At 37.4% G+C, this 57,671-nt stretch carries 43 protein-coding genes, 4 tRNA genes, 1 pseudogene and 1 riboswitch; of the genes and pseudogenes, 9 read left to right on the top strand and 39 right to left on the bottom strand.

The window, feature by feature from the left end:
- Positions 1-106: 106 nt before the first annotated feature.
- The 29 genes and pseudogenes from MT390_RS10305 to MT390_RS10165 form a co-directional block, all read right to left on the bottom strand.
- Positions 107-1,015, bottom strand: coding sequence for a LysR family transcriptional regulator (locus MT390_RS10305; protein ID WP_499440986.1), 909 nt, complete (start codon positions 1,013-1,015; stop codon positions 107-109).
- A 128-nt stretch (positions 1,016-1,143) separates the two neighbouring features.
- Positions 1,144-2,973, bottom strand: a complete 1,830-nt coding sequence (atzF, locus tag MT390_RS10300; protein WP_499440985.1) for an allophanate hydrolase — start codon at positions 2,971-2,973, stop codon at positions 1,144-1,146.
- Complete coding sequence (gene uca / locus MT390_RS10295) at positions 2,973-6,575, bottom strand: urea carboxylase (RefSeq protein WP_499440984.1); 3,603 nt, start codon at positions 6,573-6,575, stop codon at positions 2,973-2,975. The genes atzF and uca overlap by 1 nt, the downstream gene beginning before the upstream one ends.
- A gap of 101 nt (positions 6,576-6,676) precedes the next feature.
- The gene (locus MT390_RS10290) at positions 6,677-7,315 is read right to left on the bottom strand and encodes an urea amidolyase associated protein UAAP2 (RefSeq protein ID WP_299665375.1); all 639 of its coding nucleotides are present in this window, start codon (positions 7,313-7,315) and stop codon (positions 6,677-6,679) included.
- Entirely contained in the window at positions 7,312-8,082 is a 771-nt protein-coding gene (locus MT390_RS10285; RefSeq protein WP_299665378.1) for an urea amidolyase associated protein UAAP1, read from the bottom strand. The genes MT390_RS10290 and MT390_RS10285 overlap by 4 nt, the downstream gene beginning before the upstream one ends.
- 8 nt (positions 8,083-8,090) lie before the next feature.
- Complete coding sequence (locus MT390_RS10280; protein ID WP_499440981.1) at positions 8,091-8,879, bottom strand: ATP-binding cassette domain-containing protein; 789 nt, start codon at positions 8,877-8,879, stop codon at positions 8,091-8,093.
- Positions 8,879-9,700: an ABC transporter permease gene (locus MT390_RS10275; protein ID WP_299665384.1), complete on the bottom strand. Its 822-nt coding sequence runs from the start codon at positions 9,698-9,700 to the stop codon at positions 8,879-8,881. The genes MT390_RS10280 and MT390_RS10275 overlap by 1 nt, the downstream gene beginning before the upstream one ends.
- Before the next feature lie 168 nt (positions 9,701-9,868).
- Positions 9,869-10,972 carry a putative urea ABC transporter substrate-binding protein gene (locus MT390_RS10270; RefSeq protein WP_499440980.1) on the bottom strand — a complete coding sequence of 368 codons (1,104 nt, stop codon included), beginning with the start codon at positions 10,970-10,972 and terminating at the stop codon, positions 9,869-9,871.
- A gap of 49 nt (positions 10,973-11,021) precedes the next feature.
- Positions 11,022-11,119, bottom strand: a riboswitch (guanidine-I (ykkC/yxkD leader).
- A gap of 346 nt (positions 11,120-11,465) precedes the next feature.
- Positions 11,466-11,966, bottom strand: coding sequence for a YehS family protein (locus tag MT390_RS10265; RefSeq protein WP_166371559.1), 501 nt, complete (start codon positions 11,964-11,966; stop codon positions 11,466-11,468).
- 59 nt (positions 11,967-12,025) lie between these two features.
- Positions 12,026-13,084, bottom strand: a complete 1,059-nt coding sequence (nadA, locus tag MT390_RS10260) for a quinolinate synthase NadA (protein ID WP_166371557.1) — start codon at positions 13,082-13,084, stop codon at positions 12,026-12,028.
- A gap of 102 nt (positions 13,085-13,186) precedes the next feature.
- Positions 13,187-13,262, bottom strand: a tRNA-Lys gene (locus MT390_RS10255).
- A 193-nt stretch (positions 13,263-13,455) separates the two neighbouring features.
- Positions 13,456-13,531 (bottom strand) — tRNA-Lys (locus MT390_RS10250).
- Between the two features lie 336 nt (positions 13,532-13,867).
- Positions 13,868-13,943, bottom strand: a tRNA-Lys gene (locus tag MT390_RS10245).
- Between the two features lie 158 nt (positions 13,944-14,101).
- Positions 14,102-14,177 (bottom strand) — tRNA-Lys (locus MT390_RS10240).
- 301 nt (positions 14,178-14,478) lie between these two features.
- Positions 14,479-15,186 (bottom strand): tol-pal system protein YbgF, encoded by a 708-nt coding sequence (ybgF, locus tag MT390_RS10235; RefSeq protein WP_240923607.1) that lies wholly within the window; start codon positions 15,184-15,186, stop codon positions 14,479-14,481.
- 40 nt (positions 15,187-15,226) lie between these two features.
- Complete coding sequence (gene pal / locus MT390_RS10230; protein WP_166371553.1) at positions 15,227-15,766, bottom strand: peptidoglycan-associated lipoprotein Pal; 540 nt, start codon at positions 15,764-15,766, stop codon at positions 15,227-15,229.
- Positions 15,767-15,794: 28 nt separating this feature from the next.
- Entirely contained in the window at positions 15,795-17,108 is a 1,314-nt protein-coding gene (tolB, locus tag MT390_RS10225) for a Tol-Pal system beta propeller repeat protein TolB (protein WP_299668586.1), read from the bottom strand.
- A gap of 9 nt (positions 17,109-17,117) precedes the next feature.
- Positions 17,118-18,275 carry a cell envelope integrity protein TolA gene (gene tolA, locus MT390_RS10220; RefSeq protein WP_499440977.1) on the bottom strand — a complete coding sequence of 386 codons (1,158 nt, stop codon included), beginning with the start codon at positions 18,273-18,275 and terminating at the stop codon, positions 17,118-17,120.
- Positions 18,276-18,707: a protein TolR gene (gene tolR / locus MT390_RS10215; RefSeq protein ID WP_166371547.1), complete on the bottom strand. Its 432-nt coding sequence runs from the start codon at positions 18,705-18,707 to the stop codon at positions 18,276-18,278.
- Positions 18,708-18,712: 5 nt separating this feature from the next.
- On the bottom strand, positions 18,713-19,396 hold the full coding sequence (gene tolQ, locus MT390_RS10210) for a protein TolQ (RefSeq protein ID WP_166371545.1): 684 nt from the start codon (positions 19,394-19,396) through the stop codon (positions 18,713-18,715).
- A complete protein-coding gene (ybgC, locus tag MT390_RS10205; protein ID WP_166371543.1) occupies positions 19,386-19,790 on the bottom strand; it encodes a tol-pal system-associated acyl-CoA thioesterase in 405 nt (134 codons plus the stop codon). The genes tolQ and ybgC overlap by 11 nt, the downstream gene beginning before the upstream one ends.
- Positions 19,791-20,117: 327 nt before the next feature.
- Positions 20,118-20,222 (bottom strand): annotated as a pseudogene (gene cydX, locus MT390_RS10200) (cytochrome bd-I oxidase subunit CydX); the annotation flags it as partial.
- A 14-nt stretch (positions 20,223-20,236) separates the two neighbouring features.
- The gene (gene cydB, locus MT390_RS10195; RefSeq protein WP_499440976.1) at positions 20,237-21,376 is read right to left on the bottom strand and encodes a cytochrome d ubiquinol oxidase subunit II; all 1,140 of its coding nucleotides are present in this window, start codon (positions 21,374-21,376) and stop codon (positions 20,237-20,239) included.
- A gap of 9 nt (positions 21,377-21,385) precedes the next feature.
- Positions 21,386-22,945, bottom strand: a complete 1,560-nt coding sequence (locus MT390_RS10190; RefSeq protein ID WP_499440975.1) for a cytochrome ubiquinol oxidase subunit I — start codon at positions 22,943-22,945, stop codon at positions 21,386-21,388.
- A gap of 749 nt (positions 22,946-23,694) precedes the next feature.
- Complete coding sequence (gene ruvB, locus MT390_RS10185; RefSeq protein ID WP_166371535.1) at positions 23,695-24,702, bottom strand: Holliday junction branch migration DNA helicase RuvB; 1,008 nt, start codon at positions 24,700-24,702, stop codon at positions 23,695-23,697.
- A 100-nt stretch (positions 24,703-24,802) separates the two neighbouring features.
- On the bottom strand, positions 24,803-25,426 hold the full coding sequence (gene ruvA, locus MT390_RS10180) for a Holliday junction branch migration protein RuvA (protein ID WP_166371533.1): 624 nt from the start codon (positions 25,424-25,426) through the stop codon (positions 24,803-24,805).
- A gap of 87 nt (positions 25,427-25,513) precedes the next feature.
- Positions 25,514-26,401, bottom strand: coding sequence for an EamA family transporter RarD (rarD, locus tag MT390_RS10175; protein ID WP_166371531.1), 888 nt, complete (start codon positions 26,399-26,401; stop codon positions 25,514-25,516).
- A gap of 81 nt (positions 26,402-26,482) precedes the next feature.
- The gene (ruvC, locus tag MT390_RS10170) at positions 26,483-27,004 is read right to left on the bottom strand and encodes a crossover junction endodeoxyribonuclease RuvC (protein WP_166371529.1); all 522 of its coding nucleotides are present in this window, start codon (positions 27,002-27,004) and stop codon (positions 26,483-26,485) included.
- Positions 27,005-27,331: 327 nt separating this feature from the next.
- Positions 27,332-28,273: a LysR family transcriptional regulator gene (locus MT390_RS10165; protein WP_166371527.1), complete on the bottom strand. Its 942-nt coding sequence runs from the start codon at positions 28,271-28,273 to the stop codon at positions 27,332-27,334.
- A gap of 105 nt (positions 28,274-28,378) precedes the next feature.
- On the opposite strand from MT390_RS10165, the gene MT390_RS10160 reads away from it, so the two are divergent.
- Complete coding sequence (locus MT390_RS10160) at positions 28,379-29,014, top strand: carbonic anhydrase (RefSeq protein WP_499440974.1); 636 nt, start codon at positions 28,379-28,381, stop codon at positions 29,012-29,014.
- Between the two features lie 85 nt (positions 29,015-29,099).
- On the opposite strand, the gene MT390_RS10155 is transcribed toward MT390_RS10160, so the two are convergent.
- Positions 29,100-29,387: a hypothetical protein gene (locus tag MT390_RS10155; RefSeq protein ID WP_499440972.1), complete on the bottom strand. Its 288-nt coding sequence runs from the start codon at positions 29,385-29,387 to the stop codon at positions 29,100-29,102.
- Positions 29,388-29,845: 458 nt separating this feature from the next.
- Positions 29,846-30,055, bottom strand: coding sequence for a hypothetical protein (locus MT390_RS10150; RefSeq protein ID WP_499440971.1), 210 nt, complete (start codon positions 30,053-30,055; stop codon positions 29,846-29,848).
- A gap of 1,481 nt (positions 30,056-31,536) precedes the next feature.
- Between MT390_RS10150 and MT390_RS10145 the strand changes: the two genes are divergently transcribed.
- The 4 genes from MT390_RS10145 to MT390_RS10130 are packed head-to-tail and all read left to right on the top strand — an operon-like array spanning position 31,537 to position 38,220.
- Positions 31,537-33,903, top strand: coding sequence for a hypothetical protein (locus MT390_RS10145; protein ID WP_499440969.1), 2,367 nt, complete (start codon positions 31,537-31,539; stop codon positions 33,901-33,903).
- Positions 33,888-36,293, top strand: a complete 2,406-nt coding sequence (locus MT390_RS10140; protein ID WP_499440967.1) for an integrase — start codon at positions 33,888-33,890, stop codon at positions 36,291-36,293. Before MT390_RS10145 ends, MT390_RS10140 begins: the two co-directional genes overlap by 16 nt.
- 9 nt (positions 36,294-36,302) lie before the next feature.
- Entirely contained in the window at positions 36,303-36,824 is a 522-nt protein-coding gene (locus MT390_RS10135; RefSeq protein ID WP_499440965.1) for a hypothetical protein, read from the top strand.
- A gap of 1 nt (position 36,825) precedes the next feature.
- Positions 36,826-38,220, top strand: coding sequence for a tyrosine-type recombinase/integrase (locus tag MT390_RS10130; RefSeq protein ID WP_499440964.1), 1,395 nt, complete (start codon positions 36,826-36,828; stop codon positions 38,218-38,220).
- A gap of 522 nt (positions 38,221-38,742) precedes the next feature.
- Here MT390_RS10130 and MT390_RS10125 read toward each other — a convergent pair.
- The 8 genes from MT390_RS10125 to MT390_RS10090 all read right to left on the bottom strand — a co-directional run bounded on the left by MT390_RS10125 (position 38,743) and on the right by MT390_RS10090 (position 53,364).
- Positions 38,743-39,882, bottom strand: a complete 1,140-nt coding sequence (locus tag MT390_RS10125) for an McrC family protein (protein WP_499440962.1) — start codon at positions 39,880-39,882, stop codon at positions 38,743-38,745.
- A gap of 146 nt (positions 39,883-40,028) precedes the next feature.
- Positions 40,029-42,269: a DUF8426 domain-containing protein gene (locus MT390_RS10120; RefSeq protein WP_499440961.1), complete on the bottom strand. Its 2,241-nt coding sequence runs from the start codon at positions 42,267-42,269 to the stop codon at positions 40,029-40,031.
- Positions 42,270-42,323: 54 nt separating this feature from the next.
- Positions 42,324-43,859: a tetratricopeptide repeat protein gene (locus MT390_RS10115; RefSeq protein WP_499440960.1), complete on the bottom strand. Its 1,536-nt coding sequence runs from the start codon at positions 43,857-43,859 to the stop codon at positions 42,324-42,326.
- Between the two features lie 28 nt (positions 43,860-43,887).
- Complete coding sequence (locus MT390_RS10110) at positions 43,888-46,857, bottom strand: type I restriction endonuclease subunit R (protein ID WP_499440959.1); 2,970 nt, start codon at positions 46,855-46,857, stop codon at positions 43,888-43,890.
- Positions 46,858-46,876: 19 nt separating this feature from the next.
- On the bottom strand, positions 46,877-48,070 hold the full coding sequence (locus tag MT390_RS10105; RefSeq protein WP_499440958.1) for a restriction endonuclease subunit S: 1,194 nt from the start codon (positions 48,068-48,070) through the stop codon (positions 46,877-46,879).
- Positions 48,067-49,650, bottom strand: coding sequence for a type I restriction-modification system subunit M (locus MT390_RS10100; RefSeq protein ID WP_499440957.1), 1,584 nt, complete (start codon positions 49,648-49,650; stop codon positions 48,067-48,069). The genes MT390_RS10105 and MT390_RS10100 overlap by 4 nt, the downstream gene beginning before the upstream one ends.
- Positions 49,643-52,150, bottom strand: a complete 2,508-nt coding sequence (locus MT390_RS10095; protein WP_499440956.1) for a type I restriction-modification system subunit M — start codon at positions 52,148-52,150, stop codon at positions 49,643-49,645. The genes MT390_RS10100 and MT390_RS10095 overlap by 8 nt, the downstream gene beginning before the upstream one ends.
- A 173-nt stretch (positions 52,151-52,323) precedes the next feature.
- Positions 52,324-53,364 carry a hypothetical protein gene (locus MT390_RS10090; protein WP_499440955.1) on the bottom strand — a complete coding sequence of 347 codons (1,041 nt, stop codon included), beginning with the start codon at positions 53,362-53,364 and terminating at the stop codon, positions 52,324-52,326.
- A 187-nt stretch (positions 53,365-53,551) separates the two neighbouring features.
- Between MT390_RS10090 and MT390_RS10085 the strand changes: the two genes are divergently transcribed.
- The 4 genes from MT390_RS10085 to MT390_RS10070 all read left to right on the top strand — a co-directional run bounded on the left by MT390_RS10085 (position 53,552) and on the right by MT390_RS10070 (position 57,442).
- Entirely contained in the window at positions 53,552-53,983 is a 432-nt protein-coding gene (locus tag MT390_RS10085; RefSeq protein ID WP_499440954.1) for a hypothetical protein, read from the top strand.
- A 63-nt stretch (positions 53,984-54,046) separates the two neighbouring features.
- Complete coding sequence (locus MT390_RS10080) at positions 54,047-54,358, top strand: hypothetical protein (RefSeq protein WP_499440952.1); 312 nt, start codon at positions 54,047-54,049, stop codon at positions 54,356-54,358.
- A 460-nt stretch (positions 54,359-54,818) separates the two neighbouring features.
- Positions 54,819-55,472 (top strand): Qnr family pentapeptide repeat protein, encoded by a 654-nt coding sequence (locus MT390_RS10075; protein ID WP_499440950.1) that lies wholly within the window; start codon positions 54,819-54,821, stop codon positions 55,470-55,472.
- Between the two features lie 476 nt (positions 55,473-55,948).
- Positions 55,949-57,442 (top strand): transposase, encoded by a 1,494-nt coding sequence (locus tag MT390_RS10070; protein ID WP_499440948.1) that lies wholly within the window; start codon positions 55,949-55,951, stop codon positions 57,440-57,442.
- The last annotated feature ends 229 nt before the right edge of the window (positions 57,443-57,671 follow it).

Genomic DNA, 57,671 nt, shown 5'->3' with positions numbered 1-57,671 from the left:
TTAGTCCTTTAAGTGTAAGTTAGAGTTATAACTTACCTATCATTGAAGAAAGAAAACATGACGTAATGATCCTGCAAACATGCACTAATGATCATGTAGCTTTTATCTATATTCTTAATAGTTCAAGGGCTCGCTTTAGTACACTACTATTTTTGTCTTCATCTCTTCGGTGAACTAATTCCAATGTTGAAACTCGCTTAATAGTCGACGCTAATATAGGAGTTAATTTGCCTTCATCTACAAAACGCTGAGCAAAATGGTGCGGGATAAAGCCAATATAAGATCCACTTAAAATCAGAAAAGTAATTGCCTCTAAATTAGAAGTAAAAGTCGTTTTACCTAACAATTGAAAACCAAGACATTTAATGTCAGCTTCATTTAAAAAACTACGTGCACAAAAATTTTGTGTTCTGATACAGTCGATTAACTGCTTTTGCTTTCCCCCCTGTTCAAGTAACCTTGCAACCGGGTTATGTGACGCACAATATAAATAATCTGTTTCAGAATATAAGGCGGAATAATTCAGGGAACGATGATGATTATCAAATATACCGAGTGCAATATCTATCTCTTTATTTAATAATAATTTTTCTAACCTATGTGGGCTTTTAGTATGTATAGCTAGCTCAAAGTCAGATGAAAACTGATCATGAATACGATTAAGAGCAGATTGAAGAGGACAATTATCATCAGTAATAATGTTATCAATAATGCCAATTGAAAGACGACTCGCACTTTGACCACAGGCAATCATCACATTGTTTTCAAAAGATCGAAAAGCACCAAACAAAACTTGTGTTTGTTCTATTATCAGACTTCCTTCAGGTGTAATTTTAAACCCTTGCCGCCCACGTTCACACAGTATCAATCCCAGACGTGTTTCAAGCGTATTAAGCGAACGACTAATCGCTGAAGCATCTTTATTCAGTACTGACTGAGCATTAGATACTCCATTCGCATTAACGACTGCTAGGAATATTTGCAGATCCTTAATATAACTACTATCCATGTGCATTATTTATCCCTCTTGTTAATTAGATATATATTGTTTGGAGCCCTCCTTACTATTAAGCACTTATTATTTGAAGCTATTTTTCAAAACATACCCGCAGGATAAACATGAGGGTATGTTTTTAATCAGCTTTACTTCGCTTTTATATAAGCTTTCCAGCCACCAAAATGAGTAATATCTTCGGCAGTGTTAATCGCATAACCTTCACAGATAAAACTACTTACCCAAGAATTATCATCTAACTGTACTTTTCCTAATCCAAGAGGTTGTTCGATGCCTTGTAAAAAAGTGCCAATATTTGAGACAGGTAAACGCCAAACTTCTACTTCAATAGCAGAGCCTGATTCATCATCAACACGTATAAGACCAGGGCGGAATGGAGGGCCACCAGCCAGTGCATAAAAACGATAGTCTGTAGAAGTATTACAAGTTTTAACTAACACACCACCACGCTCTGTTAATTGATTATTTAATGGGAAACCAGATAAATGTGCACCACAAACCGCGATATCAATTTGGCTATCTGCTGCACTTGAACTTAATACCAGCGTTGTATTAGTCACTTTTTGTTGAGTTGCACCTAGCGTTAAGTCAGTTAATTTTTGCCATTGAGCACCAACACTAAGTAATAAACGGTCACTAAAAGCAGGACCAAATAATGTAATACCAAATGGTAATCCAGAAGCTAATATTCCAGCAGGCAATGCTATAGCGGCATAATCTAATAAATTCATAAAGTTAGTGTAATAACCTAAATTTGAATTTAATTGAATGGGATCTGCTTCAACATCTTTAATTCGATATGCACAGCCTGCTGTTGGTGTGAGCACACAATCTACTTGCGCTAAAATAGCATCACATTGTATTTTATAAGCTTGTAAACGATACATTGCTTTAAAGGTGTCCACAGCTGTATATGCCGTTGCCCCACCAATAATAGTTTCAATCACAGGTAAACATTGTTTTGGATCAGCTTTAAAAAAGTCTTCTATTGCTGCATATCGTTCTGCGACCCAAGGACCTTCATACAATAATTTTGCTGCATCCAAGAAAGGTTGAAAGTTAATATTAACAATCTCAATACCTTCTTTTTTAAGGCGTTCAACGTTTTCTGAGAATAATATTTGCGCACTCTGGTCGCCAAAAAAGCTTAACTGTTCAGGGGCAGGTAACCCCACTTTTAGCCCTGATAATTTTTTGTTAGGTTGGAAATAATCAATGCTATTAGTAACTTTATTTTCACGAGAGAAACAATCTGTTTCATCCCATTGACCTGTAATATTAAGCAATAAATTAACTTCATTAGCGCTATTGGCAAAAATAGTGACACAATCTAAGCTTTTACAAGCAGGTACGACTCCAGTGCAACTTAGTAACCCTTTTGTCGCTTTCATACCAACAATATTATTTAAGGCAGCAGGTACTCTTCCAGAGCCAGCTGTATCAGTCCCTAATGAAAAGCTCACCTGACCTGTTGCTACTGCCACCGCACTGCCTGAGCTTGAGCCGCCGGAAACATATTCAGAATCAAAACTATTGTTAACTGCTCCCCAAGGACTGCGAACTCCAACAAGCCCAGTAGCAAACTGATCTAAATTAGTTTTACCGAATGGAATTGCACCCGCATCAATTAATAACTGTACAACCGTCGATGATTTATCTGGCTGAAAAGTATATGCTTCACAACCTGCTGTGGTTGGTAACATAGCAAAATCAATATTGTCTTTAACTGCAAATGGCACACCATACAAAGGTAATTCATCAATTGATTTACCATCAAGCACATCCAACATTTTTACTAGTTGAGATTCAGAAATAGTACTGATCCAAACGTTACTTGTATCACTTTTAGCCTGTGCTAATTTTGCTAATAAAAAGTCTTTTACATTTAACTCACCACTACGATAAGCATTTTGCAGCACATTGATGTTCATGTTTTGTTGTATCATTAAATTTTCCATTATAGTTTCTCCAAAATCATTAAGCGTTGTCCTGCATGTACTTGTGACCCTTCTTTTTGTACAACACTCACTACTTTCCCAGCAGCAGGCGAAACGACTTCAATTTCCATTTTCATTGCTTCAAGAATCAATAATGTTTGTCCCGCTTTAACCACATCTCCAGGTTTAACTAAAACTTGCCAGATATTACCGGCAACATGACTATCAACACCACGCTGTTGTGTTGTTAACGTCGCAATATCAGTTTCAATTTGCGTCATTTCTTTGGCCACAAAGTTAGCCTGCCCAGTTTCCTGCCAGCGCTGGCGTTCTGCTTCAAATGATTTTTGCTGCGTTTCTTTGAAGCTCACTATCGATTCTTCATTTTCAACGAGCTGCGCTTGATAATCAGCAAGACTAAAAGTGGTTTCTTTGATTTTTAACGGGTAATCACCACGCGGAAAATCGCTACGTATTTGTGTTAACTCTTCACTGCTTACAGGGTAAAAACGAATTTGGTCAAAGAAACGTAATAACCACGGTTTTTTAAACTCTTCTGTTTGACGGTAACGATTCCACATTTGTAATGTACGCCCAACGAACTGGTAACCACCCGGCCCTTCCATGCCATAGACACAAAGATAAGCACCACCGATACCCACTGCATTTTCAGGTGTCCATGTTCTAGCTGGGTTATATTTCGTTGTGACTAAACGATGACGAGGATCAAGTGGCGTTGCTACTGGTGCACCTAAGTAAACATCACCTAAACCCATTACTAAATAACTTGCGTTAAATACGATCTCTTTCACTTGCTCAACAGATTCCAGTCCGTTGATACGGCGAATGAATTCGATATTATCAGGGCACCATGGCGCATCTTTACGCACTAGCTCATCGTATTTTTTGATTGCTAGGCGTGTTGCGTAATCATCCCATGACAAAGGAATATTAACGATTCTTGAAGGCACTGTTAATTGGCTTACATCACCTAATGCATCTTCTGCTTCGGCTAAAATTGCTAACAGTGCAGTTAAAGGTAACTGTAAATTATCATAATGGATTTGTAATGAACGAATACCCGGCGTTAACTCTTGAACGCCAGCAACATCCATATTCTGCAGTTTAAGCATTAGTGCATGAACACGAAAACGAAGTGCCACATCTAAAATTTGATCACCATATTCAACTAATAAGTAATCTTCACCGCTCGCTCTATAAACAACTTTTTCATTTTCCGCTGTTTTTTCTATGGTTTTAATAACCGCACTTTTTGGTTGTTCCGTTGCCATTTCAGCGGCAACATATTCGCCTTTAGCCATTAAATCTAATTGTTGACGCTCAAACTGCTGAGCATCGTCGATCGACACAGCTTGGAAACAGATTGTTGCGCCAGCTTTTAACTGCCCTACTTTCCATAAATCAGCTTTTATAATTGTTACAGGGCAAACAAAACCACCTAGACTTGGGCCATCCGGCCCCAAAATAACAGGCATATCTCCGGTAAAGTCGATTGTGCCCACTGCATAAGCGTTATCATGGATATTTGAAGGATGTAATCCAGCTTCGCCACCATCATTACGGGCCCATTTAGGTTTAGGCCCCATTAAACGAACACCGGTACGGCTTGAGTTAAAATGTACTTTCCACGTTGCATCGAAGAAGGCATCGATGTCTTCAGGACAAAAGAAATCAGGTGCACCATGTGGGCCATAAATAACACGGATAATCCATTCGTCACTAATTTCTGGAAGTTTAGGTGTTGTAATAGTGGTTAATGAAGGTTCAACCGAACTATCAAGATGTAATACATCACCGGTACGAATAGCACGACCCGCATGACCACCAAATTGACCAAGCGTAAAGGTTGATTTACTACCTAGATAATCAGGACATTGGATACCACCTTGCACAGCAAGATAAGCACGTGCACCTGCACTAATGATGTTACCCAGCGTTAAGGTTTGACCGGCAGCTATTTCAATAACTTGGCCATTAGCCACTTTAACATCATCTAATTCAGCTTGAATTGTTGCCCCCGTGATCACAATACGGGTTGCACTGTTAAAACGTAATGTTGGACCACTTATTGTGATCTCTAAACCCGCTTCTTTTTCACTGTTACCTAGAATGGTATTAGCAAGACAAAAGCTAACACTGTCCATTGGACCTGATGGTGGAACACCAATATCCCAATAACCTTTACGGCCCGGATAATCTTGAATGGTTGTTTGCGTGCCACCAGCAAGCACATCAATCGAGGTAGGATAATAAGTAAGTTGGTTCAATGTTTGAGTCAGTAATAAACCTGCTTCAACAATTTCATTTCCAAGCAGTTGATAGAGATAATCTTTATTGCTCTCTATGCCGTAAACTTCACTCTGTATCAAGGCTTGTTTTAAACCGTTTAATGCTTGCTCACGAGTTTCACTATGACAAATGACTTTTGCTAGCATTGGGTCAAAGAAAGGAGATACTTCTGTGCCACTTTCTAACCAGTGATCAATTCGTAATTTACCTTGATCAACCTCAGTCGCCCATTTCACATGGCTGATTAATCCTGCACTGGGTTGGAAGTCTTTATTTGCATCTTCCGCATACAAACGCACTTGAATGGCATGTCCCGTTGCGACTAGATTATTCTCAAGTTCAGATAATGGCGCTAATGTTTGTGCAGCAAGGCTTACCATCCACTTTACGATATCGACGTTATAAACCATTTCAGTCACACCGTGCTCTACTTGTAAGCGAGTATTTACTTCGAGAAAATAAAATTGTTGCGCTTGTTGATCGAATACAAACTCAACAGTACCTGCACTACGGTAATTTACCATAGCAGCTAAACGTGTTGCCGTTGAATGCAATTGCTCTCTTAATTCATCGCATAAATTTGGCGCAGGACTTTCTTCGATTACTTTTTGATTACGACGTTGTGCAGAACAATCTCGTTCACCTAATGCGATAGCATTACCATTGCCATCACCAAAAACTTGTACTTCTATATGGCGAGCTTGAACGATAAATTTTTCTAAGAAGAGCGCACTGTTACTAAAGTTATTTTCACTTAATCGTTTAACTGAGTCATAAGCTTGGCTTAATTCCAAGGCACTATTACAGCGTTGCATGCCAATACCACCGCCGCCAGCTGTACTTTTTAACATCACTGGATAACCAATTTTTTCTGCACATTTAAGCGCATCATCAAGGTCCACTAAAAGGTCACTACCAGGTAGGAGAGGAACATTTGCTTGTTCAGCTAATTCACGAGCCCGATGCTTTAAACCAAACTGAAGCATTTGCTCTGTTGTGGGGCCTAAAAATACTAAACCATTTGCTTCGCAGGCTGTTACAAACTCAACATTTTCACTTAAAAATCCATAACCAGGATGAATCGCTTGAGCACCAGACTCTTTGGCGATGGCAATGACTTTATCAATATCTAGGTAAGTTTGTTTTGCACCGCCTTCACCTAATGAATAAGCATGGTCGGCTTGTGAAACATGTAAACTATCTGCATCAGCTTGGCTGTAAATAGAAACACTTTCGATGCCCATTGCTGATAATGTTCTGATGATGCGGCAAGCAATCGCGCCACGGTTGGCAATTAATATTTTAGTAAACATATTGTTGACCTTATTAAGGTAGGGTCGTCCCGAAACAAACTGAGATTGACAAATTGGGCCGTCCCAATTTTCTCATTTAGTAATTTTGAATGACGTGTTATTTAATTCCAGACAATCATTTCAACAGGTGTGGGATTATAAGCATTACAAGGGTTATTCAATTGAGGACAGTTAGACAGTAAAACAATTACATCCATTGCTGCTTTCATTTCTACGTATTTACCTGCACCACTGATCCCATCAGCAAAACTTAAACCACCTTCACTATTAACTGGCACGTTCATAAAGAAATTAATATTGTGGGTAATATCGCGCTTACTTAACCCGTATTGTGGGTTTTCAGCTACCGCTAACAACCAACTATCGCGACAGGCATGCATACATTTTTTTTCAATCGCATATCGTACGGTATTACTTTCCGTAGCACAGGCACCACCTAAAGTATCATGTCGACCACAGGTATCTGCGGTGATTTCTAACATGGCATTGCCATCATTGGATAACAACTTAGTACCCGCAGTAAGGTAAACATTACCTTGTTCGCGAATCGTATCCATTGCGCTGTAACGTTCACTCGGATCCTTAGCGTTATAAAATAAAGTATCCGCGGCTTGGTTACCTTCGATATCTAAAATACGTAGTGTTTCACCTGCTTTTAAGACTTTCATGTAATAATCGCCAGCAGGTACGATGTCACGACGAATGGCTTGTTCAGCTTGTAAAGAACTTGGTGTGATCATGATTGTGCTCCCGATAAAGTAGGTGAAGTATGATGGTGAGAGTGAGTACACTGGTAACGACGATTATTTTCAAAACCTCGGCCATTTTCATCACATGAGGTCAGACATTCATCATTTTCACTGATTGGTGCGGATTTAGTTAAGCATAATTCAGTCGGCAAGTTCGGATATTCACTTGCAGGATTCATAGGATGAGGACAAGTTGTTAATACCACTAAGGTATCCATTTCAAAGCGTAATTGGACTTGGTCGCCTGCTTTGCTATGACTTTCAACAAAACTTAATGCACCTTCATCATCGGTTTTCACTTTACTGAAAATATTAATGTTAGCAGCCAAATCGCGTTTACCTAATCCGTATTTAGCCACTTCAACTAATAGACTGTCATAGCCATTTTGTAACCAGGCATTACGATCTGTTTGGTAATCACGAGCACCCCATTTGTCTTGTACTTTTTGCTTATTAGCAACGCCACCAACACTATCAATCCACTGCGTATCATCATGAATAATAGAGCAAAAAATACGCCCCATATCTGAATACAAGCAATGACCTTTAGTGAGCTTAAAAGTGTGCTGACATTTTAAAGTATCAGGCGCGTTATAACGTTCTAATAAGTTATTTGGGTTATAAAACAACATAGAAACATTACTGCCACCTTCCGGGTCAGTTAAGGTTAACGTATGCCCTGCAGGAACAACCATTGACCAATGACTTGCACCGGGAATAGTTTCTTCATAAATAATGCTTGTATTTAAATTTGTCATATTTTTTCCTAAACAGCTTCTGGCTGTGTTTCTATACTCATTAAATGCTGTAATGAACTTGGTATTTTTTGTTTAGAATCGAGTTGGATATCATAGACAATTTGCGCTCCAAAACGATCTGGCTCCTGAGGGTCGATACGTGGTTTATCTAATACCCAAACTCTCGACCCAAGACTAAAACCTTCAGATAGATCATGTGTGATCATGAAAATGGTTAAACCTCGTTTTTTCCATAATTCGCGAATTAGCTTATGCATGTCTTTTCGAATGCCAGGATCCAGCGCCCCAAAAGGTTCATCTAATAATAGTATTCGAGGTTCTTTAATTAGTGCTTGAGCAATAGCAAGACGTTGTTGCATCCCACCAGACAATTCATTTGGATAACGCAAAGCTGCATCACCTAAACCAACTGCAACTAACATTTCTAATGCATCTTCTTTTAGTTTTTGGCGTTTGCTACCGAAAACTTTTCCAAGTAATGGAGAAGCAGAAAATTCACCACCCAACATGACGTTTTCTAGTGCGTTTAAATGTGGAAAAGCAGAGTACTTTTGAAACACAATCCCACGACTTTCATTAGGCTCTTTAGGCATTGTTTTACCATCAAGTAAAATACTGCCTCGGCTTGGTGATTCAGTACCGAGTAGCATATTTAACAAGGATGTTTTACCACACCCAGAGGCACCAACAATACTTACAAACTCTCCTGCTTGTACTGTTAGATCTAACTTCTCTAGCACCACATGGGCTCCATATTCTTTCCACACTTGATTCATTTTAATAATTGCATTATCCATTATTCACTCCCTCGTTTACCGTGATACCAAGGGAATGCACGATTTGAAAATAGGCGTAATAATGCATCCATTATGAAAGCCAAAACTGCAATCCAAAAAACATAAGGCAAAATCACATCCATCGATAAGTAACGACGGATAAGGAATATTCTGTAACCTAACCCTTCTGTTGCAGCAATTGCTTCACCAGCAATTAAAAACAACCATGCACTACCTAACGTTAAACGTATTGCATTAAATAAAGCAGGTAATACTTGTGGTAGTACGACACGAACCATTATTTGCCAACTATTAGCACCTAAAGTTTGCGCTTTAAGCAGTTGCTCAGATGGTAATGATTGCGTTTGCATTTGTAGGTCACGAATGAGTATTGGACAAATGCCAATAATAATTAGCATCACTTTGGATAGCTCACCTAAACCAAATGATATAAACAGAATGGGTAAAATAGCCATTGGAGGAATCAATGAAATGGCTGTAATTAGAGGTGAAAACGTTGCTCGCATGATAGGTAACATGCCATTAACGACACCAATGACTAAACCAATTAGCGCACTAATACCAACACCTAATAATAAGCGCTGTAAACTAGCGGCAGTATCGACCCATAATAGGTATTCCCCCGTGCGTTTGCTTGGTTCAAAAGCCATACGCTGTATCGCATCATAGAAACTAGACCAAGCGGGTAACAACTTATCACTTGGGTTTTCTAATAAGCGCGCATCTGAGGCGAGTGTATAAACAATCACTAGCAACGCAAATGGCAGTAAGGTTAAAGCGAGTCGCATACTACGACTCGGCTTGCTATTCATTAAACGCATAGGCTAAAAATTTAATCCTTTAGTATAAGTTGGAGTTTTAACTTACCTATAATTGAGGAAAGAAAACATGACTCAATGATCCGGCAAACATGCAAGAATGATCATGTAGCGTTTTTCTATATTATTAATCGTTCACGGCTAGTGTTCATAAGACACACAATCTAAAACTTATAGTTTACCGTCAACAGCCATTTGCATATAAGTTGGGTCAAAGCGTAATTTAATATTACTTTTATCACCGTAAACACCCGTTGGCGTTTCTACACCAATAAATTTAGCGTCGGCAGCACCTTCACCTAATAAACCATGTTTAAATGAGAATTCAGCAACTTTCCCCATTGTTGTTGTTAACGCTGAGCTGTTATTAAAATCAACTGCGTCTTTTGCTTCAAAAAACATTTTTGTAGATGCAAGTTGAGCATCATAGCCAGCTAAGTCAGTACCTGAAGCTTCAGCCATTTCAGTACGCGCTGCTAACGCCGCTTTATCAGTTCCTTTCATCGTGGACATGATCTCATACCAAGCCCCCGTTAATGCTTTACCTAGTTTAGGGTTTTCAGAAAGGGTTTTGCTGTTTACAACTAACAGATCAATGATTTCACCAGGAATCATTGATGAGTCAAATACTTTAGTATTATTTGGCATCGCAGTGATTTCACTTAAAAGAGGGTTCCATGTTGTAACCGCAGTTACATCATCGGTAGTAAAGGCAGCTACTAAGTCCGCATCAGAAGTATTCACAACGCGAATATCTCGCTCTGTTAATGAAACAGTTTCTAATGCACGAGCAAGTAAATAATGAGAAACACTGAGTTCGACTAGGTTAACGTTTTTCCCTTCGACATCAGTTAATTTAGCTGCACCTTTTAGTACAACAGCATCATTACCATTTGAGAAGTCGCCAATGATTACCGCCGTAGAGTCAACACCACTTGCAGCAGGAATAGTCAGAGCATCCATATTTGTCATTACAGTTGCATCAAATTGACCAGCAGTATATTGATTGATTGATTCGACATAATCATTGATTTGTACAATTTCGATGTCTATCTCGTACTTATCAGCCCATTTTTTAACAATGCCAGAGGTTGCACCGTAATCCCAAGGCATCCAACCAACATAAATAGTCCAAGCTAAACGAAATTTAGGTTTTGACTCTGCAGATGCAGTAGAAGGGGCGAAAATTAACACTGCGCATAAGGCGCTAATAGAAAGTAGTTTTGAGGTTGAATTACATAGGTACTTAGTAAATAGCTTTGTTGTAAATTCCATTTTTTTCTCCTTAGTTACACATTAAAAGCATGAGAGACATTGAATTGTCATCTCCCGGGCTTTTATCCCTCCGTGTAACCTTAGAAAAGGTCGACAACTCTCGGTCCAGTCACTAAAAATATAGTCGGAACCCTAGATGTCTATTATTAAATTTTCATATTGACAATTGACTTACCAATATCTCTCATACGAGTTAATTAACTTTAGCAACAACTGTGCCACCCTTAAAAACTATTAATTATCAATAACTAAGAATATAGAGTTTGATTTTCAAATATATTTACGCACCGAAAGAGCACAATCAAGGCACCAAAATAGAGCTGAAATAAACATATTTTAACTCATAATTTTTCTATCTCAGATCAACTAATTGAAAAGCCCACTTAAAAGTTCGCTAAAAGATTAATGCCAGACTCTGACATATTAATAAATAATAGGCATAAAAAAACCGAGCTAGCTTGCTCGGTTTTTATCATACTTAAGACAGTCTATTTTATTCGACTTCTACTGCATCGGTACTTGGTTTAGTACCACGGAATTGCACGGTGATCCCGTCAATGAAACGACGTAATAATTGGTCGCCACAAGGTTTGAAGTTACGATGATCCGCTTTTCTGAATAAAGCAGATAATTCACCTTTAGAAACAGGGAAATTTGCAAGCTTCAGTGCATTTAGCATATCTTCATCTTTAAAGTTTAAAGCAATACGCAGCTTACGAAGAATATCATTATTAGATAATACAGCTTTAGCCGGTAATATTGCTGGAACAGCACCTTCTTTGCGACCACGTTTTTCGTAAATTAAGCCATCAAGAAAAAGTGACAATACGCTGTCACGACAAAAAACAAAACCTTCTGCATCTTCTTTTGCCATAATGCTGTGTAAAAAATCAACATTCATTTCGTTATCAACAGAAGCAAAAATTGCGAGCATTTTAGTATCGTTTAATTGCAGTGCAAAACGAACTCGACGTAAAACATCATTAGTAATCATATATTCTCAATAAGTTGTGTAAATAAATACTGTTATCAACAGTATTTAAAGTAAAACGCTTATGCGTTACCTTTAACTTTTAACTGTTGTTCAGCAGCAAAGTTTAACATTCTATCTAACGACACTAATGCGCCTTTGGCAACATCAGCATCAACATCAATCTCATGCCCATTAGCATCAGTTAACGCATTATAAATCGCTTTAAGGCCATTCATAGCCATCCAAGGACAATGTGCACAGCTGCGACATGTAGCACCATTTCCAGCAGTAGGTGCAGCCATCATTTCTTTGTCTGGGCAAGCTTGTTGCATCTTATAAAAAATGCCTGTATCGGTTGCGACGATCAATTTTTTATTAGGCAACGTTTGTGCCGCTTTAATCAATTGGCTTGTAGATCCAACCGCATCAGCTAACTTCACCACGCTTTCAGGCGACTCAGGATGCACTAAAACAGCCGCATCAGGATGCACAGCTTTCATATCACGCAAAGCACTTGCTTTAAATTCATCGTGCACAATACAGTCACCTTGCCACATGATCATATCAGCTTTAGTTTTGCGTTCGATGTAACTACCTAAATGGCGATCAGGCCCCCAAATAATCTTTTTACCTTCGCTATCAAGGTGCTCAACAATTTCGAGCGCGATACTTGAAGTAACTACCCAATCGGCACGTGCTTTTACCGCTGCTGATGTATTGGCATAAACAACGACTTCACGATCTGGGTGTTGGTCACAAAACGCAGAGAACTCTTCTACAGGACAACCGACATCCAGTGAACAAGTTGCTTCTAGTTCAGGCATTAGTACCGTTTTATGTGGAGTTAAAATCTTCGCAGTTTCCCCCATAAAGCGTACACCAGCAATAATAAGCGTTTTAGCTTGATGGTCACGGCCAAAACGCGCCATCTCTAAGGAGTCCGCTACATAGCCACCTGTTTCTTCAGCCAAAGCTTGTATTTCAGGGTCGGTATAATAATGAGCGACAAGTACTGCATCTTTTTCAACAAGTAATTGTTTGATTTTAGCTTTATAATCGATTTTTTCCTGTGAAGATAATTCAACAGGTTTACCTGGAAACGGGTAATCCGATCCAACAAGCGGGGAAAATTGGCTCATTCTTAACTCTTAGAAATGGAAAAATAGATGCAAATTATAACAATTTGAAACAATAATTGTAATGAAAAATTTAAGGGAATATAAAAGGATAAATCAGGGGAGTGGTGGGCCGTGAAGGATTTGAACCTTCGACAAATGGATTAAAAGTCCACTGCTCTACCAACTGAGCTAACGGCCCATATCATTAAGATATAGTATGGTTTTAATTTCTAATTCACTTTTAAATTAAAAGTGTATCAATAGCTCTACCAACTGAACTAACGGCCCATATCATTAAGATATAGTATGGTTTTAATTTCTAATTCACTTTTAAATTAAAAGTGTCTCAATAGCTCTACCAACTGAGCTAACTATAAAATCACTTTAAAAAGTGGTGGGCCGTGAAGGATTTGAACCTTCGACAAATGGATTAAAAGTCCACTGCTCTACCAACTGAGCTAACGGCCCATATATAGACTATATGATATGGTTTTAATTTCTAATTCACTTTTAAATTAAAAGTGTATCAATAGCTCTACCAACTGAGCTAACGGCCCATATATAAACTATATGGTATGGTTTTAATTTCTAATTCACTTTTAAATTAAAAGTGTATCAATAGCTCTACCAACTGAGCTAACGGCCCATATAGTTTTATATTAAAAGTGTTTCAATAGCTCTAACAACTGAGCTAACACCCATATAGTTTCATATGGCTTGGTTTTATTTTTGATATTCACTTTTAAATTAGAAGTGATTCAATAGCTCTACCAACTGAGCTTACTATAAAACCACTTTAAAAAGTGGTGGGCCGTGAAGGATTTGAACCTTCGACAAATGGATTAAAAGTCCACTGCTCTACCAACTGAGCTAACGGCCCATATAGTTTTATATTAAAAGTGTTTCAATAGCTCTAACAACTGAGCTAACACCCATATAGTTTCATATGGCTTGGTTTTATTTTTGATATTCACTTTTAAATTAAAAGTGATTCAATAGCTCTACCAACTGAGCTGACTATAAAACCACTTTAAAAAGTGGTGGGCCGTGAAGGATTTGAACCTTCGACAAATGGATTAAAAGTCCACTGCTCTACCAACTGAGCTAACGGCCCATATAGTTTTATATGGCTTGGTTTTATTTTTGAAATTCACTTTTAAATTAAAAGTGTTTCAGTAGCTCTACCAACTGAGCTGACAACCATATAGTTTGATATGGTGATGATTTTCAACTCTTCATGTGAGTTTTTTGTTAATAGTTACAACATGAGCTAAGTCACATGTCCCTCTCAACTGCGGCGTATAATATAGAATTTTTTTAATAGCGCAACAAAAAATTACTACTTTTATTTCATCTGCTGAGAAATTAAACAAAATGCAATTAATGTACTATTAATTCAAATTATATTGTTAATTTTATAATGCTTTTAAACGTTTAGCAGATAACCCTGCTGCCGAAGAACTTGGGTATTCAGTAATGGTTTTTTGATAAAAAGATCTTGCTGAATCTTTATTACCTAAGTATTCATCAATAATACCAATTTTAAACATTGCATCAGCACGTTTATTCGAGTCTGGGTACTTATCTGTTACAACTAAAAATGCAACACGTGCCTCATCTCGTTTTTTCTCTTTATATAAGAGTTGTCCTAACCAATATTGTGCATTAGGTACATAGCTTGATTTAGGGTGGTCAATCACAAAGGCTTCAAAAGCAGTGATCGCCTGCTCGTATTGTTTATCGTTGAGAACCAAATCTACTGCAGATTGATAAGCAGCCCTATCAGTTCCGTCACCAGTATCTTGATTAACAGGGGTTAATGCCCTAGATGAGTTAGTTGAACCTTTTTGACCTTCATCTATCATCTGATAAAGATTACGCTGTCTCTCTTCTATTTGCTCTAATTGATTAGCAAATACTTCCAATGAGCCTTTCATTTGGCTTACTTCTTGGCCGAGTTGATTAAGTTGAGTTTGAAAGCGAATTTGCATTTTATTGCGAGCGGTCATTACTCGAGTCAATTCGTCGATGCGATTCAGTAATTCTGCGTTAGTTGCAGTATTCACTGTTGCATCTGAAATAGGCGCAGCGGCATATAGTGGGTGAGAGATAAAAGCGGCCATTAGCATGGCCGCCTTAATAGTACTTTTATTCATAGGCGGATTAGTAAACTAATTCAGCACGACGGTTTTCAGTACGAGCCATCTCGTTATGTCCAAGATTAACTGGTTTTTCTTCACCGTAGCTTACTACTGTAATTTGGCTAGCTGCAACACCCATGTTTTCTAGGTATGTTGACACTGCTAAAGCACGACGTTCACCAAGAGCGATATTGTACTCAGGTGTTCCTAGTTCATCTGCATGACCTTCAATCGTAATTGTTTTGTCAGTGTTATTTACTAAGTATTTTGCATGTGCGTCTAAGATCACAGCGTAATCAGGCATGATTAAAGATTTATCAAACTCAAAGTGAATAGTTGTTTTTAAGATAGCATCAGTATAAAGCTGAGCTAGTTGCTCTTCAGCAGTTAATTCGATTGCTTCAATAGTATTTGTTTGCACATCATCAACAACTTGTTCAACAGCTTGAGTTGCGTTTTTTTCTGCAGACTCTGCATCTACATCAGAATTTGAAGAACAAGCACCTAGCGCTAACATTGGTAAGGCTATTAACAAGCTTTTTGAAATTATTGAACGATTCATTTTATTTCCTTAGTACGTTTAAATTAAATTATTGTAAAAATGGTGACCATGCCGGAGACTTCACATCACCGTTGTTCGATGGAATATTCGCTTTAAATCGCCCATCCATCGAAACTAATGCTAAACCTTGTTTACCTTGGTAAACAGTGCTGTAAATTATCATACTGCCATTTGGGGCAATACTTGGAGATTCGTCTAACTTTGTTTTGGTTAACGTTCTTAATTCTCCTGAATCAAGGTCTTGCACGGCAATCATATAATTCCCATTGTGACGACTAACCAGTACTAGATTATCACCATCAGGGGTTATTGTTCCACCTAAATTTATCTCCCCTTCCCAGGTAATTCGTTTTGTTTTACCAGTTGTGAGCGATACTTGATAAATTTGTGCTCTTCCGCCACGTTCTGATGAGAAGATAATAGATTTCCCATCTGGAGCCCAGCTCGGTTCGGTATCTATGACACGGTTTTTAGTCAATCGTTGCAAAGATTTTGTTAAAATATTAAAAGTATAAATCTCAGGCTGACCATCTTTTGATAGGACCAATGCTAACTGCGTTCCATCAGGAGACCACGTTGGTGATCCATTGATTTTAGGGAACGAAGTCATTAACTCACGCTTCTGTGTATACAAGTCTTGGATATAAATTTGTGAACGGCGTTTTTCGAAACTAACGTACGCTAATTTTCGTCCATCGGGCGACCAAGAAGGTGACATAATAGGTTGTTTTGAACGCAACACTAACTTTTCCCCTTCCCCATCATAATCTGAGATACGTAATTGGTAGGGATGCGAGCTTTTTCGATCCACGGCAACATAAGCAATGCGTGTTAAAAACGCCCCTCTTTCTCCTGTTAATTTTTCATACACAATATCACTGATACGATGCGCATATTGACGTAGTTGATTTGTAGCGACGGTATTACGTCGTTTATCCATAATTGGATTATAATCAGCCATATTAACATTTCCCGTTAACACATCTAATAACTCAAAGGTCACAATATAATTACCCGGCTTAGTATCAGGTTTAACTTCCCCCATCACTATCGCTTCTATGCCGAGCTTTGTCCAAGCAGCATAATCGACTTCAGCACTGGTAGAGGGTGTTTTAGGCATGTTGTTGATAGATAATGGATTGAACTTACCACTACGCTGTAAATCGGCAGCAATAATTTCAGAAAAATTCTGCGGTTTTTTACCTTGTCCCAACCATTTAAATGGCACAACGGCAATCGGACGCGCGCTGTTGACACCTTCTGTGATCAAAATTTCTAATCGAGCTGATGCACTGCTACAAGCAGTGACCAGTACTAATGCCATAATAAATCGAATAAACATCTGCATTCCTTATAATTCAGGCTCTAATGTAATATCAAAATCCCGAAATTGAGAGATAATTTCAGGGTCTTTAGGAATAGGAAGTGTCTTTGCTTGTATGGTGGCACGACGCGCAGAATCACATAACCTTTTATCTCCACGGCTCATTCTTGCACTAAGCACTAAACCATCTGGAGCCAATTTTATTGCTAACGTACAACTACTCCCTTTCATACTCGGGTCAACTTTCCAATTGCGACTAATTTTGGCACGTATCAGCGCTTCATATTTAGCAATTTCAGATAGCTGTTTCGCGCTTCTGGCACTAGAGAAATCATCAGAAAACTCTGCCGCCATTTGCCTATCAAGTTCAGCTTGTCTCAAACGCTCTTTTTCCGCCGCAGCTTTACGCTTTGCTTCTTTCTCTGCTTTAATTTTAGCTGCTTTTTCCTTTGCAGCTTTTTCTTTGGCAGCCTTCTCTTTTGCTTCTTTTGCGGCCTTTTCCTTAGCGGCTTTATCTTTCGCTTCTTTTTCAGCTTTTTCCTTCGCAGCTTTTTCTTTAGCTTCTCTTGCAGCCTTTTCTTCTGCCGCTTTTTCTTTCGCTAAGTTTTCTGCTTTTACTCTTTCCGCTTCTTTTTTAGCTGCTGCTTTTTTTTCAGCGTCTTGTTTTATCCTTAGCGCTTTAGCATTTTCTTCGGCTTTTTGTTTCTCTTTTAAAGCGCGAGCGGCATCATCGGCCTTTTTCTTTTCCTGTAATACCTTAGCCTCTGCTTCTGCTTTTTGTTTTTCCTGTAATGCTTGAGCAGCCGCTACTTTTTCTACTTCTAGTCGTTTTACTTCCTGTTGTTGCTTTAAAACTTCCTGCTCTTTACGTTGTACCGCTTTTTTTTCTGCTTTAATTTGGTCTTCTTTTTGCTTTTTAAGTCGCTCAGCCTCAGCCTGCTCTCGTTCTTTCTGTTGTCGTGCATCATCTATTTTTTGCTGCTTAGCTTGCTTATTTTTTTGCGCACTTTTAGCGAGATCATCAAGCATTTGTTGATTTATCATGGTCGCTTCAATAATAGATACCGCTTCTTTAGGCTTATCCTTAGGCAAAGAGAAGTCGACATTCATGAGCAACAGCCCACCAACAATAAGATGTAAAGAAAGCGCGGTAATGAATGCGATTAAATTTGTGCTTGTTTTCATTTATTGATCAGGCTCTGTCATTAAACCAAGTGATGGAACGCCCGCTTGCTGCAGCAACACCATTAAATCAATTACGGTTTTGTAATTCACATCACCGTCACCTTTAACAATAAATTGAGAGTTAGGGTCAAGTTCCAATTGTCGCTCAACAAGTGCAGACATCTCTTCTGCTGCCAATGGGGTATCGACACTATCGCCAACACTTAAGTAATATTGACCTTGTTTATCAATAGAGGCGATCAGCGGTGGTGTTGTATCCTCAGGCAACGATTCCGCTACTGCCTGTGGTAAGTCAACTTTAACGCCTTGTGTCACGAGAGGAGCCGTTACCATAAAGATAATCAGTAGTACCAACATTACATCAATGTAAGGCACAACATTTATCTCTGCAATGACACGTTTGCGTCTAGGAGTACGATAAGAATGTTGCATATAACTTACTCACCCTCAGTCATTGCTTGACGATGTAATATTGAAGTAAACTCTTCCATTAAATTAATGTAAGACGTTTCTAACTGCCCAACTTGGGTTGAAAATTTGTTATAAGCCATTACAGCTGGAATAGCTGCAAATAAACCCATCGCTGTTGCAATCAAAGCTTCAGCAATACCGGGAGCAACCATTGACAATGTGGCTTGTTGAACTTCACCAAGTGCGATGAATGAATTCATAATCCCCCATACTGTACCAAACAAACCAATATAAGGACTGATTGAGCCAATAGTAGCAAGCACTGGCAACCCGGCTTCTAACTCATCCATTTCACGCGATAGAGTAACGCGCATTGAGCGATGAGCACCATCAATCACACCTTCAACTTTACGTCCAGGCATACGATGTAAACGGGAAAACTCTTTAAATCCCATATAAAATATTTTTTCGCCACCATTAACACGCTCATTACGTGCTGCCGTTTCTTTGTATAAACGACTTAAATCATGACCAGACCAAAAACGATCTTCAAAGTGACTAAGTGCACTCTTGGCTGCTTTAAGCATTCTCGAACGCGAAAAGATCAACGTCCATGAATAAATAGACATGCCTAAGAGCAATAACATAACCGACTTTACAAGCAAACTTGCTTGTAAGAATAACCCTAAAAATGACATATCAGCGTGCACGAGTAATTACCTCAATTATTTCTGTTGGAATAGCGTTTGGTTTCATTTTTTGTAAATTTACGCAAGCGATTAGAGTATCAGCTTGGCAAAGAAGTTCCCTACTATCATTGAAAATTTTCTGTGTGAACATCAAACTCGCTTTGCGGTAAGACGTCACTTCTGTTTCGACATTAATCAACTGGTTAAAACGTGCTGCTTTTATGCAATCCATTTCCACCTTTTTCACCACAAATGCAATATTCTGCTGTAATAGCGTATCTTGTTGAATATCATATTCACGTAAAAACTCTGTGCGGCCTCTTTCAAAAAATTTCAAGTAGTTGGCATAATAAACAATGCCACCCGCATCGGTATCTTCGTAATATATACGAATTGGTAAAGTTGAAATTAACACTCGGCTCCCTATTCACTAATAATAAAAAACATGAACGCGACAAACGCTACTACAACTACCACTTTTTGTCGATAAAGTGGTAGTAATTGCTGTTTTTTAGTCACAAAAAACGAGCATATCTTCTTTTTGTTTATTTGTTTACTATTCTTTTGAGTTAAAAATAAAAGAATAATCTTAGCCAATAAAAAGCCCTTGAAAATAATCATCTTCAAGGGCTTTAAAACACTAAAATGAATAACGTGCTCCTTGTTAAAAGAGCCGTTTTAGCTAGTCGGTCACCGACTTCATTTCACTATTAGACTTTACTTTATCTTGCTGTTCATTGTTTTTATTTTCTAGCTCATTAGTTTCTACTTGCTCTAACCACAAGCCATTGATAATACCTAATGCACACGCTAATAAAACACCTAAAATCCATGCAAAATACCACATAAAAAAACTCCTAATTAATACGCTGAATGTTTGTATTTTTTCATATGGGCAATACCGATACGTCCAAACATTTTCAAATAAGCAAACCCTGTATATAACAGAATTAATGGTATAAAGATGGACGCCGCGATCGTCATTATGTTTAATGTGAACTCACTTGAAACAGCATCCCACACGGTTAAACTTGCACTTGGATCTAAGCTTGATGGCATAATGAATGGGAACATGCTAAACGCACATGTCAATAACACGCCAACAAGGGCAATACTGCTACTGATGAAAGCCGTTCCGCTATAATCTTTTTTACTCGCAAACCAAGAAAATAACGGAAATAACAAACCGATAGCAGGTGCAATCATCATCAGAGGATACTTATCATAGTTAGCTAACCATGCCCCAGGTTCAGATATTACCGTTTTTAGTAAAGGATTAGCTGCGCCATTATTATCAATAACTGAAGTCAATACATATCCATCGATGCCTTTTGCCAACCACACGCCTAATACGGCAAATAAGGTAACAACAAGAGGAGCAACAATTAGACTCACCATTCTTGCGCGTTCTCTCACTTCCGCTTCAGTTTTCATTTGCAGCCAAGTAGCCCCCTGCAATACAAACATCAGCAACGTGAATATACCCACTAATAAACCAAATGGATTTAATAAACCGAAGAAGCCTCCATGATAAGTAGATCGTAAAAATTCATCGAATGTGAAAGGCACACCTTGTAATAAATTACCAAAAGCAACACCAAACATAATAGGAGGAACTGCACTACCAATGAAGATGCCCCAGTCAAAGGTACTACGCCAGCGAGTATCAGCAATCTTACTACGATAATCAAAACCTACAGGTCTAAAAAATAGTGTAAACAAGGTCAACATCATGGCTACATAAAAACCAGAAAATGCGGTAGCGTAAACTGCTGGCCATGCGGCAAAAATTGCCCCTGCCGCTAATACTAACCAAACCTGATTACCTTCCCAATGAGGTGCAATGCTGTTGATCATAATACGGCGATCTTGGTCGGTTTTACCGATCACTGGGAGCAATGCTCCTACGCCCATATCAAAACCATCGGTAATAACAAAGCCGATCAACAAGACGCTGATCAATACCCACCAAATGACTTTTAACGTTTCGTAATCAAACATAATTTATCCTTATCCTTGCTTGTTTTCGAGTTGTTCAAAATGATAACGTCCAGTTTTCAAACTGCTTGGACCTAAACGAGCAAAACGAAGCATCAAAAATACTTCAACAACTAACAGCACTGTATAAAACGACGCAATAGAGATAATGCTGAACCAAAGTTGCTCAGTTGAGACTGTTGATGTTCCCATATAAGTGGGCAATATTTCAGCAATCGCCCATGGTTGACGGCCATATTCAGCAATAAACCAACCTGCTTCAATTGCGATCCAAGGTAACGGTAAACTGTATAGGCAGATACGATGGAATAATTTATTTTCGCCCACTTTATTTCTTGCTGATTGGTAAAATGCAAACAAGAAAATAAACAGCATAGCAACACCAGCTCCGACCATCACACGGAATGACCAAAAGATTGGTGCAACACCTGGAATACTATCATCCACGGCCATTTTGATTTGCTCTTCGGTTGCGTCAACAACATTGGGAGCGAACCTTTTTAATAATAAGCCGTAACCTAGATCTTCTTTAACTTGATCAAAGGCTGCAATATTTTCAGGTGTATCCTCCCCCGCCTTTATTTTTTCTAATAGAGAATAAGCCACCATACCCGTTCGAATACGCGTATCATGTTCTGCCATTAGATCTTTTAAGCCAGTAACCTCTTCATCAATAGAGCGCGTGGCAATAATACCTAAGGCATAAGGAATTTGCACAGCGTAATCTGTGCGTTGCTCTTCCTGGTTAGGAAAACCTATCACATTGAAAGCCGCAGGTGCTGGATGAGTTTCCCATTCAGACTCTATTGCAGCCAGTTTAACTTTTTGCACATCGCCCACTTCATAACCACTTTCATCACCTAAGATGATAGTACTAAGGATACCTGCTGTACCAAATGCCGCTGCAATCGCAAAAGAGCGCTTAGCAAAGGCAATATCACGACCTTTTAGCAAATAGTATGAGCTAATCGCTAATACAAACATAGCACCAGCAACGTAGCCAGCCGCTACTGTATGGACAAATTTAACTTGCGCAACAGGATTAAAAACGAGTTCAGCAAAGCTATACATTTCCATGCGCATGGTTTCATAGTTAAACTCAGCACCGACTGGGTTCTGCATCCAAGCGTTGGCAATTAATATCCATAACGCAGACATACTTGAGCCAAAAGCAACAAAGAATGTAGCCGTTAAATGTTGTAATTTAGACAGCCTATCCCAGCCAAAAAAGAATAAACCAACAAAAGTCGACTCTAAAAAGAACGCCATCATGCCTTCCATGGCAAGTGGAGCACCAAATACGTCCCCCACATAATGCGAATAATAAGCCCAGTTAGTACCAAACTGGAATTCCATTGTAAGGCCAGTAGCAACCCCTAGTGCGAAGTTAATACCAAATAACTTGCCCCAAAACTTGGTCATATCTTTATAAATCTCTTTACTGGTCATCACATAAAGCGATTCCATAATCAGTAAGATCCAAGATAACCCAAGGGTTAAAGGCACAAATAAAAAGTGATACATCGCGGTCATGGCAAATTGAAATCGCGATAAATCAACAATATCGTCCATTGTATTCTCCTAAGCTTATAAGTAATTAGTGTGTAAATTAGTTATGTTTAAATGTTTAAATGTTTAAATGTTTAAATGTTTAAATGTGTAAGGTGTAAAAGTTATATGTTTGAAATTTATATAAAATATTGATAAATAGTTAGCGTATTAATCACTATTAGGTGATAGCTGTATTGAAAAATAGTCGCGTTCGAAAACGAGTGAAGTTGAGATGAGAATAGTATTTTTTAACTGTCTAAGCTGATCATTGTGCTCTTTAATAAAAAAATTAAAGGATGAGAAAATAAAATCGAAAACAGATGCACATTGGATAAGAAAAATTGCGCTCTTTTTAGTCACTTTTACAGTGTAGAATTGGTTAATCAAAGAAATAAATAGATATCTATTTTCAGGCAAAATATTTTTAAGCATTTTCCATTCCTTTTGAAATTAACCATCAAAAAACGAGATTCACACTTGCTTGTTAACTTAATGTAACAGCAGCAAGGAAACAAGCACATTCATTAACCAAGCTTTAACATAAAACAAACAATTATTTAACATCAATGACTTACGGGCCTATTGGACGTTATTTATACTGTTTATATTGATCTTGATCAAGTGAAAAGTATGATCTTGAATAAATAAATTAGAACTGTGAAATAGAAGAGAGTAAATTAAGATAGTCTGCATATTGAAAAGGATATCATCAATTTCAATATGCAGTAAAAGTAGAAATTAGAAATTAGAAATTCAGCTAAAATGTGGATCTATATTGACGGTTTATCAAAACCAAAATGTAGATAAGTACGATTAGTCGCAATTCGCCCTCGAGGAGTACGCTGCAAAAAACCTTGTTGAATCAAATAAGGCTCTAAAACATCCTCAATAGTTTCTTTTTCTTCACCAATCGCTGCAGCTAAGTTATCTAAGCCTACTGGGCCGCCTTGAAAAGTATCTAAGATAGCCATTAATAACTTACGATCCATATAGTCGAAGCCTTCATTATCTACTTCTAACATATCCAACGCTTGTTTAGCCGTTTCATCATTGATCACCGCGGCCTTTTTAACTTGTGCAAAATCACGAACTCGTCGTAATAAACGATTAGCAATACGTGGTGTACCACGTGAACGGCGCGCGACTTCAACCGCGCCTAATTCATCCATCACTAGTTGCAAATGCGAGGCACTACGCATCACAATTTTAGTTAATGATTTTAAGTCATAGTATTCTAATCGCTGCACAATCCCGAAACGGTCACGCAAAGGCGAAGTCAATGAACCGGCACGTGTTGTTGCACCAATCAGTGTAAATGGTGGTAAATCTAACTTAATAGAGCGCGCTGCCGGCCCCTCACCAATCATAATATCCAATTGGTAATCTTCCATTGCTGGATAAAGGATCTCTTCAACTACTGGACTTAAACGATGTATTTCATCAATAAACAAAACATCGTTCTCTTCAAGATTGGTTAATAACGCCGCTAAATCACCGGCTTTTTCTAAGATAGGCCCTGACGTTGTTTTAATATTGACTTCAAGTTCATTCGCAACAATATGCGATAAAGTGGTTTTACCTAAGCCTGGAGGCCCAAAAATAAGTAAATGATCCAAGGCTTCGTTCCGCTGACGAGCAGCCTCAATGAAGATCTCCATTTGCGCGTTCACTTGCGGCTGGCCTTCGTAATCAGCTAATAATTTAGGACGTATAGCCCTATCGATTAAATTATCATCGATCTTTTGCGTACCGGAAATAAGGCGATCTTCTTCAATCATGAATGACTCTATTGATGGTTAAGGTATAAGTTAAGGAATAAGTTACGATATAGGTAAAACATTAAATAAATGAAAACAGAATAAATGGATAATAAAGCATTTACATCATATTTTTTAATGAACTGCGGATCAAAGCCTCACAATCCATACCTTCTTGGTAAACTTGTTGAATGGTTTTCTCTGCCACAGCAGGCTTATAACCTAATGCTATCAATGCGCTAATCGCTTCATCTTTAGCGTTACCACTAACAAAAGTGCTTTCAAAGTCATTAGTCAGCGATAACCTATCGGATTCAGGTGTTAACAGATCAGAACCACCCCAGTTTTTCAGACGATCTTTCATTTCAACCACTAATCGCTCAGCCGTTTTCTTACCTACACCGGGTAATTTAACTAACGTACTAACTGCATCATTGTTAATACACTGCACAAACTGATTCGCCGACATGCCAGATAAAATAGCAAGGGCGAGCTTCGGCCCCACTCCATTTACTTTGATTAATTCACGGAACATTGCTCTTTCATGCTTATCGGCAAAACCATACAATAATTGTGCATCTTCCCTTACCACAAAATGCGTATAAACGACTGCTTCTTCACCCACAGCAGGTAAAGGATAAAAGGAACTCATCGGCAGTTGTATTTCATAACCAACACCGGAAACATCTAATAATATCTCAGGAGGTTGCTTTTCTAATAAAATACCGCGTAACAATCCAATCATGCTGTTCCCTGCCTTACTATTTAATAAATGATGACAAGCATAAAAAACAACTGAGTAAATATCCAGTGTTTTTTATGCTTGTTTGTTTTATTTAAACCATTTAATTAATTTACTTTCTAAAACAAACACTAATATTCCAAACCAAATACAAGCAAAGGTAAACATCTTGATAAAAGAGATAGGTTCATCGTAAACCAATACGGCGAACACAAATAATATGGAAGGTGCTAAATATTGAAAAAAGCCCAGTGTTGAAAGTGGTAAACGTAGAGCAGCTTGGCCAAAAAAGATTAATGGCAGTGCCGTCACAACACCAGCAAACATAAGCCACAGGTTAAGTGACCATGGATTAAGAAGTAGATTAGACGTTTCGCTATCTGTCATCACCACTAAATAGAAAGCCGCGATCGGTAATACCACCAGCGTCTCAATGAATAAACCTGTAATCGCTTTTACCTTTACTTTTTTACGCAATAATCCGTAGAAAGCAAAGCTGATCGGTAGTACTAATGAAACCCACGGTAATTCGCCCACTTGCCAGGCCTGTGCACTCACCCCAATAAAAGCTAATAACACCGCAAACCATTTGATACGAGACAAACGCTCACTTAAAAATACCAACCCTAAGATCACATTAATAATGGGGTTAATAAAATATCCTAAGCTCGCTTCTAACATTTTCCCGTGGTTAATCGCCCAAATAAAAACCAGCCAATTACAGCTTATTAATAATGACGTCATGGTTAATACCAACAAGCTTTTATAGTTACGCGCAACCAGTAAAACATTAGGCCAATGTTTTAAATAAGTAATAAATAAAGCAGTCACTACAACTGACCAAATAACACGATGAGCAAGAATTTCGTAAACCGGAATAAACCCTAAGTACTTAAAATAAACGGGTGCAAATCCCCACATTAAATAAGCGCCTAGAGCGTATAGAATACCAACCTGCAATTCAGTTAGTTTGTTCATATGTTCTCGATAATAAGCAGTTAAGCCTGAAAAACAGGAAGTAAGATGTTAGATAAAAAGTTAAAAATAGAGTACTAACAATTAACGGAAACGGCCTCTTACCGTTTTTTTCACTTGCCCAGCCATTGCCACTAAAGATTGTGCAGTATGAGCATGGCAAATCGCCACTGCTAACCCATCAGCCGCATCAGCTTGAGGACGCCCCGATAAGTTTAATATTTGCATGACCATGGATTGCACTTGCTCTTTTGAAGCTGCTCCACTGCCCACAACTGCTTGTTTAATTTGCCTTGCTGAATATTCACACACATACAAATCAGACTGTGTTGCTGCAACCATTGCCGCCCCTCTTGCTTGACCCAGTTTTAATGCAGAATCTGGGTTCTTCGCCATAAACACTTGTTCAATAGCAAATTCAGAAGGGTTATATTGTTGGATGATTTCAGCAATACCATTAAAAATCATGTTTAATTTAGGTGCGAGCGTATCACCTTTAGTGCGAATACAACCGCTGGCTAAATAAATACATTGACTGCCTTTTTGCTGGATAACACCATATCCAGTGATCCTAGACCCAGGATCTATGCCCAAAATAATACTCAACGCTATGCCGCCTTTTATGATCTCTTATTATGATTGTTTATCGATTAAACTTGAACTGTAGTAGCCGCTCTCAAAAGTTATCTCACAGCAATAAATTTTCTTAGCCATCATTTATACCAATTCGGCAAAATAGCTGTTCACATACATAATGGAGCTAGTATGGCTATTTGACCTTTTTCATTCACGCAGGAAATAAAAACAGCAAACATAGTGACTGAACCGACGTGAAATATCCACTTAAAAAAAGCAGATGCAAAATAAGCACTGCCACAAATAAAAATACTTTAAAAAATAACACCTTAAAGACTTAAGGGATAACTAGTTAGTTTACGTTTTTTTAAAGAAATGCTGCTCTAAAAAACGATTACGTAATGCCGGTACATTTTTTTCTGCGGATAATACAAAATCAATAAATGCCTTAGCAATCGGGGATAAATGTTTACTCTCATGGTGAACTAAATACCAACTTCTCACTAACGGGAAACCTTCCACCTTTAATTCGACTAAGATGCCAGTACTTAGCTCCAATGTAACGCTATGTTTAGAAACGACGGAAATACCTAAGTCAGCCATTACAGCTTGTTTTATCGTTTCACTATTACCTAGCGTCATATTCACTTTCAGTGGCACATTCTTATCTTTTAAAAATTGTTCAAACGCTTTGCGTGTGCCCGACCCTTTTTCTCGATGTATAAAAGCATGCTCAGATAACTCTGCTAATGGAATATGTTCTCGTTTTGCTAACGCATGCTGAGGACTGGCAATTAAAATAATCGGATTATCTACAAAAGGATATTTAGTTAATGCCATCGTTTCCGGAATTAATCCCATGATCACTAAATCATCTTTGTTTTCATGTAAGCGTTGAATAATTTGCTCTCGATTAACAATATCAAGATGGAAGTTAACTTTGGGATGTAATTTATGAAAAGCCCCGAGTAAATGTGGCGTAAAATATTTAGCACTGGTCACCGCAGATAAACAAAAATCACCGGTTAACTCCCCCTTCAAAGCACTTAGGGTCATATCAATATTATCAAAACTGATAAACAACTCATCGCAAAATGTTTTTAACTCTTTACCAGCAGGAGTCAGGAATAACGTTTTACCTATCTTTTCAAAGAGGAATATATCCAAGTTATTTTCAAGTTGCTTCAATTGAATACTCACAGCGGGTTGCGATAAACCTAGCTTATCCGCCGCTTTGGTATAATTCATGGAAATAGCGACTTGACGAAACACTTTTAACTGATGAAGAGTAGCGCGCATATTTAATCATTAACCTTTGTTTATGGTAAAAATAAAATTTATTAATTTTTATTAATGAAGTTTATCCTCTATTATCAGCATTATGTCAATAATAAGGAAAATTCTATGTCTGCTGCTGATAAATTAATTGCAGGATACCAACGCTTTCGTGAAGGTTACTATCAAGAAAACCAAGCTCAGTTATTTAAATTAGCTGACGAAGGCCAATCCCCTAAAATAGCAATAGTAAGCTGTTCTGATTCTCGCGTTGACCCAACCATTATATTAGATTGCGAACCTGGCGATTTATTTGTTATTCGAAACGTGGCAAATTTGGTTCCACCCTGTGAAGATACTGATAATTTTCACGGTACCAGTGCTGCATTGGAATTTGCCGTCACAGGCCTTGAAGTTGAAAGTATTATTGTTTTAGGGCACACCCAATGTGGTGGTATTAAAGCATTGATGGATAGTGCAGGGAAAAAAGTCGATAAAAGTTTTATCTCAAAATGGATGCTACAACTTGAGCATGTTCGTGATGATATTATTGCGGACACAGAATTAAAAGACCAAGCAAGTCGCTATAGTTGTTGTGAACAAAAAGGCGTTCAGCAATCTTTAGATAATTTAATGACCTTCCCGTGGATTAAAAACCGTGTTGAATCAGGTGATTTAAAACTACATGGATGGCGCTACGATCTTTACAGTTCAGAACTGTGTGCATTAGACGAAAAAAGCGGAGAATTTGTTCGCATTAGCTAATGCTAATAAAATAAAGAGCTGTTAATACAGCTCTTTATAAAATAGATAACATTTTTAAAATACAACTCGAGTTGATAAAGTAAACTTAATCGTCGTAACCAAAGTCGGTATCAGAGTCATAATCGTCACTGCTGGTATTGATATATAACCCATCTTCTAACTCTTCAAAGCCACTCGGCATTTGTACTACAAACTCATCAGCATCGGCATCAAACGTAGCAACTACTTCAGGTAATTCATCGGTTTCAACATGAATGAAACGATATTGTTCTCCTGATTGATTCGCATCTTCCCAGATAAAATCATCGGCATCCAAAGTATACTCTTCTTCTGTATCTTCATTACGAAGTGCATAAAAACCCATTAACGACATAACTATCCCTTCTTAAATTAACAACTCTTTTAAATTAAACTAACAACACTAAATGGCAATTTTATGACACCAATAAATAACATAGTGCTTAACACTTAATAAACTATTCTGTGTGGTACATTTTGTCAAAACCCAATTAGGGTTAGATAATAGACCCATGATACTTTAAGGTACAAAGTCAGCAAGGAAAACTAGTGCCAAGGTGATAGGCATAAAGTTAATTTTTCGAGAGATAGTCACTTTACATGGAGACTTTATAACAACCCAAACTGGTGGTATTGCCCCTGATATTCAGATCCCGTGCAAGACAAATACCTTAAAGTGGCGTGGGTATAAATCTATTCAGTAATCTATCTACCCAGTAACCTATCTACTTACTGCCCTTGTTGTTCCTAATATTTCTAAAGCACCTAATGTTTCTAAAGCTCCTAATATTTCTAAAGCTTCTGTAATTTCAATTAATCAGTGACTTTCCCTCGCAACGCTTTGTTATTGCCCACTCGTTTTTTATCATCAACTCGACGTTTTTTTGCATTACGAGAAGGTTTTGTCGCCTTTCTTGATTTTTGTATCTTAACGGCGCTTAAAATAAGTTCTTTTAAGCGGGCTAAGGCCTCTTCTCTATTTTTTTCCTGAGTACGATGTACATAACGTTTCCCAGATTGCAAAATATTGTCATTTACATATATTTAACTATAAATCATAATGTTATGACTGATTTATCATTAGTAATTAGTTGACAATTGTTACATACATATCATCGGATAGCTTAATAAACACATCTTTGATGAGGATGAGACACTTAGAAGCTTAACAACACACCAAGCAAAACCATTTTTCGAAAAAAAACTCCCCCAAAAAATTTAAAAATAGCATAGCTATTAAAAGCCGGAAAATGAATAATTATGCAATGTAAAAATTAGTGAGCGTATCGGCAGCTTAACTAGTTATCATCCAAAAAAGATTCCTGATTCCCACGTTCCAGGGTAGTTCCAGCGTAATAGTCATTTTATCTGCAGAAGGCCTTGGCTCTACTGCAGCTTCCCTGCGGCAAAAGCCTGCTGATAAAAAAACTATTCCCCATAATATATCCGTATAGACTTGCTTATCGATAATAATTTTTTTGCAAATATAGCCGTTGCTGGATGAACACTATCTATAACCCCATGTTCTAATCTAATCATTCATATCGAAGAAAATCTTATACATATCAGTTTAACAAGCCATTGAGCACGAAGCTATTTAACCAAGTGCAGAGTTGCTTCATTATCACCTTCATCCCTTCGAAGAATTCTAAGGCAGCTTGCTGAGTGATGTGCAATCTATCATTTTCATTCATACCATAAATAGTCTCATAAACTTCATAAAAGTGTAGATATTACGAATTCCAGCATTTTTCAATGCTATCTACAACAAAAGGTTATATGCAACCAATGTGTTTGGCATTGCCCTGTGTGCCCTTATCTGACATTCAGCACCAGCTAAAAACTATTTTTTTGTACCGCTTTGGTTTAAAAAATACTCACTGAGTAATTTTCAGGCGATGACTGTTAAAGCCTGAGACTGTTTTTATCGAAAATTAATTCAGAATTTAAAATATCGACTTAAAGTGCGGAAAGGCGGCTTTACATTTCACCCTTACAAATTTTTTACTTATTTTTCACATAACACTTGCACAGCTTGAATCATGAAATTTACTGCGCTTTCAAAAAACATAGTATATTAGATAGGGTGTTCTTAATATCTTGAAAATTAATCAGTAAACATAAACTGCAGCACACTATATTTGTGCTAACTTTTATATATCGCTTTGCAAACAATGTTATTTATTTCATACCCTTATACTCAATAACAACTTATATAAAATAAATCTCCATTCATTAAAACCCTCTTCGGAAAATAAATAAGAATTAAATTGCTAACCGACATCTCTTTTTAATCAGTCTTTATTCACTATTTATAACGCTCTATGTTGAACGCGAAAGCTTAACAATCAAGTGTTTACACAACTCTCAATGTGATTGACAACTGACAATTGACCACGCTAATGTATGCTCATTCGAATCTATTATGAATGGTCAGAATCATTAACAAACATCGCTAAAATACATTTATTTTTAAGCAATGTTTGACATCATTAGGTATAAAAATGAGAGCTAAACAACTTTACTATTTCCCAAAATTGCAAACAGTCTTGTCTAATGAATACCGGAGGGAAATAGAGAGCCTCATTTCAAAATGGGCGAAAAAAACAGAGATACCTGCATGCTTGAATATATATTCAAGTTTCGTAGATATTTGCATTCGTAAATCAGGTGCAGCTCAATACAGTGCATTCGACATTAGAAACAATGAAGGCAGCCTAAATGCTCACATTTCTGCACTTATAGGCTTTATTCATAGTGAACTTGAAACTTCAGCTAATGCTCTCTACAGATATACTCTCTTTTTTAAAAATGCATTCAGGGAATTTGCATCTCGCTATAATATACCTTTGCAAAACATTAAAATTTCCGAGATTAAGTTAACAAATGATATGGAAGATAGTATTGCATTATATCAGTCCATGAATACCGACGCTTCTCTTATCGAATACTACTCCGGTTGGGAATGTGAAGATAAAGAAGGTCACTCACAATCTCTACATCTTGCTACCTGGCACGATACATATGGGGCAGAATTGACTACTCAGGTTCATATAGTAATCTCCAATTACGCAAAAAAACATAAAAGAACAACATTGCGATGCTTGCTATCTATGCTAGTTAATCTACTTAATGAATTTACTGAACATTGCAAAACAAAAAAAGAATTAGAGCACTCGCTTAAAGCCGAAAAATCAAGTGCTTTCATGGAAAGAATATTAAATTCCATGCTTTTTAAATCAATGATAAACAGTAATGACCCTAAATCGTTCATACAAACATGGAAGAGTACAGTTAAATATTTTAAGAATTGTTTCATTGATACAGGCTTTTTTGAAGAACCATTGAAACCTTTTTTAGAACCAGCATTTAGAGAGCCAAACACAAGCGTTCACACCATCTCTATCGGTGGTGATTTGAACGAAAAAGAAAAGGAGCGGTGGCTTCTCGATATTCCTTTAGAAATTAAAGATGAAGCGACACTAGATGCGATTCATCAACGCCTAAATCGAGATCTTGAACACATTTGTACTGTAAGTAGAAAAATGTTTAAGGATATCAAACATCGTCAAAAACGTAATATGAAATATAGAAAGACAGGCACAGTAAAATATCTCAAAGGTGATACAAGAAAAAGAAACAATGTGCCAATAGGAATAAACAATTTGGATAATACTATTGCGAGCTTTTATTTTCACGGCTTTGACCTTGGCGAAAAAGCTGTAAGCTTTTTGGGATTTACCAATCAAACAGATATTTTACGTCAAGAATTAAATCTACCTAGCCCCCAAACCCTAAATGTTTTCGCCTCGCTTTTAATTTTAGAGCACCCTAAAATCACGCCGGCCTGGCTTCAGGAATGGGAGTTATTTGACAAAAAAGGAAAAAAAATTGGGTTAAAGCAAACGGGGAATCAATGGATAGCGGTGAGTTTTAAAAATCGGAAAGGATCAACTACTGCACAACAAGAGGTTATTTTAACTGAAAACTCTAAACTCATTGTTGAAGAGCTTATTAAGCACACTCGCTTTGCAAGAGAAGTATTGAAAAAAAAAGGTAATAGTGATTATCGCTATGTCATGTTGACAGCCTCTATGCAAAAAGCAAATCGACCAAAAGCAATAGGAAAACAATTATCCAAGCAAGGTAAGTATCATCAAGCACTTGTGACAGATTCTTATGACGATAATAAGCAGCTAATTTTAAGTCGCTCTGAGACTAAAAAATTGGCAGAAATCATAACACCTCGGAACATTCGTAAAGCGAGAGGATTACAAATATACCTAGAAACTAAATCACTTAAAGCTGTATCTGAAGCACTTGGACACAACGAGTTGCGAATAAATTTAATGGAATCTTATCTACCAAAGCCACTGATGGATTACTTTAATAAACGCTGGATTCGTCAATTCCAAAATGCCATCATTTTTGAGGCATTAAAAGACTCACCCTGCCTATTTGATGCACTTGATTTTGATGAGAGTGCACTTAATGAGTTTCTAAATAACCATCGTTTAGGTGATTTACCTGAAAACCTTGAACGTGCTAGTTCTAGCGCTTGTAATGAAGAGAATCAGGAACATATCAATAATTTGGATGAGTTGGTTTTTATGTTAAGTACACCTTTATTCCAAGTCCTCTTAGCTATTCAAAACGTTATTGATAACGCTAAACAAGAAGATGAATTTAAACCCATTATTAAGAAATGGTATCAATCAGCAGTGTTCATTTTAAGTCATTTTGCATTGGAACAAAAAAGTGAAAGATACAGAAGACCACCAGAAGAAGCTATTCCGCTTTACGAGTCTGCACTCAACAATCCTCTTGATTTAGTCAGGTTCAAGGAGAACATCTTATGTATCTCAAATTAATTGAAAATATCGTAAATGAATCTAAAACATTATCAGAGCTAACTAGGGATGAGCTATGGTCACTGCATGAAGCATCCGTTGCAAATGGCGATTTTAGAGCATTAAAAGTCGCAACAAACAGTGTAACGGGGATTTACGACTATAAAGAGCAAAAGCCGTATTGGTTGTTAAATGACTTTACAGCATTCACGTGGTCCATAGAAATCAAAGATAATGGTAAGACTTACAAAAGAACGATAGATTGGAGTGCTGTGACCTTAAGTGATAATTTACAACTGACTCATCCAAAGCATCGCCAGCTTCTCAACGCTTTTAAATACTGGATCACTGCTACAGATAACCCTCGGGAAAATGGAGGTAAATTCAAAAAAGGTGTGACAGTCAATAATAGTATTATACACATCATTGCTCTTATTAATGCAATATTAATTCATGGCAAAAGCATCCAGCTTACAGAACTACATTTAGCAGTACTATCGGATGATTTTCTTATGGCCCTGATGGTTAAACTTGGTGAAAATGGTACGTTAAATGGTCTTTATGATTATACAAATAAGGTCCGTGAACTGTTGCTAGAAAAGATCTCGTTTATCAGTGAGGATGAAGCCAAAACATTTGCGAAAGAATACGCTTTTGTGACCCGCTCATTGCTTCCAGAAGAGCAATCTCTAGAGCTATCTGTTACAGAAAGAGTAAAAGCATGTTACTGGCTAAGCACTATAGGTTATTACCAATATGAAGTTAACAGTAAAAATCAAGGCTATAAAATACAGAAAAAGCTGCAAGGGCGCTGTACGGTCATTCATAACTTCATATATAAAAACAAAATTATCCCCCTTAAAAATCAATGGACTACTTCAAGATTTGAAGAATTAAAACTTGAAGCCAACGTGGAAAAAACAGAATTTAAAGCGCTCCCTTGCATAACAAAATCAGATGACGATAACACATATAGTGAAGCATCATTAAAAACCTATATTAGTGATCTCAAGTTATTGAATACTGTACATGAGAGAGATGATGTAGCCCAATTTTCTCCAGATCAAATGAAGTTTATAACATATTCTCGAATCAGAGAGCATGTAAAACTTAAAAATAAGGGCCGATATAAAACGCCTCCCCCAAAGCTGGTTTTAAATTTAATCAAGAGTTGCTATGAATTCTCTCACGAATACCAAGATTCCATTTTGAATTCAGTATTATCCGTGCTTACAGAAAATGTAACCAAAAGCACCCAAAGTAAATCTAATGAGAATTACTTCCAGAACAATAGTCCAAATCATGATCCCACTATCCCTTCGACTCAACGTAGTTCATGGGTGAAAACGGATGCTTTAAACTTAATTGACAACAAACTGAAAAAGATAGGCGTTGATAGATTATATATACTTAGCAGCGAAGACGGTGTATTTGAAAAAAGGCGCAATAATAAAAGCCTTTTCGATCTTTACAGTGTATTGATTGGCTCAATTCAAACACTAACTGGCGTTTTCATGGCAAAGCGCATTGATGAACTAATGAGTCTAAAAAGTCATGGAAATTTGACCCCTAATATTGATCCATCAAGTGAAGAAGGAAAAAAGGTTGACTATGAATTAATTTCCGCTTTAAAAAAGTCAGGCAGTGGAGGAAAACATGGGAAAAATACAGTAATTCAGCGCCCAATTCCTCATGCATTCGCGCTTATTATATGGAAGTTAGAACAGTTTAACCAAGCAGTTCTAATTGTAGGCTTAAATAAATCGAAGTTATCGCTCTTTAATAATCTCGATTCCAAAAATTTTAATCTGAATGAAGTAAATGTAAACCAATACAATTCTCATTTAAATGCAGTTTGTGACTACTTTGAAACCCCTGTAATGACACTTAATAATGGAGAGCAACGTCGCTATTACATTAGGCAACACCAACTTCGACGCTTCTTTGCAATTGTGTTTTTCTGGTCAAAACGCTTTGGTGACATGGATACTCTGCGTTGGATGCTTGGTCACACAGACATAGAGCACTTGTACCATTACATCTCTGAAAGTGAAGCTGGCGCGGTATTAAATGGAATAAAAGCTTCCTACCTTGTTGATGCAATAGATAAAAATAAACTTGATAACATGCAAGAATTGGCTGATGCAATAGCGGAGCATTATGATGTTAATAGCACAAACATTTCGCTATCAACGGTGGCTGATGCAACCAGCGATTACGGAGATACAGATGACTACAAAACCTCCCCGCCTATCAAGCAATTAAATAAGCAAGAAAAACTGGAGTCTCAAATACTTGAGCTTTTAGAAGACAGAGTTATCACATTGGAGCCTGAATTCTTCACCATTGAGCAAGATGGCCAAAAAATCAATGACTTCACATTAACACTTCAAGTAAAAGAGTTAGATTAGGATTTAAAAATGAAAACGTTAGAAATAAACCAAAAAAAAGTTATTGAAACCAAGTTATTGCTACTTGAAATTATTAAAAACCCTTCTAGTTTCAAAGGTATTGAAGCACTGATGGCAGCACTAAAATCACAAGGAGGATTGGCCAAATTTAGCGATAGTGAAAGAGAGATTGCTTGTTGCTCGTTAAACACTCTCAAAAGTGCATCGGAGTCTTTATTGGACAGAGGCTTTACAGAATTAAACGAACTGAGAATTAATGCTAAAGATGCAATTGAAGCAGTTGAAGTTGGTAATAAAGCAACAAAGTCAACTCGAACCGGATTGCGAAATAAAATTGATGAGCAAGAATCAAAATTAAACTCAATGAAAAAGAGCAACTTTTTATTAACAACCATTATTACTGAGTTGCGTAATCAGCTTAAGGAACTTGCTTATTCAAATGATCGTTCAGAGAAAAAAAAGACGATATATGAAGACGTTAATCGCAAGATTGAAGCCAAGTTAAATTATATTTACCATGGTGAGGTGTAAAATGCCTGTAACCCTTTTGAAAGATTTTGAACGTTGGGGATTTTACTCTCCGCTCGATCATAAGTTACAAATAGTTAATGCCTCTAACACTCCATTCATTACCTACGATAATGATATGCCTTGTTTTGAGGCAAATATGTATATGCAAAAACAGTTGGTGGAAATAAGGTCTCGACGTGTTAAAGGGGGGACATTGAGAACTTACGCAAACTATGTCAATCACTTAGTGCGCTTTTGCTACAAAAACAAAATGCGTTTTAGCCAACTTACTGACTCTACTTTCACACTTTTTGTCCAAGGGCTACAAGGAGAGCGAGATAAGTTTGGGGAGCTTGTACGTAGCAATAACCATGTTATTCAGATCGCACACAGATGTCTCGACTTTTTAATTTTTGTCCAGTATTTTCATGACCTTGGAAGCTTCATTGGTAAGGGTAAAGAGAATAAAATTCGAGTTCAGATAAAAACACATAAAATATCAATCGAAGGTTATAGGAAGAAAAAAGAAATTGAGGTTGTTACTCACACTTGTGTACCGACTAAGGATGCTGTGAAGAGTAGATTTCCAGTGAGTGAAGACTATGCACTCAAGGTTTGGGAACATATTAAAACCCAAAAAAACCGAGAAAAACGATTTCGTGATATAGCCTTGTATCAGTGCTTGGAGCAGCTTGGTGCCCGCATCACTGAAATACACTTAATCACAATAAAAGATATTGATAACGCTATCAAATTAGGTACAAATCCGCACTTAACCCTAACCACATTAAAACGTAAAGATGATAATGTAACTCGAAGCATCCCTGTGACACCAGCATTACTTGCAGACATTAAGGAATACATAAATAAGGTACGTAAAAAAATCATTAAACGAACGATAAACAAGGTTAATGACCATGGATATTTGTTTATATCCTTGACTACAGGGCAAGCCCTTCAGAGTACCACCCTGACTAGATATATGAACAAATGGAAATATGAATTAGGCATTAAGGGAGAGCTACATCCTCATTTATACAGGCATGCATTCATTACAAACAAACTTAAAGAAATCATTTTACAGCACAAAGAAATCAATTCTACAGATAAGTTTCGTGAGCACCTACTGAATACAGAGCATTTTAAAATGCAGTTGCAACAATGGACTGGGCATACACAACTGCAATCGCTCAACATCTATATTAATTTAGTCTTTGCTGATTTAAATGGATACAGTAAAACGTATAACGCGGTTCAGTTAAATGACTCTGTGAAAATTGTTAAACGGCAAGTTCAGCGTATTAAGCAAGAATTGAAGGATAAGGAAGTAACTATGACTGAAGGGCTACTTCTAATCGAACAAACGTTATCTGCATTTGAGCAAAGTATTGAGCAATCTCTAAATAAGAGTAAATAGGGTACCCCTGAACACTTGAAAAAAACACAGCTATAACCATTTGAAAGTTAAAGAAAGAAAGAAAAAATAAATATACAAATAAACGCCACTTCAATATCCTTACATTTGAGTTTAAAAGTATCATTTTAGAAGAAGGTGTTACTATAAAACTAACTCGTATAAAAGAACTCCTTGCAAAATCACAAGGCTATAATTCCTCTAATGCATTACTTGCCGATATACCTTTCATTTTCCAAAAGACACCAGAAGTACAACAACGCTTAGCGAAAAATTGTTAGAAAAGCATCGAGTAAGCCTAATCAAATTAAGCCAATGCTTAGATATGTTGATACAAAATACTAAAGCGACAATACAAGATTAACAGGTTAAAAGTAGCCTGCTTTCAAACCAGACTACCAAATGCATATTCCGGACGAACATGAACAGCGATCCCCCCTGTATCTACGAGAATAGGTATCCGGATAATCCTGGAATCGGTGGCTAAATAGCTCCGGAATATGCACTGACAGCAAAGGCATAGAACTACACGGATAGGCAATGCAAAGGCAATGTAGTTTCTGCACTACATAACAATTCATCTTTATCCAAATCAAATGGCCATATTTGCAACCTAAGGTTGTGGCTAAAATCGAAAGGGGCAAGAGGTTGTTGAAAATATTTATTCTTAGGATATATCAACACCATTTCTCCTTTTCCTTCCGGTAAGTATTCGCGAGCATAAGCCAACATTTGGTACAAATCCCCCTGGCTAAGCCCATATTTATTCTGACGATCCGATTCATCAAGGCGCTTCCATTTAGTATCTAATACCCAGGACTTCTCTCCTGACTCTATCAGTAAATCAGGTCTGAGTTGAAATATTGGCGAGCCTAAATGTTGGCAGAGGTAACGACTAGCAGCTTGAGTTCTCAATGTGGCACTATGTTGTAACTTATGAGCAAGGACCTTGGCTACGTGTTGTTCAAATAAACGCTCCATTGGAAACAACAAACTAATTCCACGATAATCACCTGCAATGGCAAGTGGCATATATTGATACAATATCAGTTCGCACCATGGCTTTATCGATTGATAATGAGCCATTAACCTATCATTACGCCACAAGCCAAAATCAGACTTAGTATCCCGACTTTCCGGTAGTTCCTGCAGTTGAGATAACAACTCACGAGCAAGTCGCCAATTGTCTGAGTGTTGCGCTGTCCGACACACCACTTCTAAAGCACTTCTCAATAACCTATTTTCAGGTCTGTCGGCCAGAAAAACATCATGTCTAATTTGAAAAAAATGTTGTCGACTTGGAGGTTGGCGCATTTGTTTTACAAAATCTAACTGCCCTCTAAGGTAGCGTTGTTCTTCCTCCAACCTCTGGTAATCAAAACGGATACCTTTCATCAAAAGATGCTCCAATGAAAGCAAAAACTGATGCATAACCCATTCAGATAAAGAGGTGTGATATAAACTCAAAGCGGCTTCTTCGGCTTCTCGTGAAGGTAGATCTAAAGCACTTGCAATGAGTTTCCTCAAAAGTAATCGAGAAAACTCTTCGACATCACCTTCATCATGGTGCTTTGGCAAAATTTCAATAACCTGACCACAAGGACTTTCTAGAACACCGACATAACTATCAAGACGAATCCATTGTTGCCCGTTCTTTTCCAGCAATCTCGAGCCTGAACTTCGGTAGGTTTGATCAAGTTCACACAACCATGTAAACGCTGTTTCACTAATCTGTGCTTGGTCTAGCGTGTTAGACTCCAACTTTTCAGATGTTAATCTGGCATACTCCCTGACGACAATTGAATTAGCCATCAATTAAGTGATTCCTGTTCAACCCTAGTGGTAGTAACTTCTATTATTCCTTGATAGGACTCAACTAGATTAAAAGCATCATCATTAAGTTGCCAGACCTGAGAATGCCTCAACCTATCGTGAACACCTGGAAATAGATAAGATTGATTCACACTATTATCGACCACTACAAATGAACAAAAATCAGGTTTACTCTGATCATTTAGCACCCAACAGACACGCTCCCAATCTTCAAAGAAGTATTCCTGTAATAGAGGGATGATATTTTGCCTAAAAATTGAGGCTAGCAGAGAAAGTGTAGGTTCATCTAGCAACGACATGAAGTACGCATGTCCTAAACAATGTTCTCGGTCCAGTAATGACGTAATGCGTTGGTTCATCACCCGTAATAATTGTCCGATATTAATGCCTTCAACCGCCAGATCATCCAACAGCTGAGGCCTTGGAGGCATCTCGATGAAAGTAAACCTACGACGCAACGCAATATCCAGTCCGGCCAAAGAGCGGTCAGCTGTATTCATAGTTCCTATGATATATAGATTATCTGGAATACCAAATCGTGTTTTGGAGTATGGTAAAACGACTTCCAATCCTTCTTCATTTCCCAGCCTCTTAGAAGGCTCAATTAAAGTAATCAGTTCACCGAAAATGCGAGAAATATTACCTCGGTTAATCTCGTCAATAATAAGAACACGAGCGTCCCTAACCTTACAAGAAGTAGCATCCGTATCTTCTAATGATTTTTTATCATTAAGCAAACTAACCAACTTCTGTGTATCAATAGACCCGTCACGCAACTGATAAATCGTGGCTTGGCTAAAAGTATTGTGCATCAATTGCTCATGAGGAAGCGAAGGTTCATAGACTCTCAGCCACTTCACCCTGCGACATTGACCATAACCTTCATCAGGATCTTCTCTCTTAAGTGCCTCGTATTCTCCTGTAAACTCCCCAATAGCCCTAAATTTGTAATTACCATCAGTAACTACAACCAAGTCCCCTGGTTTAATCTTCAGCAAAAAAGTTGCTACTGCAGTAATTGCATAAGCATCCTTTGATAACTCATAGCCTTCTGATGTAAAACGCTCATGAATATTCTTTCGGTTGGTACAACCTGAAAAATTTACCTGTTCACCATACCCCAACAATGCATAACCCTGACTAATACATTCATCATATATATAAGCATCTTCACCTAGCGTGTTTCCAAGAGACATCTTCCATATTTTACGACCAACCAAATCGATTGACTCTGAAGATTCAACGGTAACCTGGCTAAGACAAGCATCAGAAAGTTGCTTAAAAATTCCATCCACTACGCTGTAACGCAACTGCCCATTACTCTCATCATTTTCAGCTTTTAAGCCTTCAACAAAGTCTTCATAACTAAAACTTTGATGGAAAGTTGTAAAGCGAATACGTTGCGCAACTACTAACTCATCAAACCTTTTTTTTAATGATCGCCTTACTTCAATACTATTTCCTTGATTGTTAGCAACATACTCAGGATCTAGGATTTCTAATGCTTTATTAATAGTATGGAAAGTCTTCCCTGTACCCGGAGGACCAAATAGAATCTGATTTAAAGGTTCTTTATGGCTAAATTCATCATTATTTATCACTTGATTATCATCCTTATTGGCCATAGAGTTTGTAGGAGTTTGTTCTGAAATATAGAAGCGGTCTTTAGAATTTGGATCTTTAGTAATATACAATGTTACCGGAGCGGTATAATCAGCAAAACGTCGAGAAAAACGTGCCTTAATACGACCAAATTTACTCAAAACGCAGGTTGAGCGCTCATCTCCATCAGGCCAGCATAAAGTAAACTCAGACTTGCTAATTCCATCTTTATCGGCAATGAACTCTGGGGGGAAAAAACCATTATGATTTTTTACAACTATGTAACCATTTTTGAGCGCGCCATCAGTTAATGAGATAGAAAAGTATTCTTCATAATCACTTCGTTTTTTCTCTTTCTGAAATTCTATCCAATCTCGAAGACCGCTGCGAGTACTACCGCTGTTCTGATCCCCAACATCCTTAAACTGCCCATTGAGGCCATAATCAGACCAAAGCTGATCAAGCACATCTATTTCATCAATTCCGAATACATCCTGACCGTAATGCCCTGAGACAGTATTCACACCTGATACATATGCGTTTACTGTATTTTCTTTTCGTTGCTTAGTTTTAATTAAAAAACTACGAAACTCCCTCTTTCTTTCTTCTACTGTCATACACTTCATTATCCGTTTCTTAGTATTACGTCAGCTCAGCCCTTTACACCTAGCTTATTTAGCAAGACGTTTTTGATTGAAGGCGTCTCTTATCAAAAGCTCATTAACATCTATTTTTTCTGGATCTAACATAACTTCAGTTGGGAAGTTAAAGAAGAATCGTTCTTTACGACTCTCATCCAAATTAACTTCTGTATTATTCAATATGTAACTTAGAAAAAGATTTAATTTACGCTCATTAGTTTCATTTGAAATTTGTAGTGCTGTCATTAAATAATGATATGCAGTCGACACTTCATGACTAAATCTGATCATGTACTGCGCACATTCAAGTAATTCTGAAGCTAATGGACTCTTTCGGGCATACTCTTCGTAGAATGCTTGAGCTTCCTGAGAGTAATGTTTACCAGACTTACTGGATAAACGACGGGCCTGATATAACCGAGCTTTGTGTACACCTGAATTCCAAGCATCATTTAATAGCTGATCAATATCGATATCTTTATCAGTAACTAAAACACCTTCGATTAAATATTTCGCAAGTAAGAACTGCGCTTTAGCTGAACCATAATCAGTAGCAAGGCTAAAATATTCTAACGCTAAATCGTTATTTTTACGTTCCAAGTAATAGTTTGCTAATGCAAATACTGCTTTTGAGTCACCTTGCTTCGAAGCATCTTCCAATAGTTCCAATGCCCATTCAACATCAACCTCTCGTCCATAAAGACCATGCAAGCATATACGACCGAATAATGAAGATGCTTCAACGATTTCCGATAATGCAGCTCGCTGAATGTACATAACGGCTTGAAGTTGGTCTTCTTTTGTATTCAACCAATGACCATCAGATAAAATCATTTTACCTAATTCGTATAATGCCTTGGGCGTATCTACCTGACATGCATTAAATAATTGATATGCAATTAAAGTATCTCTAGCTGATTCTTGATTATGGTAACGAGCTTCTTTATCCCCATTAGAAAGTTCCACTTCGATATGTTTGCTAACATCTCCCCAAGTATTCTTTAATAATATACGTTGAGCATTCATATTGAGTTTTCTAGCAATAAAATATTGCGCATTGCTATCATTTTCAAATAATGCTTTATGGGACAACGTCGCAACACTTAACTCATTTTCGAGTATACATTCATAATCTAATGGCTTTTCACCATTACAAATAAGTATGTATAGTTTCTTTACTAAATTGAGAAAGTTACCCTGAGTATCAACCGTCAGTTGAAGGAAATCTTCATCAGGATAGTCTTCAGAATGAGTGCCTTTGTTACCTGCATCCTTAATCTGAAGCATCAACTTAGCTGAGTTATAATGAATTCTGCTAGAGTTAGCTAATTTTTGAATTCGTTTATCTAAAGTTCTTAAAGCAGTATCTGACTCAATACCCAAAGCATTAGAAGCTAAGGTAACAATGACACCTAGGCATTTTCGGTAATTAGTTAATGCATCCGGATAACACTCTGAGACATAAAAACTCATTGCTTGTTTATAGTAATCTGCAAGTTCAACTGAAACTTGTTTCACAAATTCATAATCAGAGATCACATTTGCCTGGTCAGTAATTTTTCCCACCGACTATTTCCTCGTTAAATTATACAACCTACATCCCACCATAAAACGTACTTACAAACGCTTTCACTTTTTCGGTCAATCTTGGAATCACTTTTTTTCGTTGAAGCACACTTGGTGGTTTTTCCAGTAACGACATAATCTCTTCGCGTCGAGGATCTTCATTTCTGTAGATGACTTTATCGACCAAAGATTTAAAGCTAGCTGACACCAGTGCTTCTTTTTGGCAGATGTCATCAATCGCTTGGACTTTTTTCTTTTCCCAGAAGTTATCAAATTCGTCGATAACTTCTTCCGATGAATCTACGTTAGTTAGGTTCTCTTGGATAAATTCATCGATCAGCTCTTTCTTCGACCTTAACTCAGGCGTGCCGCCTAACATTTGCATAATCGACTTGTACTGGTATTCGTAATCTTTGTCGTTATCAGCGCCTTTAAGCGTACCGAGTAGCTGTAAAATATAACGCACGTTGACTTCATCGCGTTGAATTAGCTCCAGTTCAAAATCAACCTCTTCGAGGATCGATACCTTTTCTTTGTCGGTATTGGTTTTTACTTTGTCATACAGATCGAGGTATTTACTTTTGTAATCTTCAAAACCTTGTTCATTAATGCCAATATCGTCAAACTCAAAATCCGCAAAGGTGCTGAGCACATTTTTAAGACGGATCAATTCACGAAATGCTTTAACAAACTCCAACTCTTGCTCTTCATCGCGCAAATCATCCACGCTTGCAACATCAGGTGCGATAGCTTGCATTTTATCGAGGGCTTCATTAAACAGTCGCACAAATTCGCCGTAAGGCGGCATAATGACCGTTTCTTTAGCATCTTTATTTGAGAAAAGCGTTAAAGCGTCATCTGTGGCTTTTTTAAGGTTACGGAAGATAATGATATTACCTTGGGACTTTTGTTCGCTTAGAATGCGATTAGTGCGCGAATAAGCCTGTATTAAGCCGTGGTGTTTAAGATTCTTATCAACATACAAGGTATTAAGCGGTTTACTGTCAAATCCTGTTAAAAACATATTAACCACTAACAGAATATCGACTTTACGCTCTCGCACCTTTTTCGAGATATCATTGTAATAGTTATAAAAGGATTCACTGTCCTTGGTGGTGTAGCTCGTTGCAAACATCGCATTGTAATCACCAATAAACTTTTCGAGCTTGTCACGACTGTGGGTATAGACCGCCGAGTTATAAGCGGCTTTTGGCTCTGCGGCAATGTCTAATTCAGAGTCTAATTCGTCTTCCACTTCATCAATAAAGCCATTGGCATTGGGATCTTCTTCATTAGCAGCATAGGAGAAAATGGTCGCGATACGTAGATTATGCTCACCCGCTTCTTTTTTAGCTTGGAACAGTTCGTAGTATTTAATCAGTGTTTCCACACTGCTGACACAGAACATGCCTGTAAAGGTTTTGCTGTGCGTTTTACGGTTATGGTGAGCAATAATGTAATCGGCAATCTTGGTTAATCGCGCTGGCGACTCTAACAACTCTTTTGTGTCGATTCCTTCTACATCAATATCCATTTCATTGGCGCTGTCTTTTTCTTTATAACGCCCCACATATTCAATACCAAACTTTAAAACGTTTTCATCTTTGATTGCATCGACAATGGTATATTTATGTAAACACTCATCGAAGAGATCTTTCGTGGTGGTTTTGCGCGATGCCTTACTGGTCGCGTTATCAACAAAAATAGGCGTGCCCGTAAACCCAAATAACTGATGATTATTAAAGAAGCTAACGATCCGCTGATGGGTATCACCAAACTGACTGCGGTGACATTCATCAAAAATAAACACAATCGGTTTATCTTTGAGTTTTTCCATACGTGATAAATAACGTTTGTGCGAGATTGCGTTATTAAGCTTTTGAATGGTGGTAACAATCAATTTAGTATTACGATGTTCATTGATTTTATTAGCGACAATTGGTGCATCGGTAAACTGATTAACCAATAAGTTAGTATTATTGGTGCTATCCACACAGCCTTTAGCAAAGCTATTAAACTCTTTACTGGTTTGATAATCCAAGTCTTTTCTATCAACAACAAAGACCACTTTATGAACTTCAGTAAGTCCTGTTAATATTTGTGCTGTTTTAAAGGACGTTAAGGTTTTACCTGATCCCGTGGTATGCCAGATATAACCGTTACTGTTTTCAGTGCGCTGGCCACTTGCAGCAATCTCATTACGCTCAATAACCCGTGCGACAATCCCTTCGGTGGCATAGATCTGATAGGGACGCATCACCATTAAAATGCGGTCGGTTTCGTTTAATACGATATATTTTTTAATCAGGGTGCTGAGTTGCTGACGTTGTAAAAAGGTATCGGCAAACTGGGTTAATTCGGTATAACGATGATTATCGACATCCGCCCAATAGAAGGTTTGTTTAAAGCTTTGGTTTTTATTATTGGCGTAATATTTAGTATTAACGCCATTACTGATCACAAAAGTTTGCACATATTGGAACAAGCCATGACTTGCCCAATAAGAATGACGCTGATAACGATTGATTTGATTAAAGGCTTCTTTAAGCTCTAGACCACGGCGTTTTAACTCGATTTGTACCAAGGGTAAACCATTAACCAAAATGGTCACGTCATAACGATTTTTAAAGCGTCCTTCAACAGTGACTTGCTGCGTTACTTGAAAACAATTCTTATCCCAATCATCCGCTAAAAACTGGATATATAAAGCTGAGTTTTTGCCATCCCCATTCTCTTTAATAGTACTATCACGATTAATTTGCAGGCGATCACGCAGCGTTTTGGCTTTTTCAAATACCGAGCCTTTTGATAACGCATTAAGCACCTGCTTAAACTCATTATCAGTTAACGGCTTTTTTAGACGGTTCAGCTTTTCAAGTTGCTGTTTTAAATTAGCCAATAATGACGATTCATCAGTGATCGCCGCTTTGTTGTAGCCCAACCCAACCAATTGCGTGATTAAGTTATCTTCTAATACTTGCTCTGCCTGAGTCGCCAAAACTAACTCCTAAATCCCTTTACACAAACATCTGTTGTAACAAACCTTTTTTGAAGGTTTGTGTGTGTTCTATTAGCTGAGAAACTAACTCTAGTTTTTTATCTATCGCCTGAAGGAAATCTGCAATTTTATTTTGCTCATCTAACGAGGGAGTATTCAGTTTTAACTTAACTAAGTTTTTATAATAAAGCCTTGTTCTTGTCCCACCTACTTTTTGCTGTATAGCAAAACGCTTGAAATCATTTCCTTCATTTAAAGATAATTCAAGAAAATATGAATTCATTCCAACAGTTTTAAACACTGGATACTCTTTACTTACCGCTCCCTTATCCCAAATCCTATTCAAATTAAATTTAAAAACTAGATCATCACTCATATGACGATAAGTAAAATAACCTTTTGGAACAACACCATACTCTCCTTCATTAATTACTTTTCTTTCTTGTAGGTATAATCCCGTTCGAGACGAAGTTAATACAGGGATATCGGTGTTGACTGTTACTCGCTCTTTGTATTCCTCAAGATACTTGCCAATCGGTTCGACTTGCCAATCAGGAAAGTCATTTCCATTTTCATCCTTAAAACGAACCTCTTGTGAAAATAGCTTTTGCATCACACCTTTTTTATATTGGCCAAGTAAGGCATGTTTTTCTTTTAATAGGCTGATTTTTTTATCGACCGCAGAAAGGAAGTCAGCAATTTTTTTTTGTTCTTCTAATATAGGAATCGACACTTTTATTTTAGACAAATCACCTAAATAGATGCCAGGTTGAGCAGAAACCACTTGTCTCTTTAACAACTCGTTTTGAAAATGTTGGCTATTCATAAATTGGTATGTAAAAGATGGGACGTTATCAATCATCCGAAAAAAAGCAACACTACGCTGAAACGCTATATATTCATTACCATCAAATATTGCGGTTCTTCCTATTGATCCAACAACACTTAATAGAATGTCTCCTTTTTGTAATTTATAATTTTTATATATCCCATTAAACTCATCTTCAGAAATAGTTCGATCTGATTCATCAAAAGTTACTAGACCATTTTTTAAGTTCTTTGCACTTAATAATAAATAAGGGCTGGATATATTTTTATGTGTTCCATGCGTCCCGTCTTTCACTAAAGAAGATATACGACCTAATGTATCAAAGCTCCATTTACCATTAAATTTTGAAAATCTTAAACTAGGTTCAGAAGGTAAACTCATCATTTCACCTCAGAAAAAGGAGCATCAATACCTAGCTCTTTGCAGAATTCTAAAATATTTTTTTCAGTTGAAGATATTTCACCTTCAACTGATTTAATCTTCTGAGAAGTTTCTCCTAAATTGATAATTACTTCTTCTTCAAATGTATCAACATACCTCGGTATATTTAGATTAAAGTCATTTTCTTTAGCAATCTCCTTTCGAGTTGCAACATAAGAAAATTTATCAGTAGCCCTACGACTTTTGATTGCTCTTAAAATTCGTTCAAGATCTTCTTCGCGCAGATAATTCTGATTAGTTGCCTTGCCGCAATATGCGCTCGCATCAATAAATAAAATATTATCTGTTTCATTACGATCTTTTTTAAGCACTAGAATACAAGTAGGAATTGAAGTGCCATAAAAAATATTAGCAGGTAGCCCAATCACTGCATCTAAACAATTTTTCTGCTCAATGAGATATTTGCGAATATGCCCTTCGGCTGCACCACGAAATAACACCCCATGCGGTAATACTATTGCCATGGTGCCATTAACATCGAGTTGATAAAGCATATGTTGTAAAAAAGCAAAATCAGCTTTACCTTTAGGCGCTAATTTCCCGTAATCGGCAAACCGTTCATCGGACTTAAAGCCGTCATTGGCACTCCAATCAGCTGAAAATGGCGGGTTAGCAACCACTGCTTCAAAGCGTTTATCAATATGGCGAGGAGTTTCTAGGGTATCGTCCTGCTGAATATCAAAACTACGATAATGCACGCCGTGTAAAATCATATTCATACGTGCCAGATTGTAAGTGCTTGGGTTCTTCTCTTGCCCATAATAATTAGAAACTTCGCCACCTTGTCGGCTAATCTCTTTTGATACTTGTAATAATAATGAACCCGAACCACAAGTAGGGTCATACACTGATTTTAATTGCGTTTTACCCTTGGTCACTAACTTGGCAAGTAGTTTAGAAACCATTGGTGGCGTGTAAAATTCGCCAGCCTTTTTACCAGCACCACTGGCAAACTGACCAATCAGATATTCGTAAGCGTCACCCAATACATCTATTTCAGAGTCATTCAGACAGAAATCAATCTCAGCTAAATGTCCTAATACGGTACTAATCAACTCATTCTTGGCTTTCTCACTTTTACCCAGTTTATTTGAAGTTAAATCAATATCATCAAACAGCCCATTAAAATCATCTTCACTGGCAGTGCCCATGGTGCTTTGTTCAATATGGTTAAGCACTTCACTTAGTGACTCAATAATAAACTCGCCGTCATTACCCTTTGCTGCAATCACTTCAAACAGTTCGCTTGGCTTTAAAAAGTAACCTAAGTGATCAATCGCTTCTTCTTTAACGGCTTCTAAATATTCTTGCCCTTGTTCGGTCGTTTCATCAATTTCAGCAAACTTAATACCATCTTCAACCAAAATACCATCAGCATATTGCTGCACACGTTCAGATAAGTATTTATAGAAAATAAACCCTAAAATATAATCACGAAATTCATCGGCACTCATGTTGCCACGTAATGCATTAGCAATGTTCCAAAGCTGTTTTTCTAACTGTTTTTTGTGCTGTTCAACCATTGTTGTTATTCCGTTTTATTTTTTGTATAAAGTGATTATTAAGGTAATCCCACATTTCTCGACCTTTAAGCGCATCGGTTGCAGGATTAGTTCTAACATAAAGTGTTTCATTATTTAGAAAGCAAGGTTGATCAGAAGGTGAACATTTAATCACTAAAACAAGTTTTTGATTAAATTCTTCGAGTTTAGTTTGGATGTAGGGATAAAAACTTTCACCTATTTTATCTTTTAAATTATTTTTAAAATGAAGCAAGAACTTATCATTATCATTGCCGTGAAACTTATTAATCTCAGTCTCTATGCCTTTGATTATTTTATCATCTGCAACCCCAATGAATAGTACTCCTCCATTAGAATTCAAGAATCCAGCTATGTTTTTTAGAGAAGATTTCTCAATTCTATTTTCTGCTACAGGTTTATATTTTGGATCATTTTTAGTTCTTTTTATATCCAGTGAAAAGGATTCTTTAAATTCGACTAAAGCAGTTTCACCATTCCTGATTAGGTTGAGTAGCTCTTCTTTTGCGTTTACATCATCTAGATATTTGACCGTTGAGGTTAATTTATATACAACTTCCTTAGCGACATTCGGTTTAAAGATAATATCCTGCTCAAATATGGAAATTTTTTCTTTTAGTTGCTCTATTTTACTTTTTGAATCAAGACATGCTTCTTGGATACTCAAAGGAGGGACTGTAATCAATAAATAATTCTTTAGAGCATCTAAAGTGCAGTATTGATTAATGTTTGTAAGTTCAGCACAATCTCTTAAGTATGCTTGACCTACGACCGAGTTTAAATACAAAGCAAGGTATTTAGCATTTAAAGTTTGATCATCAAGTGTGAGTATAAATCCCCCTGATTTGTTACCTTTAGAACCGGTCCCGACAACTGTAATTTCTTGTCCTAAAACTTTAGGGATCAGGACCGAGTTATAAGTCTCAACTCCTTCTAAATAGCAATTTTTCAATGTTCGTGATTGAATTACATGGTTAAATAAAATCTCAGGTACGTAACCTTCAATCTGTTCTTTTAGTGATTCTAGGTGCTGCCTTTGTGGTGAACCATCAACGTAACGCCTAACACTTAAATTAAAATTTAATGACTCAATTTCTTTTATATCAGCGATGTAACTAAAATTATTTATCTGATTACGATTTTCATAAGCATTAGATATTTTTTCAATATCTTCAATCCGAAGATAATTTTGGTTAGTCGACTTTTCAAAAGAATTGCTTGCATCAATAAACTGAATATTATCTTTGTGCTCTCTATTTTTCTTAAAAATTAAAATACAGGTTGAAATTGATGTACCGTAAAAAATATTAACGGGTAGGTTTATCACCGTATCTAAACAGTTTTTCTGTTCAATAAGGTATTTGCGAATATGCCCTTCTGCGGCACCTCTGAACAATACCCCATGTGGTAAAATTACAGCCATCGTACCATTCTCATCTAAATGGTGAAGCATGTGTTGTACAAAAGCAAAATCCGCTTTCGATTTGGGAGCAAGCTTCCCATAATCTTTAAAACGTTCATCTTCTAGAAAAGAAGTATCAGCGCTCCATTGTGCTGAAAACGGTGGGCTAGCGACTACAGCGTCAAAACGTTTGTCTATATGATGAGGAGTTTCTAAGGTGTCATCTTGCTGAATATCAAAACGACGATAATGCACACCATGCATAATCATGTTCATTCGCGCTAAGTTATAAGTACTTGGGTTTTTCTCTTGCCCGTAATAATTAGTAGCTTCACCACCTTTGTTTTGAATTTCCTTAGAAACATGCAACAACAATGAGCCCGAACCACAAGTGGGATCGTATACTGATTTTAATTGATTTTTACCTTTTGTAACCAGCTTAGCTAATAGCTTTGACACCATGGGCGGAGTATAAAATTCACCTGAGTTTTTACCTGCCCTTGTAGAAAATTGACGAATTAAGTATTCATAAACATCGCCAAGTACATCTACTTTAGAGTCATGCAAACCGAAATCAATTTCTGCTAAATGCCCTAACACTGAACTGATCAACTCATTCCTGGCTTTTTCATTTTTACCAAGTTTGTTTGAAGTTAAATCAATATCGTCAAATAGCCCCTTAAAGTCATCTTCACTTTCCATTCCTATGGTGCTTTGCTCAATGAGATTTAATACTTCCATCAAGGACTCTATAATGATTCCGCCGTTATTACCTTTTTCGGCAATTATATGGAATAGTTCGCTGGGCTTTAAAAAGTAACCTAAACGGTCAATCGACTCTGCTTTAATAGTTCCTAAATGCTCTTTTCCTTCCTCAGTATTTTCATCAATAGAATCATATCTAGTGCCATCTTCAGATAAAATTTCATCTGCGTATTTATTCATTGATTCAGACAAGTATTTGTAGAATATAAACCCCAAAATATAATCTCGAAACTCATCAACACTCATATTGCCACGAAGTCCATTGGCAATATTCCAAAGCTGTTTTTCTAATACTTTTTTGTGTTGTTCAACCATGTTGGCTAAGTTCCTAATAAATTTGTGTATCGAACTAATTCTATCGAACAATTGAGATGTAAAAAATTTAAAAGCGTTGTGAGAAATCGTTATCAAATAAAGTCGGGTAGTGCATTTTATTATTCACTCACACGTGACACGGTCACAAAATTATTATTTTATAGTACCGCATATTACTTTGCCCACCTGTAACGATGTGGATCTATACCGAGTAAATGCTTACGCAAGGCTTCTTTATCAGACTTAGTGGAACGCATGTAGATAGTTTTAAGCTCAGAATCCATTGCTCTTTCACTAAAACCGCGTTCAATCGCCTTTGCATACCAAGCTTGCCCAAGATCATAATTACCTGTTTCCATATTAACAGCCCCTAAGAGCGTACAGGGACGAAAATCTTTTTTAGTCAGGCTATGTGCTATTTCACCGAAGGTTAATGCTTGTTGGTAGCTTGATAAGTCCCTTTTTACACCGCCATGGGTCGTAAATATAGCCGATTTTAGTTTGAGGTTTTTTATTCCATCTATTTTCAACGTATCTAACAATCGATCCGCTACATGGGACTCTTTACATTTACGAAAATGTGAACTTGCATTAACAGCAAGCCAAAGATCTTTTTTCTTTTTAAATTCATCAGCATAAAAATTCGCTTCGATGCAATGAAAAGCGCGTCTTAACTCATCGGTAAAATATTCTTGCCCATCAATATTAAGCCAAACAACATCGTTTTCTGGAAGGCGAGTGCCTTTATCTATCTTTCCAAGTATCTGCATTAGTCTTGGAAATAGCTCTCTCTCTATATAAAATGAAAGATCGTATTTTTCCCTTAATACATTCTGCTTTGCTTTTGCGATATTTCTAGGATCTCTATCGTATGCACGTTGCCTTGCTTCAGCTTCTTTTTGTCTCTTTTTTTGCAATATAACTTGCTGTTCGGCTTTCTGTTTTGCTTCCTTTTCAACTGTAAAACAACGAGTATCTTGCTCTTTTTTGGCAAGTGCTAGATATTCGGAAAATGAACATTCTTTTTTCACATATTTTAAAAGCGAAAATAGTTGCTTGCGGTTTAGAAACTTAATTAACATTTCTGAAACCGCTTTATCGTTAAGGTCTAAGGCTTTTAACGTATTTGATAAGGGAGTACAGGGAAGTGATGCTGACTGAATATCATCTAGAAAGTACTTCTTTGCTCTATGTTTGTAATCAGGAATACTCATTAAGTAAACTCACAGCCATTTTAAGAAAATTATTCCAGTATTCATGGTATTAGGTTCCATATCAAGGAGTACTTAATGAATTTATCAACTATTTGCATTTGTTGTGAATATAAGATGAAATCATCAAAACAAATTTGTGACACTGTCACGAATTTACTTTATAGTGATTAGACCAAAGGGAGCAAATATGACTAAAAAAGCCAAAACATTTAGTGATAATTATTATATCCAAGAGTCCTGGATTAGAAGGCAGATTGATAGCATCAAAGAAGACTCTTTTGTTGATTTAGATAAGGCACGAGAGGAGATTGAAAAAGCAGGTATTGCCGCTTTTGCTTCCCCTGACGATATTGATTTATTTCGAGAAAAACATCTATCTGACATAGGAAAAACAAAGCTGTCTTCATCATTAAGAACTCATAAAAAAAGGCAGAGGAGAAAACTTACAACCCGAAGGCTTGATATAGATATATCACTACCGGCTTATCTTGCCTTAGAAACGTTAGTTCAAGAGCAAGGACTAACCAAGATTCAATTGATAGAGCGATTGGTTTTAGAAGAGAAAGAAAAGTCAGATGAAATAAGTGACAGTGTCACAACAAATAACCTTATTTTATAGTATGTCGCTATTAGCCCCTTAAACTGTAATCCATGAGCTTCACAATATTGGAGATTAAAAGATATGAATCAAGCGCAATTTGAGAATATGTGTGTCGCTACGATAAAGCGTGAAATTGATTTATTTGACCTAAACTGTCATTTTAAAGTCCAGCTTGAAGAGCTATTATCAAATGTCGAAAATTCAGAAAAAATATCTGCAACGGTTAGGATTTTATTTGAAAAAAATGAGTGCAAATTTAAACATATTATTCCGGTATGTTGGCGCAGTGGTTGGGGTATTGGATACGAAAATGACTCGGGCTTTCAATCAATAACTTTTACTTCATTACTACAGAAAATGTATTTGGATATAGCAATTATAGTGGCTGATTAGATTTGGCCACAAATTTATAGACTTGTAAGGAACAAAGTGAATTAGTGCTTTACCAATCTATCTCGCTTCGGGGCACAAACCGCCCTAGAATTTATGGGCATTTTTGAAGTATTTAACGTCCGCTGTTCCGACAAAGCAGACATTACTTCTAAGTCGCTTCCGCCCTCCAAGCGAGTTACAAATCTAAAAGTTAAATGCACAATTGGTATGTTTAATACGAATACATTGCTTCGTATTAATGAAAAGGCAATACAAACACATCAATTCGCGTTATTACAAAAGTTTTTTTCAGATACTCGCATCCATCAATGCCGAAGAAAATAGCTCAGCAGGACGGCTAGGTGCCTTAAAATCGCAATTTAAGCCCTCTTTATGTCGTTGATTTTAAAGGGGGTAATAAATTGGATTTTTACTATTTACCGATGATAGTCTTAGCTAATAATTCATTTGGAGAATATTAATGAGCAGCAACCAGACCTATCGAGAACACGACTTTTCACAACAAAACTTACAAGATACAATTTTTGAAAACTGTCATTTTTATCAATGTAACTTTAACCGTACAGACTTAAGAGATGCAAAATTTATAGATTGTAAATTTATCGAGGCAGGAGACCGAATTGGTTGCCAATTTAATTACGCTGATTTACGCGATGCCAGTTTTAAACAATGCAAATTAGGCATGGCTAACTTTCAAGGTGCAAATGGCTTTGGGGTTGAGTTTAGAGAATGTGACTTACAAGGTGCGAGCTTTGTAAAAACAAGTTTTGTAAACCATATCTCACAGCAAAGTTATTTTTGCTCTGTTTATATCACAGGCTGTAATTTGTCTTATACCAACTTTGAAGGGCAATGTATTGAAAAATGTGATTTATTCGAAAACCGTTGGATAGGTGCCAATTTACATCGCGCTTATTTTAAAGGTTCTGATTTAAGCAGAGGAGAGTTTTCAGAAGACTGTTGGACGCAATTTGACATTCAATACTGTGACCTAACAAACTGTGAACTATACGGCTTAGATCCACGCAGAGTTAATTTAAATGGTGTAAAAATATGCGATTGGCAACAAGCGCAATTGTTAGAACGTCTAGGTCTTGTTATTTTACCTAGTTAACGTGGCATGGTTTTTTAATGTTATGTGAAGGAGGTGAAATCACCTCCCCAATTAATATAAACCTAAGTCACTTTGTGCGCCAAAATGAGATAAAAAACCAAGAACCATAACATGTCTAATGACCGCTGTAGGCTCCCAGCGGACTTTTAAATAATGAGCCATAAAATCCATTTCTATCTCGCTTGGGGGCACAAAGCGACTTAGAATCTTTGCTCTATCAATCTCTTGAAACTATCCCTATTTCGCTCACTTTCTCCCAAATCAAAATAGTTACTACTCTGCCGTAACCGAAAATGCATAGCGATGCAAGATTGAGGAAATCGGTAACTAAATTTTGGAGGCTAGCACCTTAGTCGGGAGTCATGATGTCTAGTGGCCAACACTATTCCAGCATGTCTACGTAACAAAGTTCCAGCGTACCTAAGTAAAAATACACCTATACTGTGCTGTATGTAAATACAGTGCTGGTGTAATATATGTCTCTTGCAAAGGATGTCAAAAGGGAAGAAACGTTAAGGTATGAACGTCATCAACCAGAGCAAACCCTTCTTTATCAAATTATTGAAAAATATTATCCGCAGTTTCTGGCCCACATGGCACAACAAGATACAGACTTACCCATGTATGTACGGTCAGAATTTGAAGAATATCTCAAATGTGGTCGCCTTGAGCATGGCTTTTTACGTGTACGCTGTGAAAGCTGTCACAACGAATTTTTGGTCGCATTTAGTTGTAAGCGTAGAGGGTTTTGCCCTAGTTGTGGCGCACGACGAATGGCAGAAAGTGCAGCCTTACTGGTGGATGAAATTCTGCCATATGAGCCTATACGACAATGGGTATTGAGCTTTCCTTTTCAGCTTAGGTTTCTGTTTGCCAGCTACCCTCAGATCATGGGAAAAGTATTAGGGATTGTCTATCGCACACTTGCTACACATATCACTAAAAAAGCAGGCTACAACAAACAGATAGCAAAAACGGGTGCGGTAACACTGATCCAACGATTTGGTTCAGCGTTGAATTTAAATATCCATTTTCACATGCTATTTCTCGACGGTGTGTATGCCGAAGATAACTATGGCAAAACGCGTTTTCATCAGATAAAAGCCCCGAAAAAAAGTGAACTGAATGGTCTTGCTCACCGAATTAGCCTGCGTGTGGCTGGTTTTCTTGAGCGTGAGGGTTTACTCGTAAGAGATATAGAAAATGACTACTTATCTTTGGATGGGCTAGAAGAAGATCCCATGTTGCAAATTCACGGGTATTCAATTACCTACCGTATAGCGACAGGTTCACAGCAGGGGCGAAAGGTATTTGCGCTACAAACCATTGCTCCTAAGATAGACCAAGGTGTTGAATCAGGCCGTGTCGCAAATGTAGCAGGGTTCAATCTTCATGCGGGTGTAATGAGTGACGCTCAGGATAGGAATAAACTCGAAAGACTTTGCCGTTATATTACCCGCTCTGCAGTATCAGAAAAAAGGTTGGCAATAACGACTTACGGGAAAGTTCGTTACCAACTTAAAACACCCTATCGTGATGGTACCACCCATGTGATCTTTGAACCGCTGGATTTTATCGCCCGTTTAGCTGCCTTGGTACCTAAACCCCGAGTAAACCTCACCAGGTTTCATGGTGTTTTTGCGCCAAATAGCAAAAACAGAGCTGAAATCTCCCCCAATAAGGCTAAACAAAGAAAGCAGGGTGCACATCGAAAACCGGATGGCACTAGCCAAAAACAAAGCAGTGAAAAACGTAAATCAATGACCTGGGCGCAAAGGCTCAAACGGGTTTTTGGGATAGATATTGAAACTTGTGCTCAATGCGGCGGTATGGTTAAGGTTATTGCGAGTATTGAAGACCCTGTGGTGATCGAAAAGATCCTCAGCCATCTGAACAAAAAAAACAGCAAAATTGATAGAGAACGTTTGCCAGAAAGCCGCGCACCGCCTCAATTTAACTTGTTTGAATGATCACAAATGAATAAATCAAAAGAGCTGGTTTGTATAACAGCATGGGAAGTATTGTCTTTTTAGCTTAAATTGCCAGAAAGCAGTCAAGTAATAGACAAAAAAAGTCTGAATTTTGATGGAACATCGACATAAAAGAGAAATAATGGCTGAATATGAAGAAAAAAGACTGACTGCATAGACTGCATACTTTAGATTATCAGGATAAATGGCGTTTATTCTGCCTATACTC

The sequence above is a fragment of the Vibrio sp. 2-Bac 85 genome, from assembly GCF_037546705.1.
GTDB lineage: Bacteria > Pseudomonadota > Gammaproteobacteria > Enterobacterales > Psychromonadaceae > Psychromonas.
Note: the sequence above shows the minus strand (reverse complement) of the source record. Positions and strands in the feature narration are given on the sequence as shown.

Bases quoted from the DNA above. Each gene is read 5' to 3' on its own strand.
- MT390_RS10080 (WP_499440952.1), top strand. From the start codon at position 54,047: ATGAATCAAGCGCAATTTGAGAATATGTGTGTCGCTACGATAAAGCGT.
- pal (WP_166371553.1), bottom strand. From the start codon at position 15,766: ATGAATCGTTCAATAATTTCAAAAAGCTTGTTAATAGCCTTACCAATG.
- MT390_RS10075 (WP_499440950.1), top strand. From the start codon at position 54,819: ATGAGCAGCAACCAGACCTATCGAGAACACGACTTTTCACAACAAAAC.
- MT390_RS10265 (WP_166371559.1), bottom strand. From the start codon at position 11,966: ATGATTACTAATGATGTTTTACGTCGAGTTCGTTTTGCACTGCAATTA.
- MT390_RS10275 (WP_299665384.1), bottom strand. From the start codon at position 9,700: ATGCGTTTAATGAATAGCAAGCCGAGTCGTAGTATGCGACTCGCTTTA.
- MT390_RS10120 (WP_499440961.1), bottom strand. From the start codon at position 42,269: ATGACAGTAGAAGAAAGAAAGAGGGAGTTTCGTAGTTTTTTAATTAAA.
- MT390_RS10090 (WP_499440955.1), bottom strand. From the start codon at position 53,364: ATGAGTATTCCTGATTACAAACATAGAGCAAAGAAGTACTTTCTAGAT.
- MT390_RS10290 (WP_299665375.1), bottom strand. From the start codon at position 7,315: ATGATCACACCAAGTTCTTTACAAGCTGAACAAGCCATTCGTCGTGAC.
- atzF (WP_499440985.1), bottom strand. From the start codon at position 2,973: ATGGAAAATTTAATGATACAACAAAACATGAACATCAATGTGCTGCAA.
- MT390_RS10140 (WP_499440967.1), top strand. From the start codon at position 33,888: ATGTATCTCAAATTAATTGAAAATATCGTAAATGAATCTAAAACATTA.
- MT390_RS10305 (WP_499440986.1), bottom strand. From the start codon at position 1,015: ATGCACATGGATAGTAGTTATATTAAGGATCTGCAAATATTCCTAGCA.
- nadA (WP_166371557.1), bottom strand. From the start codon at position 13,084: ATGAGCCAATTTTCCCCGCTTGTTGGATCGGATTACCCGTTTCCAGGT.
- MT390_RS10190 (WP_499440975.1), bottom strand. From the start codon at position 22,945: ATGGACGATATTGTTGATTTATCGCGATTTCAATTTGCCATGACCGCG.
- MT390_RS10160 (WP_499440974.1), top strand. From the start codon at position 28,379: ATGTCTGCTGCTGATAAATTAATTGCAGGATACCAACGCTTTCGTGAA.
- tolB (WP_299668586.1), bottom strand. From the start codon at position 17,108: ATGTTTATTCGATTTATTATGGCATTAGTACTGGTCACTGCTTGTAGC.
- cydB (WP_499440976.1), bottom strand. From the start codon at position 21,376: ATGTTTGATTACGAAACGTTAAAAGTCATTTGGTGGGTATTGATCAGC.
- MT390_RS10085 (WP_499440954.1), top strand. From the start codon at position 53,552: ATGACTAAAAAAGCCAAAACATTTAGTGATAATTATTATATCCAAGAG.
- ruvA (WP_166371533.1), bottom strand. From the start codon at position 25,426: ATGATTGGATTGTTACGCGGTATTTTATTAGAAAAGCAACCTCCTGAG.
- MT390_RS10070 (WP_499440948.1), top strand. From the start codon at position 55,949: ATGTCTCTTGCAAAGGATGTCAAAAGGGAAGAAACGTTAAGGTATGAA.
- MT390_RS10280 (WP_499440981.1), bottom strand. From the start codon at position 8,879: ATGGATAATGCAATTATTAAAATGAATCAAGTGTGGAAAGAATATGGA.
- MT390_RS10165 (WP_166371527.1), bottom strand. From the start codon at position 28,273: ATGCGCGCTACTCTTCATCAGTTAAAAGTGTTTCGTCAAGTCGCTATT.
- rarD (WP_166371531.1), bottom strand. From the start codon at position 26,401: ATGAACAAACTAACTGAATTGCAGGTTGGTATTCTATACGCTCTAGGC.
- uca (WP_499440984.1), bottom strand. From the start codon at position 6,575: ATGTTTACTAAAATATTAATTGCCAACCGTGGCGCGATTGCTTGCCGC.
- MT390_RS10270 (WP_499440980.1), bottom strand. From the start codon at position 10,972: ATGGAATTTACAACAAAGCTATTTACTAAGTACCTATGTAATTCAACC.
- MT390_RS10145 (WP_499440969.1), top strand. From the start codon at position 31,537: ATGAGAGCTAAACAACTTTACTATTTCCCAAAATTGCAAACAGTCTTG.
- MT390_RS10100 (WP_499440957.1), bottom strand. From the start codon at position 49,650: ATGGTTGAACAGCACAAAAAACAGTTAGAAAAACAGCTTTGGAACATT.
- MT390_RS10095 (WP_499440956.1), bottom strand. From the start codon at position 52,150: ATGGTTGAACAACACAAAAAAGTATTAGAAAAACAGCTTTGGAATATT.
- ruvB (WP_166371535.1), bottom strand. From the start codon at position 24,702: ATGATTGAAGAAGATCGCCTTATTTCCGGTACGCAAAAGATCGATGAT.
- ybgF (WP_240923607.1), bottom strand. From the start codon at position 15,186: ATGGCCGCTTTTATCTCTCACCCACTATATGCCGCTGCGCCTATTTCA.
- MT390_RS10135 (WP_499440965.1), top strand. From the start codon at position 36,303: ATGAAAACGTTAGAAATAAACCAAAAAAAAGTTATTGAAACCAAGTTA.
- tolA (WP_499440977.1), bottom strand. From the start codon at position 18,275: ATGAAAACAAGCACAAATTTAATCGCATTCATTACCGCGCTTTCTTTA.
- MT390_RS10155 (WP_499440972.1), bottom strand. From the start codon at position 29,387: ATGTCGTTAATGGGTTTTTATGCACTTCGTAATGAAGATACAGAAGAA.
- MT390_RS10130 (WP_499440964.1), top strand. From the start codon at position 36,826: ATGCCTGTAACCCTTTTGAAAGATTTTGAACGTTGGGGATTTTACTCT.
- tolR (WP_166371547.1), bottom strand. From the start codon at position 18,707: ATGCAACATTCTTATCGTACTCCTAGACGCAAACGTGTCATTGCAGAG.
- MT390_RS10105 (WP_499440958.1), bottom strand. From the start codon at position 48,070: ATGATGAGTTTACCTTCTGAACCTAGTTTAAGATTTTCAAAATTTAAT.
- MT390_RS10285 (WP_299665378.1), bottom strand. From the start codon at position 8,082: ATGACAAATTTAAATACAAGCATTATTTATGAAGAAACTATTCCCGGT.